Origin of the sequence: Bartonella sp. AP19HLJMH (assembly GCF_042196245.1) — a bacterium.
Taxonomy (GTDB): domain Bacteria; phylum Pseudomonadota; class Alphaproteobacteria; order Rhizobiales; family Rhizobiaceae; genus Bartonella.
The window spans coordinates 1-57671 of the sequence record NZ_JBHIPX010000008.1 but is presented as its reverse complement, the minus strand read 5'-3'; the positions used below and the strand labels follow the sequence as shown (position 1 = coordinate 57671).

The following is a 57671-nucleotide window of genomic DNA, read 5'->3' as shown; positions in this document are numbered from 1 at the left end:
AGTTTTTAACGAGTTTATGGCAATGCCATAACTAGCTTCATTTAGAGGAATATGTGATGAATGATTTACTGGTGAATATCACCCCTGAGCACTATGAAAGGTATGCTATTGAAGGTACATCACCGTGGAATGCGTATTTGATGGAAAGAATTCTGGAAGAAGCATCTGGTGTTACTTCTGCGAAGAAAAAAATTCTCGATATTGGCATGGGAACTGGCCACATGCTTTTCAAGCTTTACCGCTCCCAAAAACTCACAGACTATTTCTTTTACGGGGTTGATATTGATCCCCGTATGGTTCAGTTTTGTGTTAAAAAATGTACCGAGTTAAAATACCAGCATGCATTCAACATCATTGAAGCCATCGTCAGCAATTTACCGTTTCCCGGGAACTCCTTTTCAATGATTTATGCCCGTTCCGTAATTCATCACTGGGCTGAACCTAAAAAAGGATTACAGGAGTTGTGCCGTGTTTTAGATCGCGGCGGTCGTATTATCATCCATGAACCCCTAGCTGATGCAGAAGAAACAGCACTGGGTGTTTTTAACCAATCACGTCGTGAATGCGGTGTGGCAGCTATGTCCACAGAAGAAAAATTTACATTAGCCGGTATCACCGATTTTTTATATGGCTGCGATCTTAGTGAGATGAGCTGGACAGTGAGACGTGGAGAAGGTCTAGCAGCTCTGGGCTGTGAAATTTTCATTAAAAAGGTCTGAGTTATCATGGATTATTTCTGTGCTGAAATGTATGCAAAAATGCAACCACGTATAACGGCAATAACTGGCTGCCATGCACTCGATTACATTGCTTTTCGCGATTCGGTTAGGATAAGTACACGCGTTTATTCGACCACTGGTGATAGTGGTTCTTTGACTCAACTGGACTCTGCGGCTGAACACTTACCCATGCTGCTTGGTGCTACAAGCGGCACCACCGGGGCGATGAAAATGGTCAGCGTTCGTCTAAAATCCAGTAAGGAAGCGGTCAGCTCATCAGAGCATAATTTAATTCGTAACCTGCGCGCGCGGCAATTTTTTTCCCCAGGGGATGTTGTTGGCAACCTGTTTACGATTAATCTGTTTTCATCTTTACACTACTTGGCGTGTGAAATTGTAAAACATTGCCGTGCACATGTCGTGCCGGTTGGCGATATGCCCTGCTGCTGAAGAGTCATTTCGAGTTTCTGGCTGAAATACGGCTCTCGGTACTGTTTGGCGTGCCCAGCACCATCGTTCAGTTCGTTGAAGCTATGCTCAGCCTTGGGGTTCCACTGGCAATTAAAAAAGTGCTCTTTACCGGTGAATCGATGCTGGGTGTGCATGAAAACTATCTGCGCGAGATGCTGGGCGCCGATCTGCGGATAATTGGTTTATATGGTTTGTCGGAGTGCGGTTTCATTGGTATGTCCTCCGAAGGGCGGCTTAATCGGTACCTGCTCTTCAGCGATGATTTCTTCTTTGAATATGAAGATAAGAGAGGGCTGCTAGTGACATCGCTGGATCCCGATGTCTCGCGCAAACTTATCAGATATTCCGTGGGCGATATGGGCACATTATCCGTTGAAAATGGTGACCTCTATTTTGAAGGTATTAAACGCAATGCTGTTGATTTTAATTTCATGGGAAATTTGATTAGCCATGAAAAAATATTCAAAATTATTAATCGAAGATTGCCCGATGTGATTGTTCAAATTGTATTGTCTTTATCCGCGGATAGACAAGAGATTATGGATATTAAAATCTGCTGCGAAGTATTTCACAACCTTGATTTGTCCGAACTAACTGAGGAAATCTATCATTTGCCGGATATTTATGAAGCCTATATGAAAAAGCGCGGGCGTATTAATCTCACCCTCGTCGAATATAGCGATTTGCTTTTCTCATCCAGAGGGAAATGCCTGCTAGTTTATGACGCAAGGGAGTCCTGTAATGCAACTTGATAATTTGTGTAATGAAATTGTATCAGGGAATTCGCATACGATAAATGTCAACATCAGGTTTTATAGCGTGTCACCGGAGCAGCAGGAGTAAATCATGTCAGATGATGTTATTGATAATTATGATTTAAATAATAACGTATTGTTTATTCGTGGATGTAATTTGATTGATATTGCCGATGAAAACCTTTATTTGCAGAACGCATGGTTTGCACTGACCGGCAACCTTCTTAATGAAGAACAGATGGATCGGCTGATTCAGAATGCTAGCGCCGAACTGCAAAAGACGAACCCTACAGCCAAACTGCAGGCGATGCATCAACTGATCAATGCATTGCCATCTTTGAGTTTAACGCAGCGCTTTATGATGTTATTATCGCAAGTTGAGGTTTCGGCGGCTCAGGGTAAGGTCATGGCTCCCGTAAGCGACGGTGGTTGTCTTAAAATTATCTTGCTGATGCCGTGGATTATTGCATTGGCGCGCTCTTCCCAACAGTTTTCCGATTCGCCGGAGATCGAAAATTGCAATACCTTTGAGCGTGCTTTTTGGTTAGCATTAACTAGCAAGGAAGCTTCTTCCGACTGGGATATTGATATGCTTTGCCGGTGCATGTCTCTACTGCTGGGCGGGTTTGGTATTGTGACACCCACAACCACCACGATAAGATTTATTGCCAGTACCAAGAGCGACGTCATTTCTGCACTAATCGGTGAGTTTTGTGCCACTGGCCCCGGCGCATATGGGAGCCTGCAAATATGCTATCATGCGACTTTCTAGTGTCCTCCATGAGATTGAAGCCGGGAATCTTGAGGCCGGCGGTAACGCATTATTGCAAAGACAACCCCTGGCTAGGGTTTGGTCACCCGATTATGCAACGGGATGTCCGAGTTGATTTCTTTTTTTCACGCTTTCAGATGCCTATGCGCCCCTTCAGTTCGCTTGCGCGATCTATTTCGGACAATACAGGACTGCAACCCAATGTCGATTTTCTAATTGCAAGCATCATGAGCAAACATCGGGCTTCTCCTGAGCTGGGATTGTTGGCTTTTTTCGTTTGTCGTATGCCGATACTTCTCGCGCACTATCAAGCGCGGTTTAGTGCTCATTCCTTCGGTTTATCATCAAAGGATTTAAGAAAAAAATATAAAAAAGTCCCCAAATTATGGCTATAAAGCATCGCACCGAGCCAAATTTCTTGAGTATATGTCAGAGTATCACCTTAACCGCACCGATGCGTGCTTGCGGGCAAATCAATATTTCTCACTGGAATTTAGCCCATAACTATTTGAAACAGGGCTTGTTACTCGAAGCCTTGCATCAGTTTTCAGTTCGATTCGCCACCGTGGTGGCTAAAAACTCGGATCTCACTTATCGCTATCTCCCTGTCATGGTTGAACAGTTTTTCTCTACCACCCATTTTGATAGCGATCGGTTATGCGTTGAAGGACATATTGAACGCATTAATGAGGCCTACCGTATTCACTGTAAGGCTAGCACATATGACAATGGAAAGGCCGTTATTGCGCAGGCAATCATCATGGTCAGTAAGGTCTGCTTCTTTAGCTCGTGTTCTGAGAAAGCCGCTCTTCCATTACTAGGCGATTTATGTAAGATTTCTTCCGTAACCGGAGATTCTTGTACTTTTTCCTTTAATGCGCATCACCCGCTTTTTGAGGAACATTTCCCCTCCCACGCCGTATGTCCTGGTTCACTATTGATTGAGATGGTTCTGGCTTTGGCCACGCAGGGTAGGGCGAAAAATATCGCATCTGTTGCGCTGAAAAAAGTAAAGTTCATTGAAGCAGTTTATCCGAGAGATACCTATCAGTTGACCATTAAACAGGATACAGAGTGTGAACCGAGTGGCGTTTTTTATATTCATACGGAAACTAAAAAACGAAGCACTTGCGGTAAGTTTTCTATCAAATATAAAAAGGAGGATGCGCCATGTTTAACATAATAATCTCTTTTATTCCGTGGAGTATTTACTCCTGGGTTATCAATGGAAACGTTTTAACTCTGGTCGAACGCTCTCTCATCTTAACTGTGCTTTTATCATTCATTCTGTTGATGATGTGTTGCGTAATGAGTTTGGAAAAAGCTTGGGGTCACGAGGAGTCTCCATTCTCGACCCTTTCACTGGAACAGGTACCTTTATCACAAGGCTTTTACAATCTAAACTGATCAAACCAGAGGACATGGAATATAAATTCCGTCATGATATCCATGCCAACGAGATTGTCTTGCTCGCCTATTACATAGCAGCCATTAACATTGAATCGACTTATCATAGTCTTATGAAAGGTGGGTATATTCCTTTTAAGCATATTGGTTTGGCTGATACGTTTCGAATGCTTGAAAAGAAAGATTTGTTACAAGAATTATTTAAAGAAAACAGTGAATATTGGGAACTCCAGAAAAATCTAAATATCAAAGTTATCTTTGGCAATCCTCCTTATTCAGTGGGACAAAAAAATGCCAATGACAGTGCGAAGAATACTCCTTATCCTATTTTAGATAAACGGATCAGTGAGACTTATGCTTCTCAATCTAAATCAATGAATACGCGAAATTTTTATGACAGTTATATTCGTGCTATACGCTGGGCTAGTGACCGTATTGATAATGCTGGGGTAATCGGCTTTGTTTCTGGCTCTGGTTACGCAGAAAAATCGACAATGAACAGTTTACGAAAATCTTTAGCCAAAGATTTACGAGCATTTATGTACTTAATTTACGAGGGGATCTTCGCAAGAATATGTTAAGCAATGGAGTTGCTCAAGAAGGTGAAAATATTTTCGGCAATGGTAGTATGACGGGTATTGCGGTAACGCTATTTATCAAAAATCCCAATGCTTCTGGAGATTGTAAAATTTACTATCATGATATTGGAGATAATCTTTCTACCGAAAAAAAACTTAAGAGGCTTCAATATTTTGGTAGTATTGGTGGTATTACATGTGAAAACGGTTGGAAAGTAATTACACCGGATGAACATGGGGATTGGATAAATCAACGTGATAACAGTTTTGAAACATTTCTAGCCTTGGGTGTTAAGAAAGGGCATGACAAAAAACTGTTTGAAACGTTTTCTCGTGGTATTATGACAAGTCGTGATCTTTGGGCATACAATTCAAGTCGTGCAATTTTAGCGAAAAATATGAGTAACATGATTGCCTTCTATAACAGTGAAGCAGAACGTTTTAATAATGCTTATGCGCACACTGACAGTAAATCACGTACAAAGGCTGTAGATAATTTTGTTAATTCAGATACAAGCAAGATAAGTTGGAGTTTGAATATAAAAAACAATTAGCAAGAGGTAATATTTTAAAATTTGAAGAAGATGGTTTTGTTCAAAGTTTATATCGTCCTTTTACACGACAGTGGCTTTATTATAATCGCATTTTTAATGAAGCAATTTATCAAATGCCTCGTATCTTTCCTGTAGAAAAAATGATCAAAAATACAGTGATACAAGTTTCTGCTATAGGAGCAAGAAGTGGATTTTCTGTTATTATGACTAGAGATCTACCTGATTTTCATGCAATAGATACGGGGCAATGCTTTCCACGCTATATTTACGAAGACACTACGGTCTCAAAAGATAGAAACAAGAAACAAACTCATTTATTTACCAATTCTATAGAAAAAAGCATCAATGCTGGTTTACAGAAGCGTGATGCCATTACGGATGAAGGGCTAACATATTTTAAAGCTGCTTATCCTAATGAGACCATAACAAAAGATGATCTATTCTATTACGTTTACGGTCTACTTCGGAAGATTACCGTACTCGTTATGCTGATAACCTCTCTAAAGAATTGCCTCGTATCCCTTGCGTAAAGAGTGCTAATGATTTTTGGAAGTTTGTAACAGCAGGGCGTAAACTGGGTCATTTGCATGTAAACTATGAAGATGTAGAGCCTTATCCAGTCACATTTAAAAAGGGTAATCCAAAACAAACAGAGATCTCTAATTCTGAGAAACTCTATTACGTTACAGAAATGAAATTCGCAAAAGTAGGTAAAGAGAAAGATAAATAAACAGTTATATATAACAGCAATATCACAATAACAGATATCCCTCTTGAAACTTATGAGTATATCGTCAATGGCAAACCTGCTCTTGAATGGGTTATGGGGCGTCAATGCGTAAAGACTGATAAAAAGAGTGGTATTGTCAATGATGCCAATCACTATGCTGTTGAAACCATTGGCAACCCTGCCTACCCTCTAGAGTTATTTCAGAGGGTTATTACCATAAGTTTAGAGACAATGAAAATCGTTAAGAACCTACCAAAACTAGAAATTAGAGAAACTGAATAACTTATAATGCATGCTCACATGATGAGTATAATAAACTCACAAGGGGTATAAGGTCTTATACCTATAGGTTATTATATCCCTTTTATAAATTGCTTACATATAATCTTTAAAAGGAGTGTTTATATGCGTTATTCTAAAAAGAAGAAACTTGCACTATTAAATACTCTTATTTTGATTGCTTTAAGACTTTTAAGAAATCCCATCTTAAAGTGAATACGCTTCTTTTACATTGCCTTTAAGATGTTATATCGTAATCTAAAATGATAGCTTTATTGTTATCAAAAGCTTTGTTTAAAGAGGGTTATGTATATTCATTTTCTTATATTACTTATAGGTTTTGAATGTTTCTTAAACCCTCAAAACCCTTACAAAACATACATCATTAGTTGAATTTATAGGTTGTATTATTGATATAGGTTGTTTTTTGAAAAATTGATAAAAAATAATATATTGAAATATAATGACTTTTATTTTTTATTGAAAAATATGTAAAGGGGGGGGTAAAAGGAACCCTCAAAATACTCAAAACTCATAACCATAATGGTCTTGATAGTACTTCTTATGAATTACAAGCTATCTTTTGAAAGGCTTTAAAGGATCACATACTTTATCATAAAGCACATTTTAATCACTCACTAAAATAATCTATTTTGTCAGTTCAATTTACTGACACATAACTGACAAGTTTTAATCAATTCACATCATGGTTATCTTTAAAGGTTGTACTCTTGATATGAGTTATGTTTTTAAAACACTAACCTATTGAAATATAATGTTTTAATTTTTTTATCATTAAAAAAATAATATAGGGTCTAAAAAGAACTGACAACACTGACACGGTCTATTAAAAGGTATTTTGCTCATCTCTATAATGATCAGTTTCTATTGAGATGTTTTCATAAATCGCAATTATCCTATTTATCAACTAGTTGTATAACATCATCTAAGGTATAGGTTTTCATGAATCTTCCCCTACATACTCTTTAATTCTTTTGCAGAGAAATTCATAAAAATTACTTGCGTAATATTCGGAATCTTCAGATGTATACTTGAGATAGAGTGGGCATTCACCATCCCGAAACTGTGTATAATCAAAATAAAAGGTTTCACCAAAATCAGTTGTGCAGATAACAAGTTGTTTGGGGTCCGTAAAGCCATCTCTTCTATCGAGTAAGTTTCGGTAAACAATATCACCAGCAGGAATACCTGCGCAGATTTCATAAATACTGAATATTTCTTCACCTCCAATTTCTCCTCCTCCATAATTTTTTAAAAAATTCTTATAGGAAGAGGTAAATTGTAAACCAAGAGTGTTCTCAGCTGTTTTAATCCGTACATCATCAGGGGCATTATCTTGAGTACCAAAATTAATAACATGACTATGCATATCAACATATTGTGCAACATCTGATAAAGTATAACTTTTCATAAATTTTTCTCCATAAGTCACAGCGTGTTTTTACTCATAATGAGTGTTCCTAATGATCAATCTTTTTCTACTATAGCCAATGGAATTGAGATGAGATTGATAAAATCATAAGAGATATGTTCTTGACGGAGCTCTTTTCTCATCTGTCTCTGTACAATCATCTCGCATTTACAATATATGATGGAATTAAAGGAGGTGATCATTAAAGTTTAGAGAGCGCCTTTTAGGGATATTATTTCAATATTTGCAATAATTACTCTTTCTTTTTTCCTACTTAGGAATTTTTTTTGAAATCCAACAAATAACTTTTCTGATAAAATTTGTCTTTGGATTCATAGGAGCAACCAAACTCCTGCCTTGATAAAATGAGTAGAGAACCTCAACGAGAGGACTATCTTGTTCTTGTGTCACAGGATGTAACATAATAGGTCTAAAATCGACTCCAATAGGTGCTCTTCCTGATACCATTCTTTCCACATTTGTACCCGTTACTATCTGTCCTTCTTCTTTCCAAGAAGAAACTGTTTCGGGCTCAAACAGTTCATCTTCCTGATAAACTTTTTGACTTTTAAATTCCACCGGCTCAGCTGCCCCCATACTTTTTTTCTTTATCCATTTCATGATTCATAATCCCCTCGATTTTTTCAAAATAATCAATTTATTCTTTGTTCTAAATAGACTTAAATAAACTCTCCTTCCAAGAGCGAGGTTATTCCTCGCTAGAAAGCTCTGAGTGATCATCAAAATCTTTTGCTACCCGTTCAATCAAAGCGTAGCTCACTTGCTTCACCTTTGCTACTTCTTTGGCTAAAGCTAATGCACGTTCAAGGTGGGTTTTGTTGATGCTTTCGTCAAAGCCTAGGTGATCACCTGCCGTAAAGCTTTTCTGATAAGATTGTAAGGTCTCAACATCACCCAATAAAGCAAGAGCGCCAAGATGAAGTAAAGCATAATCCGTATCATCTGCTTTAGACGTTGCATCCCGTTGCCAAGGAGAAGTGCCATAATCAAAGCGTAGCCTTTTAGAAAGGTCAATGTCTGTTACCGCCCATTCTAGCGCATCATCAAGCGCCTGTGTTAAACGATCCGTAGTGACCTCTGGTTCAAAGATTTCCAATCCCTTGGCTTCAAAATTAAGCTGTATATCTGGAATATCTTCCGTGTAGGTAGGATCAATGAATTTACAAGCAGCGGAAAGAATGCCCGTGCTAATCAAAAAGGCGCTATCAAATTGCGGACAATCTTTGGCAATTTCGTCGTTATAAAGAATGTCTACTTCACGATCAGCCAATTGATAGCTTGCCATATGATCATTCTCATTGATTTTCTCGGTTGACCAACCTAAGCTTTTCAAAAGTGCATGAGCACTTTCCATGGTGAGACGATCATCATTGTCGTCCACTTCCTCTGCCACTTCAACAGAAGTTGTTTTAGAAGCAACAGATGCTATTTGCGGATCCAAGCTCAAAATCGGTGCATTTTTCGGAAAACCTGCTCGATAACCCCGTGCAAGAGTGAGGAGATTATCAATTCTATATTTTGAGATTTCTTCCACAAAACCTAAAGAATTTCCCTTTCTAAAATTCTCCTTATAAGATTTGAGCTTTTCAACATCCCCAATCAAAACAAGCGCAATAAGGTGACGCGCTACAAGATCAAGTTCACTGTCTGGGGAAAAAGCCGCATAATCATAAATGATTTGATTGACATTTTGCCGATCTGCCCATTCAAGTATATCTGTACAAATCTCCTTTAGCTTGCCTCTATCCAATTCAGTACTAGAAACTGTATAAACTTCTTCTGCTTCTTTGAGGGCTATATATTGAGGCATATTATAGAAAATCTCTCTATGAGCAGTGGAAAAGCCAAGTGTTGAAAGGGAAGCCTTAAATGCAACAATTGGCTCTTCTTCATCACTTTGAAGACTGTACATTATATTGATGATACGGTGTTTACTGATAAAATAGGTATTACGATCATAGTTTTTATCACGATAAACTGTCCAACCCATTTCTTTTAATTGCTCAGCAACCTTATTGAAAGTAATCAAAGCTTTCGGACCAAGATGTGCTTCTGCTGCTTCTCGCTCATTAAGGATTTTCAGATGTTCTTCAGCAAATTCAACGGCATGGTTAACATATTTTTCTACTTCATCATCATCCAAATGTTCAGAAATCGTACCAGCTTCTAGAAAATTTTTATAAGATTTCAGGATATCAATTCGACCTGTCAACGCTAAACAAGCCAAATGCCAGACTATATCTATATTGTAGCTATACTTTTGAACACGTGTTTTGCTTTCTATTGATGCTTGTAAATCTTGGGCGCGTGCCCACTGTATTATCCGCTCAGAGATTTTTGTTAACTCTTGCTCATTCAATTCCTCTACACAAATATCAATTTCCTTGCCAAAACCACTAAAAAAACCTCCTCCAATCGTGTTAAAAGACTTATAAATATCCGTAGGTCGTATCCAATTATATTCTCTCCTATAGTGAATATATTTGCAAGCTACAGAAATCTCTTCATTAGATATTTCAGCTTCAAGACGAACATTGTAATTATCATGAAGACGTATAAAGCCAAAATCAAATTGAATAAAACGGTCTGGCAAAGAGAGAAACATTCTCTCAGGTTCCATAGCAATCCATCCTCGCGTTTTGAGGATGCGACTTGCTGCGATGAGATTTATCGAGCGCTGTTTTGGCTTCTTGCGCGTTAGAATATCGTCTAATTCCCCATTTTTATAGACCTGTGCAAAAAGAAGCAAGCGTTCATTCCACGTCATTATTTTATAATCAGAAAATTCTGATACGTTTATTTTGGGCGTAGACTCATAACTCCTTAAAGCTTCTATCTCGCCGAGAAGAGCCTTTGCAACAAGAGAATGATTAGCAGCTTCTTCATGTAATTTTTTTTCAATATCTTGTGCTTGCGCCCAAGTAATGACTTTGTTTAAAGCAGATTCAATATGACTTTCTGAAAGATCCGGTACCGTAACCCCGAAATCACCTATTTCTGGATAGAGTATATATCCATACCGTGACTTTTGCCCCCTAGAATATTCACAAGCAAGACTATAAGAAGCAGTTGTGAGGCTAGCTAATAACCAAAATTTTTCACCATCCGTTTCATGTTTCACACCATAGCTCAAATCCACAATGCGATCCGGAAGATAATAATAGGCAAATGTATCGCCTACTTCATCACGATAGAGCTCACAGCCCAGACTTTTTAATATTTCTGCTGCATCTTTAGTTTGCATAATGTTTCACTCTTCTCCAACCGCCGGATAACAGCTAACTGTATAAGGAATTATTCTATTCCACTCTTTGTTTATTTGATTTTCACTCCAATTGTCTCTAAACTCTTTCAGAAGCTCTGCATCTCCTTCAAATTTTTTCAAATCTTCTTGGTATTTATTAAGCTGTTCCTTATTTTCGCCCAGATAGCGTTTCATAATTTTCCCAAAAGGTTTTGCATCTCCTGTTTTATACGCTATTTCAAAATCTTTTTGACATTCTGTTAATTGAAAATTACCAGTTTTTATATCAATAACTTTTAATACACCTTTCTCCACATAAATAATATCAGGGCGATGTATTTTTTTTAACGAAAAGTTCATAGATTATTCTCCATAAGTCGCAGTTTATTCACGCTAATACTGTTCTACCACTGTAAATAATAGTTGATCTTTCGTCTCCCAGCCAAGCGTTTTTAAAATCTCTGTCACGTCTTTAGTTCGCATCGCTATTCACTTTCATTCAAAAAGTCCTGGATAATGAAAAACGTTAACGTCAGTTTTGTCTAACTTATTATTCAATTGTCCTTTAATCTATTCTTTACTAGCCTCGTTTAATTCTTTATCACTTCCTTTAAAATCTTTGAACGATTCTTGATATTTCTCTAAGAACTCTTTGTTCTCTTTAAAAAATTTTATAAATTTTCCTTTTGTGGACTCAGCATTTCCTTCTTTATATGCCTCTTTTAAAATCTTTTGTTGTTCACTTAATTTAGAATTCTTCCCCGTTTTTACCTCGCCAATTTTTATTTTACCATTCTCTATATAAACAATATCCGCACGAGATTTTACTACCCCCTTATCCGTCTTAGTTTTGAATACTATTTCTGTCTCGCATACTATACATCCTTCATCCTTTAATTCTTGTTTTTTCTCATCGCGTTTTTTATCATGATGCTTCCTGACTTGTTCAAGTATGTTACCCTTTCCATCATTATTGTTTTGTGGTTCTTTATTGTTTCCGTTTTTTTTCTTATTTTTACTTTCCTTCTGAGAATCTTTATTTTTTTCTTCTTGTGAGTTTTGATTTGTTTTTTCGCTATCTTCTGCAGAATTTTTCGATGCAAACCAATAGGTAAGGAAATCAGCTATAGCGGTTCTATTGTTAGGAGATTGAACAATAGTTGCTCCACCAGCCATAAAAAGAGACAGAGCTGCCAACTCTTGTGGCGTAAGCGACACAATGAACGCTACAGCAGCTGCTACCGCAGGAAGAAAATTATTTTCGGCAGCATTACCTGCGGCATCAGCGCCAGTATTGACATCACCACCAGCAAGGGCAGCAGCAAAGCCCCCCGCTATGCGCGCGATATCAATGGCATGATCATTAAAATCAGAAAACTGTGCTTCAATCTTTGCATTGATACGCGCTTGTTCTTCTGCCGTTGGAACACGACCATCCAATGCTGCTATTTCTTTTTGTATAAAATTTTTGGTCGACAGTTTAAACTGGAGCATAGCAGTGGCTTCACCCACAGCCCCGCCAACAGCACCGGCCGTGCAAGCACCACTCGCAACAGCGCCTTTTAAACAGCCAAGACCGGCGTGGGCAACGATCTGCGTGACCGTGTCTATTTTGCCTTCAGCCTTGGCGGTACCGATTTCTTCCGCCAACGATTTGCCAACCGTATCAGACAGGGCGATGCGCAGATTGTTAAAAAAGTTCTTGTCAAGAGAGCCACCCTCAAGAGCCGTTTGAACGCCTGTGCCAATGGCGGCTTTGATCAGGTTCTTTTCCGCTTCACTGGCGATACGATCGACAAAAGGAGCGGTTTTAGGCAAAGATTGTCCAACACCTGCCATTTCCGTTATTTGGCTGGTTAAGCCCGCCGTTAACATCGACGAGACAATGCTGAGAACATTCTTTGAAGAGCCAAGCTCATGCAAGGCACCGGCAATATTGCCGCGATTATTGACAAGAGCCACAGCGCTTTTGTTAATCAGCGCTTGGACACCTGCCTGTATCGCCGCATTCATGGCGGTGCTCGAGCCAAGCCCCAAAGCACCGGTAATGGCACTGGCAGCACCCGAGGCTGCTCCGCCCGTAACCGCCGTGACAGCCAATGCCACGAGAGCCGCACCGGCTTCTGTCAGCCCTTGGGCTTTATAATCCCAGTCTTTAAATTCAGCCTTAACTGCTTGCCAATCCACTTGCTTGGATAATTCTGGATCATCACGCAGTTGCTTAATCCATGCCAAGCCTGGGGAGCGAGATAATTGCTCAAGAGATTTGTCTAAATCACCAGTTGCCTCATACTCAACAACAAAGCCATCACCCGCATCAAGCTTTATGCCACCCTTAGCATCTATGGTGACATGTTCGATGGTCTCCTTAAGGTAACCTTTATCGCTCTCACTCCACCACACAAGGTTTTCATTACGCTGATAAACATCCTTAAAATCTTGATCCTTGTTGGTCAGAAACTTGATTTTTCCCGTATCTGATGCCAAATGCGTCTGACCACCACTTGATAGCCCTGCCGCATCAAGCGTGAGATCCCCATTTTGCGCATGCATGGAGAGGTTGCCCTCTGTTTCTATCGTGGTTTTGTTTGTAGTAACTTCTGTTGATTGTTGACGAAACTTATTCTTTTGCTTCGATTTGTCGCCTTCTTTGCCCCTCAGATCCAAATCAAAACTGTTAAAATCTTGCTCTGAAATCGCGTTGAGAGCGCCACCACTGGTGAAATCTCCATTGCCCTTGGCTTTAAACTTTCCCCCAAGGTTAAGTTCACCACCTGTGACAATGGTCAAATCTCCATCACTGTTGACTTCTGTCAAACGGTGCTCACTGCTTTGGGCGTTATAATGCCCTTTTTCCAATGTCTCCTTATGGTCACTCTCTAGCACTAATGAACCAAACGTAGCAGAACCATCGACAATCACCGTCATCGGACCGCCACTGCTCCATTGGCCACCAGTCATGCTTAAATCGCCAAGGGAGTGAATGTTTAAATCCTGTATAGAAATGATTTGAGCCTGCTGCCCACTGCGATCAACAAAACCATATTCATTCGTGTCACGGATTTTTGCAGTACCATCAATGATTGTCTTCGCATTGAGGGTGATGATATCCCCCAGAATAACACCTGACGAGTTGGCTAAAAGATCGCCACTGCTGAGATCTACAGCACCGCTGCCAAGCAAAAAACCACCATTATTGAACAAAGTTTGCGTAGTCGAAACATGCAATGCACCATTACTTGATATGGTGCCACTATTGGTAAGACGGTCCGTCTCTATAGTGACGCCATTGCCTTTCAAACGTGCACTGGCAAGGTTTCCTTGCTGCGTTTTTGCCCCATAAACATCTTGTGCTAAAGAAGTGTTTGGTGCCAAATAAACGTGGGGTACCAAGACCTCTTGTCCGTCGACAGGGTGGGTCTCAAGCCAGATCATATCCTTTTTGATCCCAGCAATCTGCTGAGGCGTTAAGGGCTTGCCTAGCACTAACCCCAAGGGATCTTGCTGCTCCACAGCATTGTCATAGAGCCTTTGCATTTGAGCATTGGGATCTTCAACATCAAGAAGAGTGCGATTGCCTGTCAGCTCAAAGATTTGCTCACCCACCAGACGATATTCAAAATAAGCATCCCCTAATCTTTTAAACACGTTCTCAGGCTTATAATTGCCAATCTTTTTTAAGTAATAGTCCGATCCTAAAAATTTGCTTGGATTGATAAAGTCCTGTCGCGTCTCAACTAAAAACGGCACATCCGGTGATTGGGTCTGGTCCAATTCTGTCTTAACAGAGCTAAGCCCGTCTTGCGTTGGCACCTGTATGGATTCTGGTGCGGGTGTTTTTGTGCTTGGTGCAAAAAGCCCTTTGTGCCCTTTCAAACCATTGATAATACCGTCTAATCGATCATCACTAATCAGTGGTTTGGAACCGTCAAAATCGGTGTTTTTAACACCAGCCAAACCTTTATCGCCAGAGCTTAAGCCAACTTGCTCAACCCCCTCACGCACCGCATGATTGTCAATATAGCCTGTCAACTTGGCATCAAGCGTGCCACCAGCTTCAATCGTGCCGTAAACAGTATCATAAGTGCGGGCGGTTGTTTGGGTAAAAGTAGGACCATCCCATTCTTTTGCATCGTGCGCTATACATCCTGGATTTGTGATACTACATTGCTTATATCTGTAGCGTGTTTTAGTCACAATCTTGGTTGTTTCGATTAAATCGCGCCCTACCAAAATCTGGGCAGCATTATTGATAAAATGAGGCTGCTGACGAATGATCGTGGTGTCGATATTTTTCTTGATCTTTGTGTGTTTATCAACATTTGGGATTTTTTCCCATTCTCCTCGCACGTAACTGTGACCAACCACTTTATCGCTAACTTCAACTCCACCTTCACGCATGTTGGTAAGCGCTGAGACATCGAAGGTCATATCGCCTGACACGGCTTCTAAAAGCCCCGAACTATTGATGACATGACCAGCCCGCTCTCCACTTAAACCACGGATGATGAGATTGTCTTCAGCAATGACATCGGCAAACTTATTGATAAAATCCCCATCTAAGGAGAAAATGGCAGATTTCTTGGCATAAATCAGCCCACTATTACTCAGATCAGCGCTCACATTGAGCGCAACCCCATCACCACTTGAGCCAATACTGCCGGCATTGTCCAAAACATCTGCGGTTAAAACAAAAGCGCCACCACTTTTGAAAACACCGTCTTCACCATTTAAAACCAGAGCAACTTGCCCCAATGACGGATCATGACTTTTTGCTATAAGCGTAAAGGCGCCATTGGAATAAAGTACTTCTAGTAGATATGGTTATAGCAGTGCTAATCTTCACTATGCTGTTCTACAAGGAGCTATTAACCTTGTCGCGCAGAAGGGAAAAATATCTACAACACATTTGGGTCTTGTCCGAACCTACGGGCAACTCTCTTTCACCCCAAAAGATATGCAAGATGCAAATAAGACTACTGTGGAAAAATGGTTACTCACAACCTATGGAACCATACAACATGACAAGTAGTTTCTATCTTGATACGCTGTTTATCCTATGGATTCCTAAAGAGAAAGATCACCAATGCCCTCATTAGTACAACCACAAAATTGAAAAATGCAAAAATGTTGATGATCTCCACAACTGTTAGCAAACAATTTGCAACAGGTATCCAAGGCGTAACATTCGAACCGCAGGCACAGCTTGCCTATCAACATTTGATGTTTGATACCATTAAAGATGCTGATAATCTGACCATTAAGATGCAAAATCCTTCTCAATGGATAATCCCGTGTTGGTGGACGTTTGACAAAAACCATTGCCACTGAAAACAGTCGTCCTATGTCTTTCTATGGAAAAGTAAACTTAATCAAAACCTTTGGTGATGATCAGACATTCCATATTGATAAGTATTATAAATGTGACCCCTCGGGAAGTTCCGTTGAAGGTGGGCTTGGTATTAGTGCATAATTGTCCGCTAACCTCTCCCTTCATGGTGATGTCAGCTATCAACAAAAGCTTCAAAAAACTGGTATAAGTGGTACAAGCTTTTCAGGAGGAATACTCTATCAGTTTTAAATCAAGACTGTAAAAATAGCCTATTCAATTTAACAAAAAGGCAGCATATTGCTGCCTTTTTGGTTTATTATAAGCTGTTTTTAAGCGCTTTTTTAAATAGAGAACAGCGAAATATTTGAAGACAGTCATTGACCATTGGATGTTTTTTACAAAAAATTCTTTTTATAAAGAATAAAACTGTAAAAAAGAGAACAACCAAAAACAAAATGATATTGTAAAATAATGAGAAGCTTTTCTAGAAAATACAACATTACTATCTTTTGTTATTTCTCACGAATTTAATGCTTAAAATCCCAAAATAAAACTTTTGAACATAAAATGATAAGTAAAAAATAATGCAATAATATCAAACAAAGGGATGTATGTTATAAGTCACTCATATATTTCAAAATGGAAGTTCTAATAGGATTTAAAATATTACAGCTCAAACACTGCCCAGAAAATTCATACTGAAAAAATCCTATTATCCCCTTCCCTCTTAACAATGCCGCCAAACATCTCCAGAAACTTCAAAACAAATAAAATTGCATTTTCTCTTCTGTAAAATTGATCATGCTCTTTGCTCTCTATGGACAATAGGCTCTATACTTGCTTCAAAAAACTCCTTTGTATAATCGTGTTGCGCATGTAGATTACGCAATTCATCATTGCTAAGCTCTTCAAGAATAATCCCTTTATGCATAATTCCAACACGTTCACAAATATGTGCAACAACAGCAAGATCATGGGATACCATTAAATAAGTAAGCTTTTTTCTCACGCGCAGTGATTTCAACAAGTTTAAAATTTCAGCCTGTACCGACACATCCAATGCAGACGTTGGCTCATCAAGCAACAACACCTCTGGCTCAATAATTAAAGCACGTGCAAGAGCAATACGCTGACGCTGCCCTCCAGACAACTCATGAGGATAACGATAAAGAAATGAAGAATCTAAACCAACGGAATCTAAAGCATCCTCCACCCGCTCTCTTTGATTATCCATTCCATGGATTTTGAGCGATTCAGAAAGAACCGTATGGACCATTTTTCTTGGATGCAGCGAAGCATAAGGATCTTGAAAAACCATTTGAATACAGCGTAAAAAATCCTTACTTCTTTTCTTTTCAACTTCTTGTCCAGCAAAAAGGAATTTTCCACTATAATCTGGAATAAGCCCCACCAATGTATTCAAAATAGTTGACTTTCCACATCCGGATTCACCAATCAAACCATAAGCTTCACCACGCTTAATATGAAAATTAACATTTTTAACAACTGTTACTGCCTTATGCCTGTGCCCAAAAGTTACAGATAAATTAGAAATATCAATAATATTCTCACAATTTGTCATGAGGAACCTCCTCAACGCCATTAACAATCGTAGGATTATACAACCAATCAGGATCACGCTCAGGAACAGCCAAAATATCAACTGGATTATCAAGCCGTGGCAAACTCGCGAGCAACGCCTTTGTATAAGGATGACAAGCGTGAGACAAATCAGAAGCAGGCAACTCTTCTAAGACACGGCCCGCATACATCACCAAAATACGATCACAAAAATCAGCAATCATATTTAAATCATGACTAATGAAAATAAGTCCCGTTCCAGATTTTGTCACAAGTTCATCTAATACAGATAAAACTTGTCGCCTGACCGTAATATCAAGTGCAGATGTTGGCTCATCAGCAATAATTAAATCAGGTTTTGGAATGAGCATCATTGCAATCATCACGCGCTGCCCCATCCCCCCAGATATTTCATGAGGAAAGAGACGCATCACATGTTCAGGATCACGAATATGAACAGATTCTAACATAGATATGGTGCGCTCCCTCGCTTCAGCTTTTGAAACACGGTAATGAATACGGTAAGCCTCCATAATCTGTTCCCCGATCCGTATTAATGGATTAAGTGAATATTTGGGATCCTGTAAAATCATTGAAATACGTTTCCCACGGATTTTTCGCATCTGAGGTTCACTTGCGGCCAATAAATCAACATCCTCAAAGCGCATTTTTTTAGCTTTAACAATGGCTGCTTTTGGACTCAACCTTAGTATTGCGCGCCCAGTCATCGATTTTCCAGATCCGGATTCACCAACAATTCCAATTTTTTCTTTTCCAACAGAAAAACTAACACCACGCACAACTTCTGAAATGCCGCGCGTTGTAGGAAAAGAAATACGTAAATCTTCTACTTCTAATAATTTATTACCCATTGCGTGGATCCAATACATCACGAAGACCATCACCTAAAAGGTTGAAAGCAAGACTTGCAAATAATATTGCACAGCCTGGTATTGCCGCCAACCACCAATTTGTCATCATAAATTCCCGCCCTGAAGAAAGCATCGCACCCCATTCAGGACTTGGAAGTTGAGCTCCCAACCCTAAAAAACCAAGACCAGCAGCCGTTAAAATAATTCCAGACATATCCAAAGTTAATCGTACAATCACTGAAGGAATACACATGGGCGCAACATGAAACAAAATAATTCGCCAAGCAGAGGCCCCTTGCAGGCGAACTACAGAAACATAATCAGAAGAACGTATTGTCAAAGTCTCAGCACGTGCTAAACGTGCAATTGGTGGCCATGCTGCAATTGAAATTGCAATAGAAGCATTTTCAATCCCTGGTCCCAATGCGGCTGAAAATGCAAGAGCTAAAATCAAACCTGGAAAAGCAAGAAAAATATCGACAATGCGCATGAGCACAGTATCAACCCATCCGCCCATATAACCAGATACAGTTCCAACAATAAGCCCTATTGGACCTACAATAACTGTTGTAAGAAAAACAACATAAAGAGTAATACGGGAACCAAAAACAAGGCGACTAAAAATATCACGTCCCAATTCATCTGTTCCAAAATAATGCGCCATAGAGGGTGGCTGCAACCGATGCCCCAGATCATTGCTAAGAAAATCATGCGTAGCAATCCAAGGAGCAAAAAATGCACATATGATAATAATACAAATAATAAGCAGACCGAATACAGCCGAAAAGTTATGAAAAAACTTAGCCAGTGCGTGATAAATTCTTTGTATGTTCGCTTGAATTATGGAGTTTGGAACAGGATCGTTTAACCAACTACCCAAAGAAGATGATGATTGCGATTTATGATGATTACTTACTGTCATATTCAACGTGTCCTTGGATCAAAAATGCGATAAAGCAAATCAGAAAATAAATTAATGGCGACAAAGATAAATCCTACAAGTAAAGTACATCCTACAACTGCATTCATATCTCCGGCTAAAAGAGCATTTGTCAAGTAATGTCCAAAACCAGGCCAAGCAAAAACTGTCTCCGTTAAAACAGCCCCTTCTAATAAAAAAGCATAAGAAAGTGCAACAACGGTAATAATTTGAACAGCAGCATTTCGAAAGGCATGCCCCCAAACGGTTCGCGCCCACGATAATCCCTTTACACGTGCAGTAATGATATATTCCTGATTAAGCTGCTCAATCATAAACCCACGAGTCATACGGCTAATATAAGCCATAGCACCGAAAGCCAAGATCAAAGCAGGCATAATAACGTGACTAAAAACATTACCAAAAGCCTCCCATTGTCCTTGGCTTGCAGTATCCCAAAGGAAAAATCCTGTTTTTGGTTCAAAAGAATATTCATAAAGAAAATCAAGTCGTCCTGGGCCACCAACCCAGCCAAGCTTGGCGTAAAATATTAACAACGCCATTAATCCGAGCCAAAATGTTGGAGTAGAATAACTTACAAGTGTAAAAACACGGACAACATAATCAATAAATGAATCGCGATACATTGCTGCAAAAACACCAAATGGAATTCCAAGACTTGTGCCAATAACAATAGCAACGGTTGCAAGCTCTAATGTTGCAGGAAACACACGCATAATATCGGCTAGAACAGGTCGCCCAGAAGTTAAAGCATCTCCAAAGTCAAACAAAAATACATTATGAAGATACTTCCAATATTGGACAATCAACGGCTTATCAAGACCCAGCTTATAATACATTGCATCATAAGCTTCCTGACTGATATTATCACCAAGAATAGACAGAACCGGATCTAGAGGAAGAAGATGACCAAGAAAAAAAGTGATCGTCACCAACCCAAGCAATGTGATAAAAACTGAAATAAGAAGTTTCAATCCTTTGCATAAAAAATCCCATAAAAATAATTTTTTCTGCTTTTCTGATACAGCTCTTTCAGTCTCTGAAAGTGGCAAAACCATTATAAAAATCCCCTCTGTAGCGACAAAACATAAAGCAAATACTTTTTTATATAACAAAACAATCTCTTATTAAGCATGTTCTACAATCCTTTTCTATAACATGCTTCTTTTTATTTTTCTGCTTCATTGTAATAAAGTCTATAACTGTTCCAAATCCATTTTTTGACATCAGGCCCCATACCAACGGTATAATATGTCTGAAATAAATAAACCATAGGACCATGCTCTAGCACATAATGCTGTAAAGTACGATATTGCATGATACGCTTATTGGGGTCTTTCTCAAACAAAGCATCCATCACCATGTTATTAATATTTTCATCATAATACCCAGCGCGCCAAGCTAAATACATATTGTGCTTTTTTGTAAATGTTGGATCAGGGTTAAACACGTGATTTAATGAAGCAGGATGTCCATCAGGATCGGCACTCCCCCACCCCATAATAGCAGTATCATAATTTCCACCACGTACACGGCTCAACAATTGATTTTGTGCCATTTTTTCAATTGTAAGCTCAACACCAATTTTGCGTGCATTGGCTTGAATAGACTGTGCAACAGACGACATATAACTAAGGCTTCCAACTAAAAGATTAGCTTTAAACCCATTAGGATAACCAGCTTCAGTAATCAGTTGTTTTGCTTTTTTCAAATCCAACTGAAAAGGCAAACCTTCTTTTTCATCTAAAGCACCTGGAACACCTAAAGACATATAAGTTGCCCGAGGAATAGCAATCCCTTTCAAAACAGTTTTTCCAAGACCTTCATAATCAACCAAATAACGAAGTGCCAATCTGACCTTTTCATTCGCAAAAATTGCATTCTTATTATTTAACGATAAGTAAATAATCTGCGGACGCAAAACACGACTGATTTTGACTGGGCCTCCTTTTTTTTCAAGATCTAAAATATCCTCTGAAGAAAGATCACGCACTATATCCACATCACCTTTTTCCAAAAGAAGTCTTTGACTTGATGAATCCGCTACATGCTGCACAACAATCTGCTTAATTTTAGGCACATCGCCCCAATAATGTTGTGTCGCCTCTAACACAACTTTATCTCCTGGAGACCAGCTCACCAATTTATAAGGTCCAACACAAGCTGTATGTGTTGCTAAATATTTATTCCCCATATCACCGTTAATACTCTGTGCTTCAATTGTTTTCCGATCAAGCAAAGCAGAAGCATAAGATTGTCCAATAACAGTCAATATGAGCTGAATAGGATAGGGTTTATCTAATTTTAATTGTAAAGTCTTATCATCAAGAGCCTGAATATTTGTTTCAATATTGTTTTTGGTAAACCCATAATCCATTAAAGATTGAGCATAGCTTAATCCTAATTTAATAATCCGTCGCATCGACCATACCAAATCTTGCGCTGTAGCCATCCTTCCATCATTAAACTTTAAATCATCACGAAGATGAAAGACTATTCTTTTGCCATTGTCTAAAACGTCCCAAGATTTTGCCATAGCAGGGCGAATTTTTGTAGGATCATGCTCATCATATTGCACTAACGCGCTGCAAATATTCGTCAATAACTCACTCGTCACAACCTCAACAGTTTGCGCTGGATCAAAACTACTAATTGAATCAATATTCCATGCCATTACCAATATATCTTTAGATGAGGCACTGAATGCCGTTGTTACAGCCCCATTAAAAAAAATGATTGAGCTTAATAAAATAGAAATTTTTTTCAATATTCTTTGTTTTCCCATTTTATCTCTTCCTTTTGTATTCTTCTACCTTTTCACACAAAGTGATTGTGATTTTGCTTAAATAGCATAGCATTAGACATCAATTTCATTTAATCAAACTAAGCATCTACAAAATAATTTTCTTATACATCAGTCTATATTCGGGATGCAGAGAATCTATAACCATAAACAAAGATCCTCCCCAATATAACTTTCTATATTCATCGCTCCCTATAAACGATCTTAATTATATACTGCTACTACACAAACATCCCTCACAGTTTCATCCTAAAAAACTGAAGAGCTTTATATGGGAGAATATTTTCATCATGCAATTATGATTAAGCTCTTTTTAGCTTTGATAACACTAAAAAGACACACTTATTTTTCAATTTTACTATAAAAAATACGCGGTGCACTATTCCAAACCCATTTTTTGACATCAGGCGTCATCGCGACAACGCTATATTGTTGAAAGATAAACGCATAAGGTCCTTTTTGCATTAATTCACGTTGTAAATCAGCATAGAGTTGCGCTCGTTTTTGCGGATTTTTTTGAAACAACGCTTCTTCAACTTTTTGATTCATCTTAGCATCAAAATACCCATGCTTCCAACTAGGATAGGCTGTATTTCTAGCCTCAAAATGATTATCTGGATTGAAAATAAGACGTGAAGCCATGGTATGAGGATCCGCAGAATCATTATTCCATCCGATAAAAGCCGTATCAAAAGCTCGAGCATCCACTTTTGAAAATAACTGTGTACCTGCTACACGTTCAATTTTAAGACGCACGCCCGCCTGTGCAGCACTATCCTGGAGTGACTGAGCAAGTAACAAAGTATAAGGAGTGTTTGACACGAGAAAATTTGCCTCAAATCCATTCGGATAACCAGCTTCTGCTAAAAGCTGCTTGGCTTTTGCAATATCAAGTTTAAAGGGTTGCCCCTCTTTTTCATCTAAAGCCCCAAAGTTGCCAAGAGGAATAAAACTGGCCCGTGGAACACCAACACCTTTGAGAAGCTTCTTGCCAAGACCTTCATAATCTATGAGATAACGCATCGCCAAACGTACTTTTTCCTTAGCAAAAATAGGATTCGTCGTATTGAATCCCCAGTACATCATAGTTGGCACTAACACTCTTTCAACTTTAACATCTGTTGTTTTTTGCAGATCTGCAAGATCTTCAGGTGTCAAATTACGAGCAACATCAATATCATGTTTTTGCAACAACAAACGTTGTGTTCCGGGCTCTGCAACATGGCGAATTAAAATCTGCTTCAGTTTAGGCGCTTGTCCCCAATAGTGAGAGCTTGCACGCAACAAAAGAGCTTCTCCAGGGCGCCAACTTTTTAACTGATAAGGACCAACACAAGCAGCATGACCTTTCAAATACTGATTTCCAAAATCGCCATCTTTTTCGTGTTTCATAATCGTCTTACGATCAAGCAAAGCTGTTGCACGACTCGCAACAATATTATTAAGAATGAGCTCTGCTGGATAAGGCTTATCAAATTTCATCACAACTGTTTTCTCATCGGGAGCTTGCAAAGCATCATCAACATTTTGTTCTGTAATTCCATATTCATTAAAAATTGCCGCATTACCCATCTTCAATTTGACAATCCGCTTCATACCCCAAACAAGATCATTGGCATTGGCTGATCGACCATCATTAAACTTCAAACCATCACGTAAATGAAAAGTAATCACCGTACTGTGATCATCACCTGAAACATCCCAATGTGTTGCTAAAGCGGGAACCATTTTAGCAGGATCATCTGTCGCAGTACTCACCAAGTTATCACAAATATTGTAAATAATTTCACTTCCATAAACATCATTAAGTTGTGCGGGATCAAACGTACTAATTGCATCAAGATTCCAAGCCATCACAAGGGTATTAGCCGGTGTTTTTGCTGAAACTTGTTGTGCAACCATCGCCAATGCCATAAGAGCAGAAACAAGAGAGCTGCTACTTTTCAATATTGTTTTCTTCAAGTTCATAAACTTTTCCCTTTATTTATTTTTATCAATTAATGACGCTGAAATAATATAGCAAATTTATAATTATAACATTGAATAAATACGTTCTAATCGCCTATATTTTTAATCACCTACACAGAGTCATCTACTTGATAAATTCATTGACTTACGTCTCAATAAACCATAACGAACATGCAATATATGTTTTGCTAACCAGTATTACATTCTTTTCATAACCTCTTTGCATATGATAATGCACTATATCAGTTCTCTATTAATCATCAATAAGCCTTGTCGCCCCAAAAATAGTGAGCTTTAAAAAAATCATTACGCAAAAATTTATGAATTCATTATTCTATTCCTTTAGGCGACATTTAAAATAAAATATGCAAACTTTAAAAATAGTCATCCCCCTCAAACACTCAGTTTCAAGATACGGCGCATCTTTACTACATGACAAAAACGACACTGGAACAGCAGGAAGACATAAGAAAATATCTTTTCTAAAACGCTACCCCCCACAAAAATCTGCTTAATCTTTTGAAAACTAAGTGTCAAAAGTTTTACGTTTTTACCAACAAAACCAAACGCGTTAACAAAGATAAAGGAAAAATGAGAAGAAGCATTCCTTCCACGCTTTATCTTTTGAGAAATAAAGCTTACAATAAAAGAATATACACTAAAATGCATTCTCTCATTGATAAAAATAAAATTCATTAGACGTTTCCCCCCTAAAGACATAACGAATATAAACCCTTCTAAACTTTGGCGTGCATCATTGCTTTACCACTATAAAAATAGAATAGAAAACAACATACCGCAACAGAACTCTCGTTTCCAGCGGAAACATACAGAGATTCAACGAAGCAATGTAGTGGATACAAGCCTGCATGAGCTTAATCATCTTCCAAAAAATTGGAGCGCACACGCGGCAAGATCACTCTACTAATAGAGGAAAGCTATCAGATAATAAAACCCAACACAAGCAGCTTGAGTCATTTAACTTCAATTTTTCATCGCTGCATTTCATTTTATATTGCCTAGGTAAGCATTGGGCAATCAACCTACATATAAATAAACCAACAGTCATACAAGCAAAGAAAAACAATGCAACAACAGCACCCCATCTAACAACCACTTTGCATTCGTCAACAAACATGAATAAAATATTCATTAATTATAACAGTCACGTTATTAACGGAAATAAAAAAAACTCTTCTGAACCATTACAAATGCCAAAGACTGTTTCACAACACTGAGAGCTAGTAAATGTGTGATGGTGCCGATTTGCTCCTTCATAAACCTAAAGATGGAGTGCATTATGGACTTATCTGTCATACCATTCACGGGCTGCGTCGCGAAATGGGCTTTGGTGTACTAAATGTTTCTTTAAAACATACAAGACATTACCATTATCTCACTTCAGATACATAACAGTTAAGGTATCACTTCTTTTGGCATCTGTTTTTTCATCCTCAAAATTATACCTTTATCATTTTTAGTGCCAACAACAGTAGAAAATCATTAATATTGTATAGTTTGTATATTTCAATTATCTTATACAGTGGAATTGTATAATCTATACATTTATTAAATAATTCAATTATTATCCTATTGATCATTACTCTTACAAAAGACAGTTTGCCAATTTATCGACAAAAACATCCTTCAAGATGATCATTAACAATCCCTACGGACTGCATAAAAGCATAACAAATTGTGGGACCAACGAATGTCCAGCCACGTCTCTTCAAGTCTTGAGAAAGACGAAGAGAAGCAGGTGTCATAGGGTTAGCCAACAGTGTTTGAAAGTCTATCTTTTCATAACGCTCTGATTGTGGTGGCTGAAAAGACCAAAAATAGCGGGACAAACTTCCCCACTCTGTTATAATTTCTTGTGCTCTAAGTGCATTATTAAGCACTGATTGAATTTTTCCTTGATGGCGAACAATGTCTTTATTCTGCATTAACATTTTCACCTTTAGCTCATCGTAATGAACAATCTTTTCAAAGTCAAAGTGATCAAATGCAACGCGAAAAAAAGAGCGTTTTTTTAAAATTGTAAACCAAGAAAGCCCCGCTTGGAAACCTTCAAGACAAATTTTCTCAAACAAACGAATATCCTCAAAAACAGGCTTTCCCCATTCGGTATCATGATAAGCACAATAAAGTGGATCCGTTCCAGCCCATGCGCAACGAACTTTTCCATCTACTCCCTTAAGAAGACCTTCCGCAAGCATGGCATTGACCCGTATTAAAAGAGCATTCCTTGATCATCGCTTGGCGACTTTATTTGCTTGTGTTTTGAACGTTTAGCGGAAATAGGCTCTTGTGTTGCAACACTGATATCTCCATCAAAAAAGCGTAAATTTATGTGCCCCATTTCAGGAAACTGAGCCAAGCGTTTAATGGGCTTATTCTCTTTCCCCAAAGCCAAAACAAAACCGCGCTCCAAAATATTCTGATATGAAGTGCTTTTTAAAAGCCTAGATACTACCTCTAACCCAGCACGTTGTTTTTCCACACTACGCACAAAAGCACGCTGAAGACGTGCCGTATATTCCTTTGTATTGCGTTGTGCTTTTTCACTATTTAACAAACGCGGTGAAAGACGCACACCAAGTGCATGAAAAGAAAAACGTTTTTTATCGTAGCTTACACAAAGAGCACGCTGCAATCGACTTGAAGTTTCATCCAAACCACGCCGTGGTAGAGCAAAAAGTTGATCGGCAGTCGGAAGAGCTCGTAGAGTAGCACGCAATTTTTGTCGATAAAAATCCAAATAACGCGCGAGTCCCTTGCGCAAACGTGCATCAAGCGATGCCACCAGCACCTCGAGATCAAGCTTAACAGGAACAGCCCGTTCTGCTGCGGCGGTAGGAGTTGGAGCGCGCCAATCAGCCACATAATCAATCAAGGTCCAGTCCGTTTCATGCCCAACAGCAGAAATAACAGGAAGAGAAGATTCATAAACAGCACGAACAACAGCTTCGTCATTAAACCCCCACAAATCTTCTAAACTTCCTCCTCCCCGTGCAACAATAATAAGATCAGGTTTTGGAATAAGTCCACCTGGACCAAGAGTATTAAAACCTTCAACAGCAACAGCCACTTCCCTCCCACTTGTTTCCCCCTGAACACGTACAGGCCAAACCAAAATATGCAACGGAAAACGATCGGATATACGATGAATAATATCACGAATAACAGCACCTGTTGGTGATGTTACAACGCCTAAAATTCGAGGCATATAAGGCAAAGTTTTTTTCTTTTCTTCATCAAACAAGCCTTCTTCTAAAAACTTTTTCTTACGATTTTCAAGAAGTGTCATCAAAGCACCAACCCCCGTTGGTTCAAGAGCCTCGATGACAATTTGATATTTCGATGACCCTGGATACGTCGTAAGTTTACCAACAGCAACTACTTCCATCCCTTCTTCAGGAGGGAATTTGAGCTTTTCCATAACTCCACGCCAAATAACAGCTTCCAACCGTGCCTTATCATCTTTTAAAGCAAAATAAGCATGTCCCGAAGCATGAGTACCACGGTACCCTGATATCTCCCCACGCACCCGTACATAACCAAACTTTTCTTCAACAACACGCTTTAGAGCCCCTGCTATTTCGGAAACAGTGAATTCTGCCACATTTGTTACACCTGTTTTTTCACTAAACAAACTTACCATTTTTCAATTCTTTACGCCCGTTTCTGTGAACCTTTTTGAAACAACACATCTTTAAACTTTTGATTTATAGCTTCATCAAAATACCCATAACACCGGCTAGAACAACTTATATTTTTAATTTCAAATCGATTATCAGGGTTGTAAAAAAAACTTGAAGCCGTTGTATGGGGATGTCTAGAGTCATTATTTCATCCGAAAATTCTATCAATAGAAGTTAAAATATTCAATCCTAACATCCAAACAAACACATCTTCTATAAGAATTCCTGAAATAAAATTCTCTACACAACATAGTAATCCATTCCCGATAAAATTCAATGTATTGCAAAGTGTTAAAGAGCTTTGCAATACATCAAATATATCATGACCATGTTTTTTATATTTTATAAACCTGATACCTTTTTATTTTTCAATTGCACTATAAAAAATACGTGGTGCACTATTCCAAACCCATTTTTTAACATCAGGTGTCATCGCTATCGTGTGATACGTCTGATAGATAAAAGCATAAGGTCCTTTCTGCATAAATTCACGTTGCAAATCAGCATACATTTGCGCCCGTTTTTTGGGATCTTTTTGAAACAACGCATCTTGAACCTTTTGATTCATAGTTTCATCCAAATACCCATGGCACCAACTCGCATAGCCTGTATTTTTCGCCTCAAGCCGATTATCAGGATTGTAAATAAGGCGTGAAGCCATTGTATGGGGGTCCGCAGAATCATTATTCCATCCGAAAAAAATTGTATCAAAAGTACGTGCAGATAGTTTTGAAAACAACTGCGTGCCTACGAAGCGTTCAATTTTAAAACGTACCCCCACCTTTTTTGCATTGTCTTGGAGAGACTGAGCAATAGGCAAAGCAAAAGGATAAGGAGAGGCACCGGCAAAAATACTGGCCTCAAAACCATCCGGATAACCGGCTTCCGTTAAAAGTTGCTTTGCTTTTTGGAGATCAAGTTTAAAGGGTTGTCCCTCTTTTTCATCCAAAGCTCCAAGATTACCAAGAGGAATAAAACTTGCACGTGGAATACCAACATCTTTGAGAAGAGTCTTACCGAGTCCTTCATAGTCAATAAGATAACGCATCGCTAAACGCACTTTTTCATTGGAAAAAATTGGATTTGTCACATTGAACCCCCATATGATCACGGATGGCTCTAACACTCTTTCAACTTTAATATCCGTTGTTGCTTGGAGATCTGCCAAATCCTCTGGCATCAGATTACGTGCAACATCGATATCGTGTTTTTGCAACAATAAACGTTGTGTTCCAGGTTCCGCAACATGGCGAATTAAAATCTTCTTCAATTTAGGCGCCTCCCCCCAATAATTGGAGCTTGCACGCAACAAAATTCCTTCTCCAGGGCGCCAACTCTCTAGCTGATAAGGACCAACACAAGCAGAATGACTGGCCAAATACCGGTTTCCCATATCACCATTTTTTTCGTGTTTCATGAGTGTCTCACGATCAAGCAAAGCAAGAGTACGACTAGTGGCAAAATGGCTAAGAATGAGCTCTGCTGGATAAGGTTTATCAAATTTCATCACCACCGTTTTGTCGTCCGGTGCTTGAAAAGCCTCATCAACGTTTTGTTCTGTAATCCCATATTCATTAAATGTCGCCGCAGTAGCCATCTTCAATTGAACAACCCGCTTCATGCTCCAAATAAGATCATTGGCATTCGCAGGACGACCATCGTTGAACTTCAAACCATCACGCAAATGAAAAGTAATCACCGTACTCTGATCATCACTTGAAACATCCCAACTCTTCGCTAAAGAAGGAACCATTTTAGCAGCATCATCTGTAGCAGAAACGACTAAATTATCACAAACATTAACAAGAACTTCATTACCATAACGGTCATTGATTTGTGCGGGATCAAATGTACTTATTGTATCAAGATTCCAAGCCATCACAAGCGTATCGGCAGGTGTTTTCGCTGAAACTTGTTGCACAAACATCCCCATTGCAAGAACAGCAGAAACAAAAGAACTGCCCTTTTTCAATATTTTTCTTTTCACGTTCATAGAATTTTCCTTTTAAGATTTAAGGTTATTGTATAACTTCCCATGTGACAACATGCAAAAATGATAAGATCATGCTTAGAAAACACGCCTCCTAGAGGTAAAATATCAAAATCTCTAAAAGCAGCAGCCACTTTTCAAAAGCTCCTTCCCTCCCCAATACGTATAGAACAAACGAACATATGCAACGCAAAACGATCTGATTAAAATGAAGCTATCACGCACGATAGCTCACGACATCACGGCACTTATAATTCAGAGCATATCAGACCAAAATCCTTCCTTGCTTCATTAAAAAGATTTCTTTTTCAAGTTTCTTCTTGCGATTTTCTAAAAAGTATCATCAAAGCGCTACTCTAATTGCTTCAAAAGCCTCAAAACAATTTGATATTTTGATGATCCTGAATAAATTTTTTCGTAACCATTTTCACCCTTCTTCAGAAGAAAATTCGAACTTTATTATAACTCCGTATCAAATAACAGCTTCGAACCTATAGATTATCATATTTTAAGTCATAAGGAATGTAACCTGAGGTATGAGAAGAGTAGCTTGATGTTTCCCCACGTACCCGCATACAACAGTTTTTCTCACCAAAACATTTTATAAAGTCCCCATTTTTTCAGAAACACTAAATTTTGCTTTATTCGTTACACCTGTCTTTTGCAACAAACAAATTTATTACTTTTTATACATATAAATTGAAATATCAAATATTAATATCTATATACGTGGAATTTATCGAAATAAATAACCTCTCTTCCCAATAGAATGTTTTGAAACAAAATTCTCTACACAACATAGTAATCCATTCCCGATAGAATTCAACGTATTGCAAAGTATTAAAGAGCTTTGCAATACATCAAATATATCATGACCATGTTTTTTTATATTTTATAAACCTGATACCTTTTTATTTTTCAATTGCACTATAAAAAATACGTGGTGCACTATTCCAAACCCATTTTTTGACATCAGGTGTCATCGCTACAGAAACATATGTCTGATAGATAAAAGCATAAGGCCCTTTCTGCATAAAATCACGTTGTAAATCAGCATACATTTGCGCCCGTTTTTTGGGATCTTTTTGAAACAATGCATCTTGAACCTTTTGATTCATAGTTTCATCCAAATACCCATGGCACCAACTCGCATAGCCTGTATTTTTAGCCTCAAGCCGATTATCTGGATTATAAATAAGACGTGAAGCCATTGTATGGGGGTCCCCAGAGCCATTATTCCATCCGAAAAAAATCGTATCAAAACCACGCGCATAAAATTTTGAAAACAACTGCGTACCTACAAAACGTTCAATTTTAAAACGTACTCCAACTTTTTTTGCATTGTCTTGGAGAGACTGAGCAATAGGCAAAGCAAAAGGATAAGGAGAGGCACCGGCAAAAATACTGGCCTCAAAACCATCCGGATAACCGGCTTCCGTTAAAAGTTGCTTTGCTTTTTGGAGATCAAGTTTAAAGGGTTGTCCCTCTTTTTCATCCAAAGCTCCAAGATTACCAAGAGGAATAAAACTTGCACGTGGAATACCAACATCTTTGAGAAGAGTCTTACCGAGTCCTTCATAGTCAATAAGATAACGCATCGCCAAACGCACTTTTTCATTGGCAAAAATAGGGTTTGTCGCATTAAATCCCCATATGATCATGGAGGGCGCCAACACTTTTTCAACTTTAATATCCGTTGTTGCTTGGAGATCTGCCAAATCCTCTGGCATCAAATTACGTGCAACATCGATATCATGTTTTTCCAATAATAAACGTTGCGTTCCAGGCTCCGCGACATGGCGAATTAAAATCTTCTTCAATTTAGGCGCCTCCCCCCAATAATTGGAGCTTGCACGCAACAAAATTCCTTCTCCAGGGCGCCAACTCTCTAGCTGATAAGGACCAACACAAGCAGAATGACTGGCCAAATATCGGTTTCCCATATCGCCATCTTGTTCGTTTTTCATGAGTGTCTCACGATCAAGCAAGGCAGTAGTGCGATTAGTGGAAATATTGCTAAGAATGAGCTCTGCTGGATAAGGTTTATCAAATTTCATCACCACCGTTTTGTCATCCGGTGCTTGAAAAGCCTCATCAACGTTTTGTTCTGTAATCCCATATTCATTAAATGTTGCTGCATTAGACAATTTCAATTTGACAACCCGCTTCATACCCCAAACAAGATCATTGGCATTCGCAGGACGACCATCATAAAACTTTAAACCATCACGCAAGTGAAAAGTAATCACCGTACTCTGATCATCACTTGAAACATCCCAGCTCTTCGCTAACGAGGGAACCATTTTAGCCGCATCATCTGTAGCAGAAACGACTAAATTATCACAAATATTGTTAACCACTTCAATTCCATAACGGTCATTAAGTTGTGCAGGGTCAAATGTATTTATTGGATCGAGATTCCAAGCCATCACAAGCGTATCGGCGGGTGTTTTTGCTGAAACTTGTTGCACAAACATCCCCATTGCAAGAACAGCAGAAACAAAAGAACTGCCCTTTTTCAATATTTTTCTTTTCACTTTCATAGAATTTTCCTTTTTACGTTTATTGTATAAATTCTCCATGCAGCAAAACGTGCTTAATTTAAGTTTAGACGAACGATAGACTCCTAAAGACCAAACTTTAAAATCTTCAAGAACAAGCACCTCTTGCCAATGACTCCTCTTGTCTAGACTTATAAGCCAAACTAAAACATACAAAGGAAAACACTCTGATATACAATGAACGCTCACCAACAACAGAGCTTAATCACGATATCATAACGCCTACTATTGAAGACTATAAAACCTGTATTTTTTCTATCTTGTTAAGCAAGCTTGTCTCGTATTTCTTCCGGCGTTTTCTATACCATCAAAGCACTACCCCTTTTAGCTCAAGTACCTTAATAACAACGAGCCTTCATAACAATTTGACGATTTGATAAAACAGAAAAATTCGTTAGTTTGCCAAATGCAACGACTTTTATTCCTTCTTCAAAAGAAAATTTAATTTTTTCATCACTCCCCGTAAAATAACACCCTCCAAATGACATCTCATCATCTTTCAAAGCAAAAGAAAATATAAACACCATAAAAAACTGATATCCCTTGTGTACCCCCATAACAAAACTTTCCTTCAACATCGCAAAACCTTTGCACCTTTAGCACCACTAAATTCCGCGATATTTGTTACACTTCGTTTCTTTATGTTATACTCAGTTTTTTAACAAATAAATTGACCACTTTCTAATTCAGAAAAATTGAAATATCGATCTTAACATCCACTTAAATACACCTCTAATGAGAATGAAAAATATCTTTAAACGAATGTCTTGAAAAGACATTCAACAATATATCACGCATTACCTATGATCTTCGGCGCATTGCAAAGCTTAAAATTTATACAATACGCCGAATATATCATGACGATGCCCTTTATCTATTGAACAGCATTGAAGACACTCTTATTTTTCAATTTTACTATAAAAAATATGTGGCGCACTATTCCAAACCCACTTTTTGATATCAGGCGTCATCGCGATAACAGTATATTTCTGAAAGATAAACGCATAAGGTCCTTTTTGCATCAATTCACGTTGTAAATCAGCATAGAGTTGTGCCCGTTTTTGCGGATCTTTTTGAAACAATGCATCCTGAACCTTTTGATTCATCGTTTCATCCAAATACCCATATTGCCAACTAGGATAGGCGGTATTTTTTGCCTCAAGCCGATTATCTGGATTATAAACAAGACGTGAAGCCATAGTATGAGGATCCGCAGAATCATTATTCCATCCGACAAAAATCGTATCAAAAGCCCTTGCATAAAGTTTAGAAAACAACTGTGTACCGGCCATCCGTTCAATTTTAAGACGTACCCCCGCCTTTGCGGCACTATCTTGGAGTGACTGAGCAAGCAACACCCTATAAGGAGCATTTGATACGAGAAAATTTGCCTCAAACCCATTCGGATAACCAGCTTCTGCTAAAAGCTGCTTGGCTTTTGCAATATCAAGTTTAAAGGGTTGCCCCTCTTTTTCATCTAAAGCCCCAAAGTTGCCAAGAGGAATAAAACTGGCCCGTGGAACACCAACACCTTTGAGAAGCTTCTTGCCAAGACCTTCATAATCTATGAGATAACGCATCGCCAAACGTACTTTTTCCTTAGCAAAAATAGGATTCGTCGTATTGAATCCCCAGTACATCATAGTTGGCACTAACACTCTTTCAACTTTAACATCTGTTGTTTTTTGCAGATCTGCAAGATCTTCAGGTGTCAAATTACGAGCAACATCAATATCATGTTTTTGCAACAACAAACGTTGTGTTCCGGGCTCTGCAACATGGCGAATTAAAATCTGCTTCAGTTTAGGCGCTTGTCCCCAATAGTGAGAGCTTGCACGCAACAAAAGAGCTTCTCCAGAGCGCCAACTTTTTAACTGATAAGGACCAACACAAGCAGCATGACTTTTCAAATACTGATTTCCAAAATCGCCATCTTTTTCATGCTTCATAATTGTCTGACGATCAAGCAAAGCTGTTGCCGGACTTGCAACAATATTATTAAGAATGAGCTCTGCTGGATAAGGCTTATCAAATTTCATCACCACTGTTTTCTTATCTGGGGCTTGCAAAGCATCATCAACATTTTGCTCTGTAATTCCATATTCATTAAAAATTGCCGCATTACCCATCTTCAATTTGACAATCCGCTTCATACTCCAAAGAAGATCATTGGCATTGGCTGATCGACCATCATTAAACTTCAAACCATCACGTAAATGAAAAGTAATCACCGTACTGTGATCATCACCTGAAACATCCCAATGTGTTGCTAAAGCGGGAACCATTTTAGCAGGATCATCTGTCGCAGTACTGACCAAATTATCACAAACATTGCGAACAATTTCACTTCCATAAACATCATTAAGTTGTGCGGGATCAAATGTACTAATTGCATCAAGATTCCAAGCCATCACAAGGGTATCAGCGGGTGTTTTTGCTGAAACTTGTTGTGCAACCATCGCCAAAGCTATAAAAGCAGAAACAAGAGAGCTGCTATTTTGTAATATTTTTTTCTTCAAGTTCATAGACTTTTCCTTTTAAAGTTTACTATATAAATTTCCCACACAACAAGCACATGCTTAATAATAAGGTTAGATGATCCATAAGCGCCTCAAACAAAGTATTATTAAAACCTTCAAACAACACCACTTACCAACCACGGACTTCTACCCATGGCTATAAGCCAAGACAAACCAAAACATGCAACAACAAACACTCTGACATACAATGAATGCTCCCCCATAACAGAGCCTATTCATGATGTCATAACGCCTACGATTGAAGACTATAAAACCACTATTTTCTCTCTTTTGTCGGGTAAGCTTGTCTCTTCTTTCCTCTCGCCTTTTTATGCCATCAAAAGACTCTTCCTTGTTAGCTTAAGCGCCTTAATAACAAAGAGCTCTACTAACAATTTGACATTTTAACAAAACAGGAAAATTCACCCATCAACCGACATGACCTCCTCCCCCTACAAGAGGAATTTTGAATTTTTCCATAATCCTCTGCCAAATAACAGCTTTTAAATTATATTTTATTTCTAAATAAAAGGAGCATAGGCTCCCCCTGATATTCCTTTACGTACCCACACATAACAAAGCTTTTTTCCACATCGTATTTTTAATATCTTTGCTCCTTTAACAACACTCAATTCATTGCTTACATTTTTTCAGAAAAAAAGATCTTTTCAATGCACTAAGGTTGAAATATCTAAATATAATACCTATATAAGCACACCCTTATTAGAATAGATAGTCTTTTTTAAGTAAACTGTCTTGAAATATTATTTCTATACACGACAATAATAAGTTCGTTACAAAATCTTCAATATACTAGAACTCTCACTCTGATAAGAAATGCTGAAACGTTATAAAATTTCTCTACAAATTCTCGAGACGAAAGGATATCCCTTCATTTAATAAAAGAAGCGCCATGAAAATATCGCAAAAAATGCAATAAAACATGTGTATATTTCAAAAACCAGCACCGTTAACCAGACTAAGGTGATAAACTCAAAAAGTAAGAAAAAATAAAAAAATGTTTTTCCTTTATGATAATAACATCGCTGTACCATGATAATACAATAAAAAACACGATCTTTGAAAGTATATTAAAATGAAGCGAAAAAAAAAATTATTAGATTCTTTTCATGCGTTTCTTGGAGGAAAATCACGCCGCGTTAGTCTAAAATTGCTTATTCTTTCATTCTTCATTGGCATCGTAATGAATTTTTTGGGATGGACACCTCGAAACCTCATACAAAAAATAGTAGATTTTTTTCAATCACTATGGGAAGCAGGATTTATAACGCTTACAAATTTCTTCCATATAACTATGACAGGAGCTATTGTTGTTGTGCCTATTTTTCTTATCTTACGAATTTTTCATAAAAAATAAAAGCCTTAACATTTTCCTTGCGTTAATCTTTTCGAAAAATCAAACGACACAAAAATCCTGTAGTAATAGCAATAATCACTGCAACAATACCATATAAAAAACGATACTTGTGCGCTGCATAAAAAATTGTATAGGTGATATGTGCTTTAACAATTTCAAGAGTCGTTGTTGCACTATCAATAAACTGTCCATCACGAAAAAGATAAGCACGAACTTTATAATGTCCAACTGGGATATTTGCTGGCAAACGAAAATGCGCTGTGAAAAGTGTGTCAGAACCAAAACGAACCCCACCCACTTCCTCATAATAAAGGCTTTTAGCTTTTTGTAATTTTATAAGTTCATCGCGAAAGATTTGTATTTTTTTCTGATCTTGTTCATCCGTCTGCAATGGCAAATAGAGTAATCCTAACCCTAAGCGTTTATAATCTTCAATGCTCGTAATATCGTCAATTTCACGTGTTGTGACCATAGAGTAAAAAAGAGGAACCTTTTTAAAAATAAGAGAATCTGTATTGACCCATACACCGGCATTGCGTTTTTTTTCTCGCATCACCATTGTCCGATCTTGTCCCTCTAAGCTTACAACAATATCATAACGGTTCTGTCGAGAATATAACGGATCAATATTTTCTAAAACACCAGCAATATAAAGATCACGACCAGCAAAATTTGCATCCACAGTAATCGTATTCGTTGTTACAATAATTTGGACAGTTTCGTGGTCAACTTGATCAATGAATGTAGCTGGCGTCCCAACATGTGACCATGTAGAAAAAGAAATAAAACAAAAGCAACCTGTAATGATGTATAAAGAAAATAATCTACCCATTTTTATCTCATAAGAATATCCAGAGAGAAAAGATTATCAGGGCGTATAAATAATTGAAAAGCAAGACGCATACACACAATCAACACTAAAAATGCAAGTGCCATACGCAATTGTTCAGCCTTTAACTTCCGTCCAACCCGTGTTCCATATTGCGCACCAATACTTCCTCCAAGCATTAACAAAAAAGCCAAGACAATATCAACGGACTGATTAGTCATACTTTGCAAAACTGTCGTGAAAGAAGACACAAATGTAATCTGAAAAAGTGAAGTCCCAATCACCACACTGGTTGGAACACGCAGAAGATAAATCAATGCTGGTATCATAAAGAACCCCCCACCAATTCCCATAATAGAAGACAACAACCCCACAATGAGACCAATCCCTAAAACTGGAATAATGCTAACATATATCCTAGATGTCCGAAAACGCATTTTTAAGGGTAAGCGATGAATCCAATTATGTCGACCAGCAAGACGAATATTGGCTTTTCCTGCCTTACGCTTGCGCATCATATCATACCAACTTTCAACGATCATCAAGCTTCCTACACTTCCAAGAAGAATCACATAAAGAAGCGAAATCATTAAGTCTAATTGACCTAACTTTTTCAAAACAGAGAAAACCTGAATCCCGATTAAAGAACCAATCCCTCCTCCAATCGCCAAAAGAATACCAAGTTTAATATCGAGCGTACGTCTTCTAAAATGTGTAATTGCTCCTGTTACAGATGAAGCAATCATCTGGTTAGCACCTGTTCCAACAGCAATAGCAGGAGGAATATTATAAAAAATCAATAACGGCGTGATGAGAAACCCACCACCGATTCCAAAAAGTCCTGAAAAAAAACCAGCAACGACTCCCATACCAATCAAGATCAGCATATTGAGTGACATTTCAGCAATTGGTAAATAAATACTCACTTACAGAACCTTCAAGATAATTTGAGGTTTTTTTACAATTAGAGAATCCTTCTCCAATTATCCTCTTTTCCAATAATCTCTGTTGCGTGTTTAAAAGGATAATTTTAGTTGCTATAGCTTCCGCACAAACATGAATGCGCAATACATTTCACATCTATTAACATCAACATCATAAAAATTAAAAAAAACGAGCTCCTTTTAAAAAGCTATAAAAACATAACGTTATCGCTACCACAAATGCAACGGTTAAAAAACAAAGAACACCTTTTTTTACCAAATAAGATAAAAACGAGACATGTTCCCGAGACTGCGTCCTTAAAGAAGAAAAATCATTCTCAATGCAATGATTAGATGCCTGAGCACCCATCATACCTTTTTCTTCTATCACAGCATGCTTCACTACTCCCTCAACCTTTTTAAAAGAAGATTTCAGAGCATCACTGGGCAAAGGGCTTCTATTTTCTTGCTGCAACGTATTTTCAACATTTGTTTGGAGTGAAATTATGCTGTTTTCTTTCGAAAAATTTCGCACCTTTTGAAGTAATAAGTGTTCTTGATTTCCCTCACATTCCATGTGAGCAAGTTTTTGTACAACAGAATCAGGTGATTTTGAACGAGACACCCGTCGTGTTACCGCTGCTTCTTCTAAGCTTTTTTTTTCACTCTGCAAACTTTGAACAATTGTTTTAATCTGCTCTAAAGACTGGAAAAGCTTTTTTTCTCTTTGACGACGTATATAATGTTCAGCCAAAATGGCCCGACTAATATCATCTAAGTAAGATTTAAAATGCTCTTCTACCGAATTCTGCTGCATTAAAGAACGAGGCGAATGCTTCATTTGCATTTGCGCATAAACGGTGCGTAATTTTTGAGCAATATCCGACATCGTTACTTCTACAGAAGTATCCATTCTCTCTTTCTGTTCAACAAAAGAAAAGACTTTATCGTTCCTAACCTGTTTGGTCGCCTGGTCGATCGTATGACCCTTCGTATTCACAAACGCCTACCCCTCATTAACCTTTTTGAAAAGAATCGCAACAAATGATGAGAAAGTGTGCTCTATTTTAGTAAATAGAGCTTTAAGAACTTCCAAAAACTTTTTTGTTAGAAATATTTTCCCCAATCTTTATCTAAAATATTTGAAAGAAAGATCTTTAATTTTTCTGTCTTCAAGATTTGAAGAGCAAAATCATTCCCCCATTTTTATCTTTTTCACTTAATTTTTCATTGCATAAAGGACCTATTGCACCATCATAAACAAAGCATAAGAAACTAAAAAAGAATATTCTCACAAGACAGTTTGATTTTTTTACTTTTTATTCAAGCAAATAAGGCAATTATGGCAATGCAAAAATATGAAGATTGAAAATGACGACGAGAAAGTACAAGTAAACATAAAAAAGCTTATACGAAAGAGAACACAAGTTATAAATTGAGACTTCATTCTAAACAATTTGGTTTCTTATGAGTATTGCTATAAACTTGTAACATACAAACAAAGAGGATCATTATGAAGATAATTGTCGCTGTCAAACGTGTTGTTGATTATAACATCAAGATACGCGTCAAACCGGATAATACAGGCGTTGATCTGTCTCACGTAAAAATGTCTATGAATCCTTTTGATGAGATAGCCGTGGAGGAGGCCGTTCGCCAAAAAGAATCCGGTAAAATTTCAGAAGTTCTTCTTGTTTCAATTGGCCCAGAAGCAGCTCAAGAAACTCTACGAACAGGACTTGCAATGGGAGCTGATCGCGCACTTCTTGTCACAACGGATCAAACACTTGAACCCTTAGCAACTGCTAAGATTCTCAAAACCATTGTTGATGAAGAAAAACCCGACATGGTCTTTTTAGGAAAACAAGCCATTGATGACGATAGCAACCAAACAGGACAAATGCTCGCTGCTCTTCTTGGGTGGGGACAAGCAACTTTTGCCTCACATCTTAACATAGAAAATGGGCATGCTACAGTTACTCGTGAAGTTGATAATGGAACACAAACCCTTTGTCTTCCCCTTCCCATGGTTATGACCGCCGATCTACGGCTCAATGAACCGCGTTACACCTCTCTCCCCAATATCATGAAAGCAAAAAAGAAAATCATTGAACAAAAATCTCTTACTGATCTTGGCGTCGATACGAAAGCACGCTTAACAATTTTAAGCGTTGAAGAGCCAAAACCCCGTCAATCCGGTATAAAAGTGGCAAATGTAGTAGAACTTGTCAGAGCCTTAAAACAGAAGAACTGCATTTAATATTCTCACCACTAGAGTAAAAGCAACACTCACATAAAAGGGCAAAAACTTATGGCAATTCTTTTATTGGCCGATCATAATACAGAAGAAACAGCAAAAGCACTCACCGCTGCACGCGTACTCAGTAATGATATCGATATTCTGGTTTGCGGAGAAAAAATTCAAACGATAGCGGAAAATAGTGCTAAACTTAATGGTGTGCGGAAAGTTCTTATTGCAAAAGCAGACTATTTAGCCCATCAACTTGCCGAGCCTATGTCAGATACAATTCTCATGTTAGCAAAGGATTATGATGTGATCATGGCAGCATCCAGCAGTACTGGGAAAAATGTGATGCCGCGCGTAGCAGCTCTTCTTGATCTTATGCAAATTTCAGATATTACCGCCATTCTTTCACCCAATACCTTCAAACGACCAATTTATGCAGGCAATGCATTTGAAACTGTACGCACCAATGATTATAAAAAGATTATAACAGTTCGCACCGCTTCTTTCACCCCAACACCTTCCCAAAATAATTCTGCTCCCATTAAAACAATAACACCAGCTCCCAATCCAAATCTTTCTTCTTTCGTAAAAGCAGAGACAAACAAAAGTGATCGTCCTGAGCTCACCTCAGCACGTGTTATTATATCAGGCGGGCGTGGTCTTGGTTCTCAAGAGAAATTTATGGCCCTGCTTCTTCCTCTTGCAAACAAATTAAATGCTGCTTTAGGTGCCAGCCGCGCAGCAGTGGATGCAGGCTATGCTCCCAATGATTGGCAAATTGGACAAACAGGAAAAGTCGTTGCCCCTGAACTCTATATCGCCGTTGGCATTTCCGGTGCAATCCAGCATGTAGCCGGTATAATGGATGCACAAATTATTGTTGCCATTAATAAAGATGAAGAAGCTCCCATCATGCAAATTGCCGATTACACCCTTGTAGGTGATCTCCACCAAATTATTCCAGAATTGGAGAAAGCTTTATAAGCCATGAAAGCACCTCTGCATGACCAACGTGAAAGTATGGAGTTTGACATAGTCATTGTCGGAGCAGGACCTGCAGGGCTTTCTGCCGCAATTCGTTTTAAACAAATTAATCCTGAGCTTTCTGTCACAATTGTTGAAAAAGGAACCGAAGTTGGTGCACATATTCTCTCTGGCGCAGTTGTTGACCCCATTGGTATCGATACACTCTTACCAGAATGGCGAAATGATAACGACCATCCCTTCACAACCCCTGTCACACAGGACCAATTTTTTTTTCTAAAGCCTCAAAAGTCCACAGTATTTCCCAATATTTTGCACCCTAAAATCTTATCAAATAACGGATGTTATATCGTTTCGCTTGGGAGCGTCTGCCGCTGGCTAAGCAAAAAAGCTGAAGCGTTGGGTGTTGAAATCTATCCTGGTTTTGCAGCAACAGAACCCATCATCCAAAAAGATAACGGAGCTATTATTGGTGTTCTCACCGGAGATATGGGGCTTAACAAAGATGGAACCCCTGGAAAAAATTATATGCCTGGTATGGCTTTATTGGCAAAATATACTCTGATTGCGGAAGGAGCACGCGGCTCAATTGCAAAACAACTGATACAACATTTCAACCTTAGCAAAAACCGTGAACCACAAAAATTTGGTCTTGGTCTCAAAGAGCTCTGGGAAATTGATCCCAACAAACACCAACGCGGTTTAGTACAACATTTCACGGGTTGGCCCTTAGACAATAATACCGGTGGCGGTGGCTTTATTTATCACCAAGAAAACAATATCATTTCTGTCGGTTTTGTTGTGCACTTAGATTACAAAAATCCTTATCTTTCTCCCTTTGAAGAATTTCAACGTTTTAAAACACATCCAAAACTCTATAAAATCTTTAAAGGCGCAAAACGTCTTTCCTATGGTGCACGTGTTATCAGCGAAGGAGGTTGGCAATCTGTACCAAAACTCACCTTTCCTGGTGGAGCGCTTATTGGCTGCTCTGCTGGATTTGTCAATGTTCCTCGTATCAAAGGATCACACAATGCCATCTTATCTGGCATATTAGCTGCCGATAAAATCGCTACCGCTCTTGCACAAGGACGTGCCCATGATGAGGTTAAAGAAATCGAAGAACAGTGGCGAAAAGGGCTCATTGGCAAAGATCTTTATAAAGTGCGAAATGCCAAACCGCTCTGGGCAAAATATGGGACAAAATATGGAATTAAACTTGCTGGTTTTGATATGTGGTGGCAACAACTGTTCGGATTTTCCTTATTTAAAACACTCTCCCACGGAAAGGAAGATTATGCATGCCTTGAACCAGCAGAAAAATTTCAACCCATTTCTTACCCAAAACCAGATGGCGTTATAACCTTTGATCGCCTTTCAAGTGTTGCCCTTTCCAATACGCACCATGAAGAAAATCAACCTTGCCATTTAAAAATCGCCTCATTAAAAAAACAAAAAGACTCTGAGTATGCAATCTATGGAGGACCCTCTACACGCTATTGTCCCGCCGCTGTCTACGAGTGGCTAGAAGATAATGATCATCTGGCTTATATGATCAGCGCTTCAAATTGCATACATTGTAAAACATGCGATATCAAAGACCCAAACCAAAATATCACTTGGATCTGTCCGCAAGGCAATGAGGGCCCCTTCTATCCCAATATGTAATTCCCCAATGTATAATCATTGTTCATTTTCCTAAAATTGAAATATACAAAACGCAATGGATAAAAATATTTCCCTCAGATCAGAAATCTATCAATCACCTTCCTGCATACGTTCTTTCACAATGTAAAAAGAACTCTATTCTCATATAAAATACTCTCTTCACCGCATGAATTTTTTCAATAGAAAAACATAACATATTTTTATCAAAATTTTTTTATTTAAATGACAAAACAATAATAAATATATTCTTGACAATTCTGCGATAAAGGAACAGCCGCGGTTCTCGAAAACCTGAAGGAAAATAAGCCCGTTCTACTTTACCCCCCTCTCCCATATGATCCAAAATGCTTTTAGCCCTCTCATAAGAAACATCAGTCGTTTTAACTAGCCAAGAGCAAAACCTACGGAGGTACAATTCAAGTTTATTTTTTCTCCTACACTTGCCAAGTAATGCTCACTCAAGAAAAACCACGAATGAATGTAGAAAAAACATTGTGAGATAAAGAGATAAAGAGCATGCTTGTTCAAGCCCTTTATAATGTTTCTACTGATAATGACACGAAAAAATCTTTAATCTCACATTAACCTTTTATTTTTGCATTAAAGATAATCGCCTTGCATCTAACCTTTACCAATATACTGCAATGAATGTGTACAAATACCGTAAAAATAAGCAGATGCCAAGCCATGGAGACTATCGCTATTAGCAAAACACCTGATAAAAAACAAAATAGCTTTCATGACCACTCTATGACGCGTTTTATAGAGTTGTTTTTTTATAAAGCTTGTGCTTTCGCTATTGCTTGTGAATCAACATCCAAATTAAACACAAGTGGTATATTTAAAAGAAAGATTAAGGTGAATGAAAGCTCTGCACGCCGTTCCAGCTTTTGTAGCTAGAGCAAAAATATTGCATATTCTATTTGAGTAATCTCTGAAACGAAAATACAGCTTCATTTAGCAAGAACATCAAATCTGAAAGGAAAAAACTGTTTTCCTCTTTACTATCATCTGTCCATTCGGTTTTAAAACTTTCAAAAGCATCACAATATCCTCTAAAAAGAAGAGATAACGTATTGTCCCCGCTTTTATTACTTACGTTTTTTTATGGGAGGATATCCTTCAGAAAAAATAAGGTATCCAAAATTAAAGCAGACTTGTGTTGTTCAGTCATGGGCTTGTTTTTAAGAGATAGCTCTCATATCAAACAATAATTTTGCGACACTATCCGAAAAAGGTATAACGCAATCCTGTGAACGAACAGTTCCATATTTATGAAATAAAAAGTACAAGCTAACAGCATTATTTTCTCTGCGATCTCCAATGAGGCGATAATCTTTGTTTTAAGGAGGTTTCAAGATGCACAAAAATGATTTTGATTAATTGACTATAAGAAGAGCTGAGATAATGTTACGATATTTAAAGCTCCTAATTAATAGGCAAAATAATAAATTTTCCATTATAAATCAAATCTTTAAGATAAAATTTAGCCTTAAACTTTTCTAAGGTACTCATTATACTGTTAAAGCTGTAGAGAATATGAAAAAATAAAGTATTTTGCTGATAAGAGCTTATATTTGATCAATAACAATACAGTCCGCTGCCAGTTAACTGTATGTGTTTCAAAAGGGGCTGTTTACATTTGCTCAGAAAAACAGTTTGGATATCAATAGAATATTTGAAAAATCGGCGTTATGGAAATAATCTAAAAAGCTTAGCTTTTCAAAGAGCACAAAGAAGCATGAGATTATAACATGAGTAAAGTTGTTTTTTGGTTCTCGAAGGAAAAACTTTATAGAAAATCATGGGGCTGATAGAATATTGGTTACATTTGGAATTTGTTTTACTGGAAAAAATAACGCGGATCAAAATAGATAATAATGTTAAATTAAGACGTTAAATATGAAATTATCTTATTGTAGTGTAATCGATTATTCGAGTAAGGTAAGCCTTTGTAATGATAAAAAATGTGCTGGTAAAAAATAAGCCAAAATGGCTTATGAGTATGGATAAAAATCTTGTGGTGAGGAGAATTTAATGAAAAGAAAAGAGCATGTGTGAAAAAGCATATTTTATAGGTGCGCATGCTTATTCTGCACCCGTTATAGAATCAGGGCTTTATCTTGTGGCAACACCTATCGGAAATCTTGCAGATATTACGCTTCGTGCTTTGCAAGTGCTTGCAGGAATTGATATTTTAGCGTGTGAGGATACGCGAGTAACACGTGTTTTGTTAGAACGTTACGGTATTCAAAAAAAAACTTTTCTCTATCATGAATATAATGCGCAAAAAGCGGGTCCAAAGCTCTTAGCGGCTTTAGCAGAAAACAAAACAGTAGCACTTGTTTCAGATGCCGGAACACCACTTATTTCTGATCCCGGATTTCGATTGGTGGAAGAGGCCCGTAAAGCTGGTCATAAAATCATTCCTATTCCTGGAGCATCCGCTCTTTTAGCCGCTCTTATACCGACAGGGCTTCCTACTGATAGCTTTTTTTTTGCAGGTTTTTTGAGTGCACGAAAGCTACAACGCCGAAAACGGTTGGAACAATTAAAAGAGATTCCAGCAACTTTGATTTTTTATGAATCACCGCATCGTCTTGTTGAAACTTTACAGGATATGGTCACACTTTTTTCGGCTGATCGACCTGCTGCCATTTGTCGTGAATTAACAAAAAAGTTTGAAACAGTAGATGTTTCCAATTTGGGGAACTTGTTGGAAAATTACAGAAAACAAGCACATATTCGTGGGGAAATTGTTGTAGTTGTAGGAGAATCATCTTCTTCTTTAAATGTGATAAGTGATCAAGAAATTGATGAAATGCTACTAGAACGCGCACGGACATATTCTGCTGCTCAAGCGGCAGCTTTTGTTGCAAAAAAAACCGGTTTAAAAAAGCAGGAACTTTTTCAGCGATTAATCTTTTTAAAAAATGCATAAAATGATGCAAAAAAAACGCAGACAAAAGTCTTTTTATCGAGGGGTACGTGCAGAAAAATTGGCAGCTTTGTGGCTACGTTGCAAAGGGTTTCACATTGCCGAAAGGCGTTTTAAAACAAAATGTGGAGAAATTGATTTAATTGCACGACGCGGAAATCTTGTGTTAATCGTTGAAGTTAAAGCACGTTCAACGTTGGCTGAAGCAATGGAAGCGGTTTCCCGAATGAATGAAAAGCGAATTGAGGCAGCTGCCGATATTTGGCTCGCACGGCAAAAAGATTATGCCCTTTTGTCTGTACGCTTTGATTTAATTGCAATTTTACCTTGGCGTTGGCCACAGCATATCCCTGCATTTTTTACATCTGATCAATAAACGGCACCCCCCGTTTTAACCATATTCAATAAAAAACATTTCGTTTTTATGTGCATATGCGTTAAAAAGTGTGTAATAATTGAGCGCTATAAGGAGCGAAATATGGATGATTATGAAAAGTTTGCAACAGGTTTGCTCATCATTTTTGGAGCGCTAATTATTGGTGGTTTAATGGCAATGCATATTGTGCTTATGAATAAACCAGGTTTTTTATTTGCATTAGCCGCAGCTGTTGTTGGTTGGTTTTCTGCTTTTGCCGTTCTCTTTGACAAGCCCAAAATCTATTTGGTTTTGATTATTCTTGCTATGTTATGTGTTGCTTCTTCAATTAGCGTTTATGTTAGTTAAAACACCTGAGATGTTGATTGAAATTCCTTTTAAAATATGAAACTGAGAAATAGATAATGAGACTTGGCTTTTTGGGAACGGGTACAATCAGTGCTTCAATGGTGAATGGCTTAATGACAAGCAACTTTGATGTTTCTTCCATTATTGTTTCGCCTCGCAATGCACAAACAGCAAAGCGCCTTTCACGCACTTATGATAAAGTTATGATTGCTGAAAATAACCAAGCGTTGCTCGATGTTAGTGATTGTGTTTTTCTTTGCTTGCCCAATCAAATTGCAGAAGACGTTTTGCGCTCTCTTTGTTTTCGTCCAGAACAGCTGGTTATTTCCGTACTTGCTATGGCAAAAGCAGCAGAAATAGAAGAGTGGATTAATCATAAAGTTTATCGTGCTGTTCCATTACCTTTTGTTGCAGAATGCAAAAATTTGACACCAATCTATCCCAATCATCCCTTTTTGCGCACTTTATTTGATGCATTGGGGGGCACATTGGTGCTGGATAAGGAAGAGCAGTTTAATCTTTTTATGACAGCTGGTTCACTTATGGGAGTATATTTTAATTTTATAAAAACTGCCCATCAATGGTTTATAACACAAGGGTTAAAAAAACAACAATCAGCAGAATTCCTTACCATGATGTTTGGAAATCTTACAGATGAAATGCGTAAAACTATAGCAACGGATCGTTCTGTATCTCTCGATTTTGCACTGCTTGAAAAAGAGTTTTCAACAAAGGGTGGAACAAATGAATTTTTGTCAAATTACTTTTCTCAACAAGGGGGAAAGAATGCTTTAACAATGGCTCTTGAAGCTACTTTGCAAAAAATGAATGCTTCTAAAAAGAAATGTTGAGATTTATATCAAGAAAACTCGTATCAAAAAATGATTTTTAAAATATTTTTTACAACCTTTTACAATTTTTCTAAAATATTTTTATTTTCGGTCTTCTTCTTTTAGCCTCAAGTCCAATATTTTTTCTACCTCACAGCTCTAGCTCTTCAATTTTGTTCCCCTTCAGGTTATCCAAACGCATGAATAATTTTTTGTTTATTTAACCTATATACTCCATTCACACATTAAAACTTCCTCTTACAAAGAAGCGACTATTTTTATGTCTTTCATGATTGTGTTTTAATAAACTCTCTTAAACACCCCCCCCCATTCAAAAGAGTTGATTTTTTATTTGATCAACAATTTTACGATATAGTTTAGCATGCTCTTCACTAGGCTTAGCAACAAAAATAGGGATTCCCTCATCTGAAGAAAATCGTAAAGCTGCATCAAGCGGTATTTCCGCTAAGAAAGGGACTTCTCGACGTTCCGCTTCTGCCCGTGCACCACCATAGCCAAAAATATCATAGCGTTTTCCCGTATCAGGAGCGATAAAATAACTCATATTCTCAATGAGTCCTAAAATAGGAACATTAACTTTCATGAACATTTCTATTGCTTTACGTGCATCCACTAAAGCAAGATCTTGGGGCGTAGAGACAACCAACGCACCTGTTAATTGTACCTGTTGGGCAAGCGTTAATTGTGCATCCCCTGTACCGGGCGGCATATCAACGACTAAAACGTCCAGAGGGCCCCATACAACATCTCGTAACAATTGCGTTACAGCTGCCATAACCATAGGACCACGCCATACTACCGGCTTTTCTTCCTCAACCAAAAATCCCATCGACATCAATTTAAGTCCAAATTTTTCAAGAGGTTGAATCTTTTTTTCTCCAATAAGCTGTGGTTTTTGATTAACAAGTCCTGTCAAACGTGGCAACGAAGGACCATAAATATCAGCATCCATCACCCCCGTCTTGAAACCAGAATCTTGTAAAGCTAAGGCGATATTTATTGCCATCGTAGATTTTCCGACCCCTCCTTTTCCAGAAGCAACAGCAATCACATGCCGCACACCTTCTATGGGCATTTTGATCGGTAAGAGATTTGCTCTTCGACTAGGTGCTGTCTTTGTTATTTTTTCTGCTGTAAGTGTAACAACAGCAGATTTCACTCCCTCCAAAGCACATACCACCTTTTCAGCAGAACGACGCAATGATTCCCATTTTTGCACACCTCCATCAGGAACTGTAATGGAAAAGAAAACCTTACCATCAGCAATCAATATTTCTGAAAGAAGACCCAACGACACAATATCTCTTTCAAGATCTGGTCCTTTGATTGTACGTAATACGTTGCGGACAGCCTCACTTGTGATAAGATCCATGTTCTTTCCTCTCTATAAAAATACCAGCAAATATAAGCATAAGAACGAAAAATACTTACAAGGTTCATCACCTGATAATTTTGTTCATCACTTGATAATTTTCTACTTTACTCAGCATTATAAAGTATACATCTCTTATCTCTTTAAAAATATGAAACCATCCTTAAAATAAAGAAGCTCAAACATAAAATCTGCTATAAAATCCTATCAATCACGTTTGTGCTACAACCACTTTAATGAATATTCTGATAAAAATTTTGTAAAAACAAAAACTGAAAAAAACTCTTAATCTTAAAGGATATTTTAAATTGAGCATACAGTAATCAGTCACACCTTCTTTAATTCTTTAAGGCCCTAGCTATTTATGTTCTGTAGATTCAATCGTTATTTTCTAACACTCCTACAGTATTGTAAAAAAGCGTTACAGATAGTTATAAGGTGTTTTGTATTCTTTCAAGAGAGAGAAAAACAATCTAAGATTGACTTTTTTTATATTTTTCCTTATGGGTTAACAGCCGTATGATAGGATAAAATTGTTTATCTCGCGCATAACTACTCATAAAACGAAAATTAAGAAGGGCCGCACTCCGCGGTATTTAAATAAATGAAACGTACTTACCAACCCTCTAAACTTGTCCGTAAACGCCGCCATGGGTTTCGTGCACGCATGGCCACAGCTGGAGGACGTAAAGTTATTGCTGCAAGACGTGCTCGTGGACGTAAGCGGCTTTCTGCTTAACCATTTAAATTTTCACAACCGTTGAGGATTGCTCATCGTTTCTTCGTTGTGAAACTTTTATTATGAACCTATAATGTCTGCTTGCAGGCATTTAATGAAATTGCGAAATATTCTTTTATGAAGAAAAAACATCCCTGCCGTATTCGCAAAAGAGCAGACTTTTTAGCTGTCCGTACAGGAGAAAAACGACGTGGTCCTTTATTTTTGCTCGAAGTTAAATCTCGTGAACAAACAACAGAAAGAAAAGATTCTCTTTTTGCACGTGTAGGCTTCACTGTTACCCGTAAAAACGGTAATGCTGTGAAACGTAATCGTATTAAAAGGCGCTTGCGTGAGGCCGTGAGAGTTGGTGTAACAAACCACATGGAAGCAGGAACAGACTATGTCATTGTAGCGTACCGTGATGTGTTACATGCACCTTTTACATCCTTGATTAGTGAATTAAATCGGCGAATAAAACCAAAAATAAAACATCAGCAACAACAACAAGGGTGTACGGATGGAATATAACCGCAATTTCTTTATCGCTATTGGCTTATCTTTCGTAGTGCTCATCGCATGGCAATTTCTTCATGTTGCTCCCAAACAAGCAAAGTTACAAAAACAACAAGTCGTCACACAGCAATTGTCAAAACAACAATCAGCCCTTTCTACTACCACAACGGATTTTTCTGACGATACCTCAACGTATCAAGCTACATCTATCATCGAACAGCCCATGACACCTGAAATCCGGAAAGCTGTATTGGACAAAACAGAACGTATTGCGATCAAAACCAATGAACTGGAAGGCTCTATTAATCTTGTTGGTGCACAATTTGATGATCTTCACCTCAAAAAATATCGTTTAACAGTCGATAAAAAATCACCGGAAATCGATTTGCTAAATCCTAAAGGTTTCAAAACGACCTACCTTGCTGAATTTGGTTTTGCAAGTGCGTCTTTGCCAGCAAAAGCCTTGCCACAATCGGATACAAAATGGCAAATAGAGGGAAACAATACAATCCTGACTCCTTCAACACCCATCACTTTAATTTATAATAATGGACAGGGACAAATCTTCCGGCGGACCCTTTCTGTTGATAATCATTTCATGTTTACCATTGAGGATTCTATCAGCAATGAAAGTGATCAACCAATACATCTCTCGTCCTATGCTCGCGTTGCACGTGCTGCACCACCAGAACATACAAATGCAACCTATTTACTTCATGAAGGTATGATAGGTATTGCTGGAGATTCGCTCAAAACTGAAAAATATAAAACCTTAGCAGAGCTTGACCCAAATCCTGATAATGGGCAAAAGAGCGTGACTTTTTCCAAAGTAACAGGAGGTTGGATTGGTATTACCGATAAATATTGGGCTGTAGCAGTTATTCCCCCGCAAAATAAAGAATATACAAGCCGTTTTATTTATTTTGATCGTTTGCAAACACATTATCAGTCTGACTTGCTAGGGTCGCTTTTAACGATTGCCCCAAATGAAACAAAAACTGTTACAAATCGTCTTTTTGCTGGTGCAAAACAAGTTGAAATTATTAATAATTATCAAAATGACCTAAAAATCAAAAAGTTTGCTCTTTTAATTGATTGGGGCTGGTTTGATTTCATCACCAAACCAATGTTTTCCCTCATTGATATTCTTTATAAACAAACAGGGAATTTTGGTATCGCCATCCTTCTTGTCACAGTGCTCTTAAAAACTCTTCTTTTCCCTCTAGCCAATAAATCTTATAAATCTATGGCACGCATGAAGCTTTTACAACCGCGGTTGCTAGAAATAAAAGAAAAGTATCCCGATGACCAAACCAAACAACAAAAGGCAATAATAGATCTATATAAAACCGAAAAAATAAATCCCCTTGCAGGCTGTTGGCCAATGTTGGTTCAATTCCCAATATTCTTTGCTCTTTATAAAGTTCTCTATATCACTATTGAAATGCGCCATGCCCCTTTCTTTGGCTGGATTAAAGATTTAGCGGCACCAGACCCAACTTCTCTTTTTAACTTGTTTGGTCTCTTGCCATATACAACGCCAACATTTCTTATGATTGGTGCATGGCCTTTGATTATGGGAATAACGATGTTTTTACAAATGCGTATGAATCCCGCTCCTCAAGACCAAACCCAAGCGATGATATTCACATGGATGCCTGTTGTCTTTACTTTTATGCTCGCCTCTTTCCCTGTTGGTCTCGTCATCTATTGGGCATGGAACAATATATTATCAATCATTCAGCAAGGTATCATGATGAAGCGCCAAGGAGTTAAAATTGAGCTTTTTGATAATCTGAAAGCCATCTGGAGAAGATCACCCAAAAAAGAAGTGCATGAATGACAAGAGATTCTTCCCTTTCTGGAATTTTTTCTCGCAATTGGATTTTTATTCGTGGTGTACCAGCAATACGCTTTCTCCCCCCCGAAGGACCACCAGAAATTGCATTTGCAGGACGTTCCAATGTTGGAAAATCATCTTTAATCAACGCACTCGTCCAACAAAAAAGCTTAGCACGTACCTCAAATACACCAGGACGGACTCAAGAGCTTAATTATTTTGTCCCCGATGGATTCAGTGGGCAACTAGGAGACCTTCCCCCTCTAGCATTAGTAGATATGCCTGGTTATGGTTTTGCTGCTGCTCCTAAAAATCTTGTTGATGCGTGGACAAATTTGATTTTTAGCTATTTACGGGGGCGCACAACGTTAAAACGTGTATATATCTTAATTGATTCACGGCACGGAATCAAAAATAATGATGAAGATGTTCTTGCTCTCCTTGATAAAGCAGCTGTTTCTTATCACATTGTTTTGACAAAAAGCGATAAAATCAAATCAAATGCCTTGGAAAAATTAATTATGAGCACACAAACAAAGCTTCTTAAACGCCCAGCAGCTTATCCTGAGCTTCTTGTAACCTCTTCAGAAAAAGCTATCGGTTTAGAAGAATTACGTGCTGCCATTTTGCAAACCATCGCATAAGAGAACAATTCCTAGTCATTAGCAATTTATTAATTATAATTACTAGCAGCTACTAATGATCTTGTACTTCTAGTCAAGCATCTTTATAAAAATGATTACTTGAAAGAATTCTCTTCAACTCTATTTGATAGTGTAAATTATGCTGACACTTTTTCACTCTCCCCTATCCTCTGCCTCGCGCTTCATACGCCTCATTCTTGGGGAATATGGTGTAACCACTCAACTGATTGAAGAATATGAATGGGCAAGAAGACACGAATTTCTAGCCCTCAATCCCGCTGGTCATGTTCCTGTTTTTCTCGATGAACACGAGGTTCCATTATCAGGTCCTCTTGTTATCTGCGAATATTTAGACGAAACACATGGAAGTTTACGACAAGAAAATAAGCTCTTTCCAGAAAATCCTTTAGATCGTGCGGAAGTACGCCGTCTCAATGACTGGTTCTTAAATAAATTCGAAAATGAAGCAACGCGCCATATCGTACGAGAACGAATCCATAAACGTGAAATGCCACTTGCCATCGGCGGTGGTGCTCCTAATTCACAAATTTTACGCAATGCACGTGCCAATATTTTACCACATATGAACTATCTCAATTGGCTCTGTGCCTCTCGCGATAGCTTAGTCGGTTCTGCCTTGTCCTATGCAGATCTAGCAGCAGCAGCTTCTATTTCTGTACTTGACTTTCTAGGGGAAATTGACTGGGAACAATCTCCTGCTGCCAAAGACTGGTATATGAGAATTAAATCACGCCCTTCTTTTCGTTCTCTTTTAACAGATCGCGTCCGCGGAATTGTTGCAAGTGCTCACTATGCAGATCTTGATTTCTAGCCTTCTCTCACAAACAAAAATAAAAGTGATATTTTATCTAAAGGATATTTATAGTTTTATGAATTTTTATGCATGCGTATAAACAATATAATAATACATTGATTTATGATCGTATTAAACAGAGAATAAAACCCATTATAATTGAATCACAAAAATCACTTTCTTATCGTGTCACAAAAAAAGATTAGCACAGGAATAAAAAATATTTAAGAAAGCATTTTAACGACTCTCTTTAAATACAAGAGCTGTAGCATCATTAGAAGCTAGGCAAATAAAATAACAATACTTAACGCATGTTATCCTCAAGTCTCCCCAATATATGAAAAAACGCATTGCATAACATATATACTATTTGCTCTATAATAAAAAAATCCTCATCATGCGTTTTTACAACATAACAATTTTTTTAACTGACTTTCCTAAAAGATGAAGAATCCGACCAACTCTCGTGTGAAAACAATCCAACTTCTTGTTAGCCCCTTGTTTTTATCCCCTTTTACGTGATTTTATTTATGGATAACATATTGATATACAATGATAAATAATCGTTTTTTTACCTTAATCATCAATTCCAAATACCTTTTTCTCATTACCTTCATCACATTTAAAACAATCAAAATCGCTTTCTTATGCGTCACAAATGGAATTGGTAAATGAAAGAATATTAAAGAAAAGAATGAAAATGCCTAAGTGCCAAGAATTATTAAAACATTAAAGGCTACAAAACGTATGATAATGCTAATTTTCTCTATTTATGAAGCATAAAGATAGTGGCGCAGAATAGATGTTATATTATTCATGGATACTCTCTCGTGATACCACTCACGAGCACTATCATAAAATAAGTTTAGAAGAATTGATAAATATTTCTTTAAGAAAAGCGCATGAATTGACAACATAGGTGTATTTTGTTTGGGAGATCTTGTTTTGCATGAAGAACGCTCCCCCCTTAAAGAACGAAAGAAACAAAAGCGTAAAGTAATACACAATCTCCTTTAGGTGTCATAAGCAAACCTTACTTAGGAATATTCATCACACACTCTAACGAAAAACATCTCTATTTAAATTTGTAGATCTTATATCACTTACTCTAAACAACAGTATTTTACAGTACAACAAGATAAATTAAAGCAGGAAAAAAATTTTCTATAAAGAAAAAGAACCATTGGAAAGAAGGCAAGAATTTGCCTATACTGCACAGTAAAGTATCATAAGGAGATAAAAATGCGCCTTACAGTTGTTGGTGCAAATGGAAGAATGGGACGTGAACTCATTACAGCAATCCAGCAGAGGAAAGATGTAGAGCTTTGTGCTGTTCTTGTACGTAAAGGCTCACCGTTTGTAGGAAAAGATGCCAGTGCATTAATTGGTTCAGATTCTCTTGGGATTAGTATCACTGACAATCCCGAAAATGCCTTTTCTAATACAGAAGGTATTTTAGATTTTTCACAACCAGAAGCCAGTATTCTTTATGCTAACTACGCTGCTCAAAAAAGCCTTGTCCATATTATTGGCACCACAGGATTTAGCAAAACAGAAGAAGAAAAAATTGCAGATTTTGCGAAATATACAACTATTGTCAAATCCGGGAATATGAGCCTTGGAATAAATCTTTTAGCCAACCTTGTAAAGAAAGCCGCTAAAGCATTAGAAGCCGATGATTTTGATATCGAAGTTTATGAAATGCATCACGCTAACAAAGTTGATGCTCCTTCTGGAACAGCCCTTCTTCTTGGCCAAGCAGCGGCTGAAGGCCGCAATGTTATGCTTAAAAATGTGTGTGTCAACGAACGCAATGGTCATATAGGTAAACGCAAAAAAGGCGCCATTGGCTTTTCCTGTTCACGTGGTGGGACAGTTGTTGGAGAACACAGTGTCATTTTTGCTGGTTCCAATGAGCGCATTGTTCTTTCACATACAGCGCAAGAACGCTCTATCTTTGCCAATGGCGCATTAAAAGCAGCTTTATGGGCACAAAATCATGAGAGCGGTCTTTATTCAATGTTCGATGTTTTGGGATTGAACGATGAATTTTAAGTAATCAATAGAATAGAGGCAATTTATAATGGGACGCATACTTACACTAATTCGTCATGGACAAAGTGAATGGAATTTCAAAAACCTTTTTACCGGTTGGAAAGATCCTGATTTAACAGAAAAAGGTCATGCCGAAGCGATAGCAGCAGGAAAAAAACTGAAAGAATATGGTTTGAAGTTTGATATCGCTTATACATCAGCCTTACAGCGTGCTCAAAAAACCGCTCAGCACATTTTAGAGCAAATGGGACAATCAGATTTAGAAGTGATAAAAAATCCCGCATTAAATGAACGTAATTATGGTGATCTTTCTGGTTTAAATAAAGATGAAGTACGCCAACAATGGGGGCAAGAGCGAGTGCAAATGTGGCGCCGCTCCTATACAATTGCACCCCCGAATGGAGAAAGCCTACGCGACACCGGTGCGCGCATCTGGCCTTATTATCTTTACCATATCCAGCCTCATATTTTGCGCTCCCAAACTGTTTTGATCGCAGCACATGGAAATTCTCTTCGTGCTCTTATTATGGCGCTTGAAGGTCTCTCCGGTGAGGAAATTATATCTCAAGAATTAGCGACCGGCATTCCTATTATTTACACATTTAATCCGGATTCAACAATTTTATCAAAGACAGTCCTCACACCTTAAACTTCTAAAATCATGATCTCTCTCAAAAGTTCAATGCTATCGTTTTAAGCTGAAAAAATAAATTCTATAATTTTATTGACAGAGTTGCTTCATGCGCTTAGATGAATTTTATAAGCCCAGATGGCGGAATTGGTAGACGCGCAGGTTTCAGGTACCTGTGCCGTAAGGCGTGGAGGTTCGAGTCCTCTTTTGGGCACCATGTTCTTTTTTATCCAAAATAATTTATTGATTTTCCATATATTTTTTACAGTGAGGGACACGTAAATAAAAGTGAGGGAATAGGATTTTGCAACACGTCTCTCTAATTATTGCGAATCAAGAGTTCTTTTCGGGGTGGTTTTTTAGCAAAACCAGAGGTCCAAAGGGTCTCTAATTCTAAAAAGTCAAAATCCTTAAAAATCTCTCGAACCGCATCACAATCATTCAGACTCAAGACAAATTTGCCTTGTATGCTTTTGAGAACTTTTGCCATACTCACAAAATCATCTTCAACAAAATTCCCAGAGCTGTAACACTTCTTCTTCACAAGATAAGGCGGGTCTAGGTAAAATAAACTGTCGGGTGCATCAAATAGCTCGATAACCCGTTCCCACGACAAATTTAAGATCGTCGTATCAAGAAGCTTCTGTCTAACACGTCTCATCCTTGATAACAGCTTTTCGGGATTAAATGCTATAGGCTTTTTCCTTCCAAAACTAAAAGAGACATAATCTTTTTTCCCATACATCACACAACGTTGGAGAAACAAAAAACGGGCGGCTCTTTCAACTTTGGAAAGGCTTTCTGGTTCAATCGCCGCAAGTTCAAAAAACAACTGTCTTGAACAAACAAACCATTCTAGTCGTTTGGCTAAATCATCAAAGTCATTTTGAACGCATTGAAACAGATTCGTGATCTCTCCATTCAAATCATTAATGACAGAATATTTTGCTGGTCTTTTATTTAGGAAAATAACACCAGAACCTAAAAATGGTTCAACATAGGTTTCATGGTCAATGCTATTTAAAATCGGTATAATTTTCTTACGCAGATAGTGTTTACCACCCATCCACGCAAACAATGTTTGTGTAAATTCTTGTTTCATCATATTTTTAAAGGAGAGATTTGATATCTAACTTTTTGTTATCCATCTTTTAAGATGTGAGAAGCTATTTTCTATGGCGTCCACAAAACGGGAAAAATCTATTACAAACATAAAGACAATAAAGGCTATCAATTTCATGATGCGTGACATCATCTTTAAGCCTTGATAGGTCTCTATCATCTCGTGAAGGAGCTGTTGTTCTGT

At 38.0% G+C, this 57671-nt stretch carries 43 protein-coding genes, 1 tRNA gene and 3 pseudogenes; 25 read left to right on the top strand and 22 right to left on the bottom strand.

The window, feature by feature from the left end; genetic code table 11:
* Positions 1-56 precede the first annotated feature (56 nt).
* From ACFINR_RS05400 to ACFINR_RS05370, 7 genes and pseudogenes are all read left to right on the top strand, one after another.
* Positions 57-719 (top strand): methyltransferase domain-containing protein, encoded by a 663-nt coding sequence (locus ACFINR_RS05400; protein WP_375652987.1) that lies wholly within the window; start codon positions 57-59, stop codon positions 717-719.
* A gap of 6 nt (positions 720-725) precedes the next feature.
* Complete coding sequence (locus ACFINR_RS05395) at positions 726-1169, top strand: hypothetical protein (RefSeq protein ID WP_375652982.1); 444 nt, start codon at positions 726-728, stop codon at positions 1167-1169.
* A gap of 50 nt (positions 1170-1219) precedes the next feature.
* Positions 1220-1942, top strand: coding sequence for a hypothetical protein (locus ACFINR_RS05390; protein WP_375652978.1), 723 nt, complete (start codon positions 1220-1222; stop codon positions 1940-1942).
* A 94-nt stretch (positions 1943-2036) separates the two neighbouring features.
* The gene (locus ACFINR_RS05385) at positions 2037-2717 is read left to right on the top strand and encodes a citrate/2-methylcitrate synthase (RefSeq protein ID WP_375652974.1); all 681 of its coding nucleotides are present in this window, start codon (positions 2037-2039) and stop codon (positions 2715-2717) included.
* A 92-nt stretch (positions 2718-2809) separates the two neighbouring features.
* Complete coding sequence (locus tag ACFINR_RS05380) at positions 2810-3112, top strand: hypothetical protein (RefSeq protein ID WP_375652970.1); 303 nt, start codon at positions 2810-2812, stop codon at positions 3110-3112.
* Positions 3103-3900 carry a beta-hydroxyacyl-ACP dehydratase gene (locus ACFINR_RS05375; protein ID WP_375652965.1) on the top strand — a complete coding sequence of 266 codons (798 nt, stop codon included), beginning with the start codon at positions 3103-3105 and terminating at the stop codon, positions 3898-3900. Before ACFINR_RS05380 ends, ACFINR_RS05375 begins: the two co-directional genes overlap by 10 nt.
* Before the next feature lie 91 nt (positions 3901-3991).
* A pseudogene (locus ACFINR_RS05370) lies at positions 3992-6268 on the top strand (type ISP restriction/modification enzyme); the annotation flags it as partial.
* Between the two features lie 958 nt (positions 6269-7226).
* On the opposite strand, the gene ACFINR_RS05365 reads toward ACFINR_RS05370, so the two are convergent.
* The 5 genes and pseudogenes from ACFINR_RS05365 to ACFINR_RS05345 form a co-directional block, all read right to left on the bottom strand.
* Positions 7227-7697, bottom strand: coding sequence for an SMI1/KNR4 family protein (locus ACFINR_RS05365; protein WP_375638561.1), 471 nt, complete (start codon positions 7695-7697; stop codon positions 7227-7229).
* Positions 7698-7967: 270 nt separating this feature from the next.
* Positions 7968-8318: an HNH/ENDO VII family nuclease gene (locus ACFINR_RS05360; RefSeq protein WP_375618707.1), complete on the bottom strand. Its 351-nt coding sequence runs from the start codon at positions 8316-8318 to the stop codon at positions 7968-7970.
* Positions 8319-8406: 88 nt separating this feature from the next.
* On the bottom strand, positions 8407-10962 hold the full coding sequence (locus ACFINR_RS05355) for a DUF6990 domain-containing protein (protein ID WP_375652961.1): 2556 nt from the start codon (positions 10960-10962) through the stop codon (positions 8407-8409).
* A 6-nt stretch (positions 10963-10968) separates the two neighbouring features.
* Entirely contained in the window at positions 10969-11322 is a 354-nt protein-coding gene (locus ACFINR_RS05350) for a hypothetical protein (protein ID WP_183194745.1), read from the bottom strand.
* Between the two features lie 210 nt (positions 11323-11532).
* A pseudogene (locus tag ACFINR_RS05345) lies at positions 11533-15753 on the bottom strand (DUF637 domain-containing protein); the annotation flags it as partial.
* 25 nt (positions 15754-15778) lie between these two features.
* Between ACFINR_RS05345 and ACFINR_RS05340 the strand changes: the two are divergent.
* Positions 15779-16543, top strand: a pseudogene (locus ACFINR_RS05340) (autotransporter outer membrane beta-barrel domain-containing protein); the annotation flags it as partial.
* 550 nt (positions 16544-17093) lie between these two features.
* Here ACFINR_RS05340 and ACFINR_RS05335 read toward each other — a convergent pair.
* The 6 genes from ACFINR_RS05335 to ACFINR_RS05310 all read right to left on the bottom strand — a co-directional run bounded on the left by ACFINR_RS05335 (position 17094) and on the right by ACFINR_RS05310 (position 24458).
* Complete coding sequence (locus ACFINR_RS05335) at positions 17094-17876, bottom strand: ABC transporter ATP-binding protein (RefSeq protein ID WP_375652957.1); 783 nt, start codon at positions 17874-17876, stop codon at positions 17094-17096.
* Entirely contained in the window at positions 17863-18747 is an 885-nt protein-coding gene (locus tag ACFINR_RS05330; protein ID WP_273790733.1) for an ABC transporter ATP-binding protein, read from the bottom strand. Before ACFINR_RS05330 ends, ACFINR_RS05335 begins: the two co-directional genes overlap by 14 nt.
* Positions 18740-19669, bottom strand: a complete 930-nt coding sequence (locus tag ACFINR_RS05325; RefSeq protein WP_273790732.1) for an ABC transporter permease — start codon at positions 19667-19669, stop codon at positions 18740-18742. Before ACFINR_RS05325 ends, ACFINR_RS05330 begins: the two co-directional genes overlap by 8 nt.
* A gap of 2 nt (positions 19670-19671) precedes the next feature.
* Positions 19672-20745 (bottom strand): ABC transporter permease, encoded by a 1074-nt coding sequence (locus ACFINR_RS05320; protein ID WP_375613823.1) that lies wholly within the window; start codon positions 20743-20745, stop codon positions 19672-19674.
* 110 nt (positions 20746-20855) lie between these two features.
* The gene (locus tag ACFINR_RS05315) at positions 20856-22472 is read right to left on the bottom strand and encodes an ABC transporter substrate-binding protein (RefSeq protein WP_375612275.1); all 1617 of its coding nucleotides are present in this window, start codon (positions 22470-22472) and stop codon (positions 20856-20858) included.
* 360 nt (positions 22473-22832) lie between these two features.
* On the bottom strand, positions 22833-24458 hold the full coding sequence (locus ACFINR_RS05310; protein WP_375652953.1) for an ABC transporter substrate-binding protein: 1626 nt from the start codon (positions 24456-24458) through the stop codon (positions 22833-22835).
* Positions 24459-25706: 1248 nt separating this feature from the next.
* On the opposite strand from ACFINR_RS05310, the gene ACFINR_RS05305 reads away from it, so the two are divergent.
* Positions 25707-25871: a hypothetical protein gene (locus ACFINR_RS05305; protein WP_375646395.1), complete on the top strand. Its 165-nt coding sequence runs from the start codon at positions 25707-25709 to the stop codon at positions 25869-25871.
* A 215-nt stretch (positions 25872-26086) separates the two neighbouring features.
* Here the strand turns inward: ACFINR_RS05305 and ACFINR_RS05300 are convergent, their stop codons facing one another.
* The 6 genes from ACFINR_RS05300 to ACFINR_RS05275 form a co-directional block, all read right to left on the bottom strand.
* The gene (locus ACFINR_RS05300; RefSeq protein ID WP_375652946.1) at positions 26087-26677 is read right to left on the bottom strand and encodes a DNA-3-methyladenine glycosylase I; all 591 of its coding nucleotides are present in this window, start codon (positions 26675-26677) and stop codon (positions 26087-26089) included.
* Positions 26678-26691: 14 nt separating this feature from the next.
* Entirely contained in the window at positions 26692-28122 is a 1431-nt protein-coding gene (gene xseA / locus ACFINR_RS05295; protein WP_375652942.1) for an exodeoxyribonuclease VII large subunit, read from the bottom strand.
* Positions 28123-28523: 401 nt separating this feature from the next.
* Positions 28524-30155, bottom strand: coding sequence for an ABC transporter substrate-binding protein (locus ACFINR_RS05290; protein ID WP_375652938.1), 1632 nt, complete (start codon positions 30153-30155; stop codon positions 28524-28526).
* 908 nt (positions 30156-31063) lie between these two features.
* Positions 31064-32695 carry an ABC transporter substrate-binding protein gene (locus tag ACFINR_RS05285; RefSeq protein WP_375652934.1) on the bottom strand — a complete coding sequence of 544 codons (1632 nt, stop codon included), beginning with the start codon at positions 32693-32695 and terminating at the stop codon, positions 31064-31066.
* A gap of 356 nt (positions 32696-33051) precedes the next feature.
* On the bottom strand, positions 33052-33270 hold the full coding sequence (locus ACFINR_RS05280) for a hypothetical protein (RefSeq protein ID WP_375612270.1): 219 nt from the start codon (positions 33268-33270) through the stop codon (positions 33052-33054).
* A gap of 342 nt (positions 33271-33612) precedes the next feature.
* Positions 33613-35238: an ABC transporter substrate-binding protein gene (locus ACFINR_RS05275; protein WP_375652932.1), complete on the bottom strand. Its 1626-nt coding sequence runs from the start codon at positions 35236-35238 to the stop codon at positions 33613-33615.
* 1090 nt (positions 35239-36328) lie between these two features.
* On the opposite strand from ACFINR_RS05275, the gene ACFINR_RS05270 reads away from it, so the two are divergent.
* Positions 36329-36610 carry a DUF6460 domain-containing protein gene (locus ACFINR_RS05270; protein ID WP_375621636.1) on the top strand — a complete coding sequence of 94 codons (282 nt, stop codon included), beginning with the start codon at positions 36329-36331 and terminating at the stop codon, positions 36608-36610.
* Positions 36611-36632: 22 nt separating this feature from the next.
* On the opposite strand, the gene ACFINR_RS05265 is transcribed toward ACFINR_RS05270, so the two are convergent.
* The 3 genes from ACFINR_RS05265 to ACFINR_RS05255 all read right to left on the bottom strand — a co-directional run bounded on the left by ACFINR_RS05265 (position 36633) and on the right by ACFINR_RS05255 (position 39362).
* Positions 36633-37442, bottom strand: coding sequence for a TIGR02186 family protein (locus tag ACFINR_RS05265; protein WP_273790722.1), 810 nt, complete (start codon positions 37440-37442; stop codon positions 36633-36635).
* A 2-nt stretch (positions 37443-37444) separates the two neighbouring features.
* A complete protein-coding gene (locus tag ACFINR_RS05260; RefSeq protein WP_375632509.1) occupies positions 37445-38365 on the bottom strand; it encodes a sulfite exporter TauE/SafE family protein in 921 nt (306 codons plus the stop codon).
* 178 nt (positions 38366-38543) lie between these two features.
* The gene (locus ACFINR_RS05255) at positions 38544-39362 is read right to left on the bottom strand and encodes a hypothetical protein (RefSeq protein ID WP_375652928.1); all 819 of its coding nucleotides are present in this window, start codon (positions 39360-39362) and stop codon (positions 38544-38546) included.
* 513 nt (positions 39363-39875) lie between these two features.
* Here ACFINR_RS05255 and ACFINR_RS05250 point away from each other — a divergent pair.
* The 7 genes from ACFINR_RS05250 (at position 39876) to ACFINR_RS05220 (ending at position 47775) form a co-directional block, all read left to right on the top strand.
* The gene (locus ACFINR_RS05250) at positions 39876-40622 is read left to right on the top strand and encodes an electron transfer flavoprotein subunit beta/FixA family protein (protein WP_375652924.1); all 747 of its coding nucleotides are present in this window, start codon (positions 39876-39878) and stop codon (positions 40620-40622) included.
* A gap of 51 nt (positions 40623-40673) precedes the next feature.
* Complete coding sequence (locus tag ACFINR_RS05245; protein WP_375632511.1) at positions 40674-41594, top strand: electron transfer flavoprotein subunit alpha/FixB family protein; 921 nt, start codon at positions 40674-40676, stop codon at positions 41592-41594.
* Between the two features lie 3 nt (positions 41595-41597).
* Positions 41598-43262: a 4Fe-4S dicluster domain-containing protein gene (locus tag ACFINR_RS05240; RefSeq protein WP_375652920.1), complete on the top strand. Its 1665-nt coding sequence runs from the start codon at positions 41598-41600 to the stop codon at positions 43260-43262.
* Positions 43263-45315: 2053 nt separating this feature from the next.
* Complete coding sequence (gene rsmI, locus ACFINR_RS05235; RefSeq protein WP_273790716.1) at positions 45316-46203, top strand: 16S rRNA (cytidine(1402)-2'-O)-methyltransferase; 888 nt, start codon at positions 45316-45318, stop codon at positions 46201-46203.
* A 4-nt stretch (positions 46204-46207) separates the two neighbouring features.
* A complete protein-coding gene (locus ACFINR_RS05230) occupies positions 46208-46576 on the top strand; it encodes a YraN family protein (protein ID WP_375613510.1) in 369 nt (122 codons plus the stop codon).
* A 102-nt stretch (positions 46577-46678) separates the two neighbouring features.
* A complete protein-coding gene (locus ACFINR_RS05225; RefSeq protein ID WP_375612261.1) occupies positions 46679-46924 on the top strand; it encodes a hypothetical protein in 246 nt (81 codons plus the stop codon).
* Positions 46925-46980: 56 nt separating this feature from the next.
* Positions 46981-47775 (top strand): pyrroline-5-carboxylate reductase, encoded by a 795-nt coding sequence (locus tag ACFINR_RS05220; RefSeq protein ID WP_375652914.1) that lies wholly within the window; start codon positions 46981-46983, stop codon positions 47773-47775.
* A gap of 310 nt (positions 47776-48085) precedes the next feature.
* On the opposite strand, the gene ACFINR_RS05215 is transcribed toward ACFINR_RS05220, so the two are convergent.
* Positions 48086-49147: an Mrp/NBP35 family ATP-binding protein gene (locus ACFINR_RS05215; RefSeq protein WP_375632515.1), complete on the bottom strand. Its 1062-nt coding sequence runs from the start codon at positions 49145-49147 to the stop codon at positions 48086-48088.
* Positions 49148-49751: 604 nt separating this feature from the next.
* On the opposite strand from ACFINR_RS05215, the gene rpmH reads away from it, so the two are divergent.
* From rpmH to ACFINR_RS05175, 8 genes are all read left to right on the top strand, one after another.
* Positions 49752-49886 carry a 50S ribosomal protein L34 gene (rpmH, locus tag ACFINR_RS05210; protein ID WP_005864709.1) on the top strand — a complete coding sequence of 45 codons (135 nt, stop codon included), beginning with the start codon at positions 49752-49754 and terminating at the stop codon, positions 49884-49886.
* A 117-nt stretch (positions 49887-50003) separates the two neighbouring features.
* Positions 50004-50396 (top strand): ribonuclease P protein component, encoded by a 393-nt coding sequence (gene rnpA / locus ACFINR_RS05205; RefSeq protein ID WP_375612257.1) that lies wholly within the window; start codon positions 50004-50006, stop codon positions 50394-50396.
* Positions 50386-52224: a membrane protein insertase YidC gene (gene yidC / locus ACFINR_RS05200; protein ID WP_375652909.1), complete on the top strand. Its 1839-nt coding sequence runs from the start codon at positions 50386-50388 to the stop codon at positions 52222-52224. Before rnpA ends, yidC begins: the two co-directional genes overlap by 11 nt.
* Positions 52221-52865 (top strand): ribosome biogenesis GTP-binding protein YihA/YsxC, encoded by a 645-nt coding sequence (gene yihA / locus ACFINR_RS05195; protein WP_375652905.1) that lies wholly within the window; start codon positions 52221-52223, stop codon positions 52863-52865. Before yidC ends, yihA begins: the two co-directional genes overlap by 4 nt.
* 139 nt (positions 52866-53004) lie before the next feature.
* Positions 53005-53697: a glutathione S-transferase family protein gene (locus ACFINR_RS05190; RefSeq protein WP_375612254.1), complete on the top strand. Its 693-nt coding sequence runs from the start codon at positions 53005-53007 to the stop codon at positions 53695-53697.
* A gap of 1224 nt (positions 53698-54921) precedes the next feature.
* The gene (gene dapB, locus ACFINR_RS05185; RefSeq protein WP_375621625.1) at positions 54922-55734 is read left to right on the top strand and encodes a 4-hydroxy-tetrahydrodipicolinate reductase; all 813 of its coding nucleotides are present in this window, start codon (positions 54922-54924) and stop codon (positions 55732-55734) included.
* 28 nt (positions 55735-55762) lie between these two features.
* Positions 55763-56383, top strand: a complete 621-nt coding sequence (locus tag ACFINR_RS05180) for a 2,3-bisphosphoglycerate-dependent phosphoglycerate mutase (protein ID WP_375652901.1) — start codon at positions 55763-55765, stop codon at positions 56381-56383.
* A 114-nt stretch (positions 56384-56497) separates the two neighbouring features.
* Positions 56498-56582, top strand: a tRNA-Leu gene (locus ACFINR_RS05175).
* 102 nt (positions 56583-56684) lie between these two features.
* On the opposite strand, the gene ACFINR_RS05170 is transcribed toward ACFINR_RS05175, so the two are convergent.
* A complete protein-coding gene (locus tag ACFINR_RS05170) occupies positions 56685-57470 on the bottom strand; it encodes a DNA adenine methylase (RefSeq protein ID WP_375652897.1) in 786 nt (261 codons plus the stop codon).
* Between the last annotated feature and the right edge of the window lie 201 nt (positions 57471-57671).

What these genes read in the sequence shown, in the direction of transcription:
- ACFINR_RS05225 (WP_375612261.1), top strand. Translation starts at nt 46,679, where the DNA reads ATGGATGATTATGAAAAGTTTGCAACAGGTTTGCTCATCATTTTTGGA.
- dapB (WP_375621625.1), top strand. Translation starts at nt 54,922, where the DNA reads ATGCGCCTTACAGTTGTTGGTGCAAATGGAAGAATGGGACGTGAACTC.
- ACFINR_RS05230 (WP_375613510.1), top strand. Translation starts at nt 46,208, where the DNA reads ATGCAAAAAAAACGCAGACAAAAGTCTTTTTATCGAGGGGTACGTGCA.
- ACFINR_RS05180 (WP_375652901.1), top strand. Translation starts at nt 55,763, where the DNA reads ATGGGACGCATACTTACACTAATTCGTCATGGACAAAGTGAATGGAAT.
- rnpA (WP_375612257.1), top strand. Translation starts at nt 50,004, where the DNA reads ATGAAGAAAAAACATCCCTGCCGTATTCGCAAAAGAGCAGACTTTTTA.
- ACFINR_RS05385 (WP_375652974.1), top strand. Translation starts at nt 2,037, where the DNA reads ATGTCAGATGATGTTATTGATAATTATGATTTAAATAATAACGTATTG.
- ACFINR_RS05380 (WP_375652970.1), top strand. Translation starts at nt 2,810, where the DNA reads ATGCAACGGGATGTCCGAGTTGATTTCTTTTTTTCACGCTTTCAGATG.
- ACFINR_RS05190 (WP_375612254.1), top strand. Translation starts at nt 53,005, where the DNA reads ATGCTGACACTTTTTCACTCTCCCCTATCCTCTGCCTCGCGCTTCATA.
- ACFINR_RS05245 (WP_375632511.1), top strand. Translation starts at nt 40,674, where the DNA reads ATGGCAATTCTTTTATTGGCCGATCATAATACAGAAGAAACAGCAAAA.
- ACFINR_RS05325 (WP_273790732.1), bottom strand. Translation starts at nt 19,669, where the DNA reads ATGACAGTAAGTAATCATCATAAATCGCAATCATCATCTTCTTTGGGT.
- xseA (WP_375652942.1), bottom strand. Translation starts at nt 28,122, where the DNA reads ATGGTAAGTTTGTTTAGTGAAAAAACAGGTGTAACAAATGTGGCAGAA.
- ACFINR_RS05270 (WP_375621636.1), top strand. Translation starts at nt 36,329, where the DNA reads ATGAAGCGAAAAAAAAAATTATTAGATTCTTTTCATGCGTTTCTTGGA.
- ACFINR_RS05320 (WP_375613823.1), bottom strand. Translation starts at nt 20,745, where the DNA reads ATGGTTTTGCCACTTTCAGAGACTGAAAGAGCTGTATCAGAAAAGCAG.
- ACFINR_RS05170 (WP_375652897.1), bottom strand. Translation starts at nt 57,470, where the DNA reads ATGATGAAACAAGAATTTACACAAACATTGTTTGCGTGGATGGGTGGT.
- ACFINR_RS05395 (WP_375652982.1), top strand. Translation starts at nt 726, where the DNA reads ATGGATTATTTCTGTGCTGAAATGTATGCAAAAATGCAACCACGTATA.
- ACFINR_RS05280 (WP_375612270.1), bottom strand. Translation starts at nt 33,270, where the DNA reads ATGGGGGTACACAAGGGATATCAGTTTTTTATGGTGTTTATATTTTCT.
- ACFINR_RS05250 (WP_375652924.1), top strand. Translation starts at nt 39,876, where the DNA reads ATGAAGATAATTGTCGCTGTCAAACGTGTTGTTGATTATAACATCAAG.
- ACFINR_RS05290 (WP_375652938.1), bottom strand. Translation starts at nt 30,155, where the DNA reads ATGAACGTGAAAAGAAAAATATTGAAAAAGGGCAGTTCTTTTGTTTCT.
- ACFINR_RS05375 (WP_375652965.1), top strand. Translation starts at nt 3,103, where the DNA reads ATGGCTATAAAGCATCGCACCGAGCCAAATTTCTTGAGTATATGTCAG.
- ACFINR_RS05330 (WP_273790733.1), bottom strand. Translation starts at nt 18,747, where the DNA reads ATGGGTAATAAATTATTAGAAGTAGAAGATTTACGTATTTCTTTTCCT.
- ACFINR_RS05215 (WP_375632515.1), bottom strand. Translation starts at nt 49,147, where the DNA reads ATGGATCTTATCACAAGTGAGGCTGTCCGCAACGTATTACGTACAATC.
- yihA (WP_375652905.1), top strand. Translation starts at nt 52,221, where the DNA reads ATGACAAGAGATTCTTCCCTTTCTGGAATTTTTTCTCGCAATTGGATT.
- rpmH (WP_005864709.1), top strand. Translation starts at nt 49,752, where the DNA reads ATGAAACGTACTTACCAACCCTCTAAACTTGTCCGTAAACGCCGCCAT.
- ACFINR_RS05240 (WP_375652920.1), top strand. Translation starts at nt 41,598, where the DNA reads ATGAAAGCACCTCTGCATGACCAACGTGAAAGTATGGAGTTTGACATA.
- ACFINR_RS05305 (WP_375646395.1), top strand. Translation starts at nt 25,707, where the DNA reads ATGTGTGATGGTGCCGATTTGCTCCTTCATAAACCTAAAGATGGAGTG.
- ACFINR_RS05360 (WP_375618707.1), bottom strand. Translation starts at nt 8,318, where the DNA reads ATGAAATGGATAAAGAAAAAAAGTATGGGGGCAGCTGAGCCGGTGGAA.
- yidC (WP_375652909.1), top strand. Translation starts at nt 50,386, where the DNA reads ATGGAATATAACCGCAATTTCTTTATCGCTATTGGCTTATCTTTCGTA.
- ACFINR_RS05275 (WP_375652932.1), bottom strand. Translation starts at nt 35,238, where the DNA reads ATGAACTTGAAGAAAAAAATATTACAAAATAGCAGCTCTCTTGTTTCT.
- ACFINR_RS05355 (WP_375652961.1), bottom strand. Translation starts at nt 10,962, where the DNA reads ATGCAAACTAAAGATGCAGCAGAAATATTAAAAAGTCTGGGCTGTGAG.
- ACFINR_RS05335 (WP_375652957.1), bottom strand. Translation starts at nt 17,876, where the DNA reads ATGACAAATTGTGAGAATATTATTGATATTTCTAATTTATCTGTAACT.
- ACFINR_RS05285 (WP_375652934.1), bottom strand. Translation starts at nt 32,695, where the DNA reads ATGAAAGTGAAAAGAAAAATATTGAAAAAGGGCAGTTCTTTTGTTTCT.
- ACFINR_RS05315 (WP_375612275.1), bottom strand. Translation starts at nt 22,472, where the DNA reads ATGGGAAAACAAAGAATATTGAAAAAAATTTCTATTTTATTAAGCTCA.
- ACFINR_RS05265 (WP_273790722.1), bottom strand. Translation starts at nt 37,442, where the DNA reads ATGGGTAGATTATTTTCTTTATACATCATTACAGGTTGCTTTTGTTTT.
- ACFINR_RS05310 (WP_375652953.1), bottom strand. Translation starts at nt 24,458, where the DNA reads ATGAACTTGAAGAAAACAATATTGAAAAGTAGCAGCTCTCTTGTTTCT.
- ACFINR_RS05220 (WP_375652914.1), top strand. Translation starts at nt 46,981, where the DNA reads ATGAGACTTGGCTTTTTGGGAACGGGTACAATCAGTGCTTCAATGGTG.
- rsmI (WP_273790716.1), top strand. Translation starts at nt 45,316, where the DNA reads ATGTGTGAAAAAGCATATTTTATAGGTGCGCATGCTTATTCTGCACCC.
- ACFINR_RS05365 (WP_375638561.1), bottom strand. Translation starts at nt 7,697, where the DNA reads ATGAAAAGTTATACTTTATCAGATGTTGCACAATATGTTGATATGCAT.
- ACFINR_RS05350 (WP_183194745.1), bottom strand. Translation starts at nt 11,322, where the DNA reads ATGAACTTTTCGTTAAAAAAAATACATCGCCCTGATATTATTTATGTG.
- ACFINR_RS05400 (WP_375652987.1), top strand. Translation starts at nt 57, where the DNA reads ATGAATGATTTACTGGTGAATATCACCCCTGAGCACTATGAAAGGTAT.
- ACFINR_RS05300 (WP_375652946.1), bottom strand. Translation starts at nt 26,677, where the DNA reads ATGCTTGCGGAAGGTCTTCTTAAGGGAGTAGATGGAAAAGTTCGTTGC.